Source organism: Arthrobacter sp. 10N410, from assembly GCF_056394945.1.
In genome coordinates this window covers 565134-621785 of sequence record NZ_JBFTIP010000003.1, presented here as the reverse complement: position 1 = coordinate 621785, position 56652 = coordinate 565134, and the positions used below count along the sequence as shown (strand labels likewise).

Annotated in this window: 54 protein-coding genes (2 of these 54 running past the window's edge); 27 read left to right on the top strand and 27 right to left on the bottom strand. The window is 68.3% G+C overall.

Translation table 11 applies throughout. The annotated features are described in order from the left end of the window. Window positions 1-110: the 3' end of a hypothetical protein gene (locus AC1DB8_RS10610; protein ID WP_476892983.1), read on the top strand. The gene continues 700 nt to the left of window position 1, outside the view; the window shows 110 of its 810 coding nt (coding positions 701-810); its start codon lies off the left edge, out of view; it ends in the stop codon at window positions 108-110. 32 nt (window positions 111-142) lie between these two features. After that, window positions 143-931, top strand: coding sequence for an SDR family NAD(P)-dependent oxidoreductase (locus tag AC1DB8_RS10605; protein WP_476892982.1), 789 nt, complete (start codon window positions 143-145; stop codon window positions 929-931). Between the two features lie 11 nt (window positions 932-942). Here the strand turns inward: AC1DB8_RS10605 and AC1DB8_RS10600 are convergent, their stop codons facing one another. Both AC1DB8_RS10600 and AC1DB8_RS10595 read right to left on the bottom strand, forming a co-directional pair. Continuing rightward, entirely contained in the window at window positions 943-2010 is a 1068-nt protein-coding gene (locus AC1DB8_RS10600; RefSeq protein WP_441418090.1) for an FUSC family protein, read from the bottom strand. A 144-nt stretch (window positions 2011-2154) separates the two neighbouring features. Further along, the gene (locus AC1DB8_RS10595; protein ID WP_476892981.1) at window positions 2155-3744 is read right to left on the bottom strand and encodes an MFS transporter; all 1590 of its coding nucleotides are present in this window, start codon (window positions 3742-3744) and stop codon (window positions 2155-2157) included. 363 nt (window positions 3745-4107) lie between these two features. Here AC1DB8_RS10595 and AC1DB8_RS10590 point away from each other — a divergent pair, with 363 nt between their 5' ends. Both AC1DB8_RS10590 and AC1DB8_RS10585 read left to right on the top strand, forming a co-directional pair. Continuing rightward, entirely contained in the window at window positions 4108-4353 is a 246-nt protein-coding gene (locus AC1DB8_RS10590) for a hypothetical protein (RefSeq protein ID WP_476892980.1), read from the top strand. A 72-nt stretch (window positions 4354-4425) separates the two neighbouring features. Next, window positions 4426-4683, top strand: coding sequence for a hypothetical protein (locus AC1DB8_RS10585; RefSeq protein ID WP_441418087.1), 258 nt, complete (start codon window positions 4426-4428; stop codon window positions 4681-4683). 28 nt (window positions 4684-4711) lie between these two features. On the opposite strand, the gene AC1DB8_RS10580 is transcribed toward AC1DB8_RS10585, so the two are convergent. Then, entirely contained in the window at window positions 4712-7237 is a 2526-nt protein-coding gene (locus AC1DB8_RS10580; protein WP_476892979.1) for an ATP-dependent DNA ligase, read from the bottom strand. Window positions 7238-7277: 40 nt separating this feature from the next. Between AC1DB8_RS10580 and ku the strand changes: the two genes are divergently transcribed. After that, window positions 7278-8363 carry a non-homologous end joining protein Ku gene (gene ku, locus AC1DB8_RS10575; protein ID WP_476892978.1) on the top strand — a complete coding sequence of 362 codons (1086 nt, stop codon included), beginning with the start codon at window positions 7278-7280 and terminating at the stop codon, window positions 8361-8363. Window positions 8364-8406: 43 nt separating this feature from the next. Here ku and AC1DB8_RS10570 read toward each other — a convergent pair whose 3' ends face one another. From AC1DB8_RS10570 to AC1DB8_RS10540, 7 genes are all read right to left on the bottom strand, one after another. Next, a complete protein-coding gene (locus AC1DB8_RS10570; RefSeq protein ID WP_476892977.1) occupies window positions 8407-8694 on the bottom strand; it encodes a DUF7218 family protein in 288 nt (95 codons plus the stop codon). Between the two features lie 2 nt (window positions 8695-8696). After that, complete coding sequence (locus tag AC1DB8_RS10565) at window positions 8697-9227, bottom strand: SRPBCC family protein (protein ID WP_476892976.1); 531 nt, start codon at window positions 9225-9227, stop codon at window positions 8697-8699. 204 nt (window positions 9228-9431) lie between these two features. Then, window positions 9432-9710, bottom strand: coding sequence for an HPr family phosphocarrier protein (locus AC1DB8_RS10560; protein WP_138767728.1), 279 nt, complete (start codon window positions 9708-9710; stop codon window positions 9432-9434). A gap of 59 nt (window positions 9711-9769) precedes the next feature. Next, entirely contained in the window at window positions 9770-11836 is a 2067-nt protein-coding gene (locus AC1DB8_RS10555; RefSeq protein ID WP_476892975.1) for a PTS fructose transporter subunit IIABC, read from the bottom strand. A 2-nt stretch (window positions 11837-11838) separates the two neighbouring features. After that, on the bottom strand, window positions 11839-12825 hold the full coding sequence (locus AC1DB8_RS10550) for a 1-phosphofructokinase family hexose kinase (protein WP_441418081.1): 987 nt from the start codon (window positions 12823-12825) through the stop codon (window positions 11839-11841). Continuing rightward, on the bottom strand, window positions 12822-13631 hold the full coding sequence (locus AC1DB8_RS10545) for a DeoR/GlpR family DNA-binding transcription regulator (RefSeq protein ID WP_476892974.1): 810 nt from the start codon (window positions 13629-13631) through the stop codon (window positions 12822-12824). Before AC1DB8_RS10545 ends, AC1DB8_RS10550 begins: the two co-directional genes overlap by 4 nt. Window positions 13632-14307: 676 nt before the next feature. Further along, window positions 14308-14571 carry a DUF6458 family protein gene (locus tag AC1DB8_RS10540; RefSeq protein WP_138767724.1) on the bottom strand — a complete coding sequence of 88 codons (264 nt, stop codon included), beginning with the start codon at window positions 14569-14571 and terminating at the stop codon, window positions 14308-14310. A 416-nt stretch (window positions 14572-14987) separates the two neighbouring features. Here AC1DB8_RS10540 and AC1DB8_RS10535 point away from each other — a divergent pair, with 416 nt between their 5' ends. The 5 genes from AC1DB8_RS10535 to AC1DB8_RS10515 all read left to right on the top strand — a co-directional run bounded on the left by AC1DB8_RS10535 (window position 14988) and on the right by AC1DB8_RS10515 (window position 20472). Continuing rightward, window positions 14988-15605, top strand: coding sequence for an alpha/beta hydrolase (locus tag AC1DB8_RS10535; RefSeq protein ID WP_441418079.1), 618 nt, complete (start codon window positions 14988-14990; stop codon window positions 15603-15605). Window positions 15606-15789: 184 nt separating this feature from the next. Beyond that, on the top strand, window positions 15790-16800 hold the full coding sequence (locus AC1DB8_RS10530) for a LacI family DNA-binding transcriptional regulator (RefSeq protein ID WP_441418078.1): 1011 nt from the start codon (window positions 15790-15792) through the stop codon (window positions 16798-16800). A gap of 100 nt (window positions 16801-16900) precedes the next feature. After that, window positions 16901-17647, top strand: a complete 747-nt coding sequence (locus AC1DB8_RS10525; RefSeq protein ID WP_441418077.1) for an HAD family hydrolase — start codon at window positions 16901-16903, stop codon at window positions 17645-17647. A gap of 54 nt (window positions 17648-17701) precedes the next feature. Further along, window positions 17702-20038, top strand: a complete 2337-nt coding sequence (locus tag AC1DB8_RS10520; protein ID WP_441418076.1) for a glycoside hydrolase family 65 protein — start codon at window positions 17702-17704, stop codon at window positions 20036-20038. Between the two features lie 128 nt (window positions 20039-20166). Further along, a complete protein-coding gene (locus AC1DB8_RS10515) occupies window positions 20167-20472 on the top strand; it encodes a putative quinol monooxygenase (RefSeq protein WP_441418075.1) in 306 nt (101 codons plus the stop codon). A 19-nt stretch (window positions 20473-20491) separates the two neighbouring features. Here AC1DB8_RS10515 and AC1DB8_RS10510 read toward each other — a convergent pair whose 3' ends face one another. Continuing rightward, entirely contained in the window at window positions 20492-21214 is a 723-nt protein-coding gene (locus AC1DB8_RS10510) for an HAD family hydrolase (protein ID WP_441418074.1), read from the bottom strand. Between the two features lie 73 nt (window positions 21215-21287). Between AC1DB8_RS10510 and AC1DB8_RS10505 the strand changes: the two genes are divergently transcribed. Further along, on the top strand, window positions 21288-21983 hold the full coding sequence (locus tag AC1DB8_RS10505; RefSeq protein WP_441418073.1) for a FadR/GntR family transcriptional regulator: 696 nt from the start codon (window positions 21288-21290) through the stop codon (window positions 21981-21983). Here AC1DB8_RS10505 and AC1DB8_RS10500 read toward each other — a convergent pair. From AC1DB8_RS10500 to AC1DB8_RS10485, 4 genes are read right to left on the bottom strand one after another with little or no spacing between them, the layout of a single operon-like run. After that, window positions 21980-22639, bottom strand: coding sequence for a transaldolase family protein (locus tag AC1DB8_RS10500; RefSeq protein WP_476892973.1), 660 nt, complete (start codon window positions 22637-22639; stop codon window positions 21980-21982). The two genes, AC1DB8_RS10505 and AC1DB8_RS10500, sit on opposite strands and share 4 nt — an antisense overlap. An 8-nt stretch (window positions 22640-22647) precedes the next feature. Beyond that, on the bottom strand, window positions 22648-23067 hold the full coding sequence (gene rbsD / locus AC1DB8_RS10495; protein WP_476892972.1) for a D-ribose pyranase: 420 nt from the start codon (window positions 23065-23067) through the stop codon (window positions 22648-22650). Between the two features lie 10 nt (window positions 23068-23077). Beyond that, the gene (locus tag AC1DB8_RS10490; RefSeq protein WP_441418070.1) at window positions 23078-24031 is read right to left on the bottom strand and encodes a ribokinase; all 954 of its coding nucleotides are present in this window, start codon (window positions 24029-24031) and stop codon (window positions 23078-23080) included. Window positions 24032-24056: 25 nt separating this feature from the next. Next, complete coding sequence (locus tag AC1DB8_RS10485; RefSeq protein ID WP_476892971.1) at window positions 24057-24854, bottom strand: sugar phosphate isomerase/epimerase family protein; 798 nt, start codon at window positions 24852-24854, stop codon at window positions 24057-24059. A 271-nt stretch (window positions 24855-25125) separates the two neighbouring features. Here AC1DB8_RS10485 and AC1DB8_RS10480 point away from each other — a divergent pair, with 271 nt between their 5' ends. The 3 genes from AC1DB8_RS10480 to AC1DB8_RS10470 all read left to right on the top strand — a co-directional run bounded on the left by AC1DB8_RS10480 (window position 25126) and on the right by AC1DB8_RS10470 (window position 28803). Further along, window positions 25126-26652: a sugar ABC transporter ATP-binding protein gene (locus AC1DB8_RS10480; RefSeq protein WP_476892970.1), complete on the top strand. Its 1527-nt coding sequence runs from the start codon at window positions 25126-25128 to the stop codon at window positions 26650-26652. Next, window positions 26649-27665: an ABC transporter permease gene (locus AC1DB8_RS10475; protein WP_441418067.1), complete on the top strand. Its 1017-nt coding sequence runs from the start codon at window positions 26649-26651 to the stop codon at window positions 27663-27665. Before AC1DB8_RS10480 ends, AC1DB8_RS10475 begins: the two co-directional genes overlap by 4 nt. A 154-nt stretch (window positions 27666-27819) precedes the next feature. Beyond that, the gene (locus AC1DB8_RS10470) at window positions 27820-28803 is read left to right on the top strand and encodes an ABC transporter substrate-binding protein (RefSeq protein ID WP_441418066.1); all 984 of its coding nucleotides are present in this window, start codon (window positions 27820-27822) and stop codon (window positions 28801-28803) included. Window positions 28804-28920: 117 nt separating this feature from the next. Here AC1DB8_RS10470 and AC1DB8_RS10465 read toward each other — a convergent pair whose 3' ends face one another. From AC1DB8_RS10465 to AC1DB8_RS10415, 11 genes are all read right to left on the bottom strand, one after another. After that, window positions 28921-29916, bottom strand: a complete 996-nt coding sequence (locus tag AC1DB8_RS10465; RefSeq protein ID WP_476892969.1) for a phosphotriesterase family protein — start codon at window positions 29914-29916, stop codon at window positions 28921-28923. Beyond that, on the bottom strand, window positions 29913-30827 hold the full coding sequence (locus AC1DB8_RS10460) for a shikimate dehydrogenase family protein (RefSeq protein ID WP_476892968.1): 915 nt from the start codon (window positions 30825-30827) through the stop codon (window positions 29913-29915). The genes AC1DB8_RS10465 and AC1DB8_RS10460 overlap by 4 nt, the downstream gene beginning before the upstream one ends. Then, window positions 30824-31459, bottom strand: a complete 636-nt coding sequence (locus AC1DB8_RS10455) for a bifunctional 4-hydroxy-2-oxoglutarate aldolase/2-dehydro-3-deoxy-phosphogluconate aldolase (RefSeq protein ID WP_441418063.1) — start codon at window positions 31457-31459, stop codon at window positions 30824-30826. Before AC1DB8_RS10455 ends, AC1DB8_RS10460 begins: the two co-directional genes overlap by 4 nt. Further along, window positions 31459-32427 carry an NAD(P)-dependent oxidoreductase gene (locus tag AC1DB8_RS10450; RefSeq protein WP_476892967.1) on the bottom strand — a complete coding sequence of 323 codons (969 nt, stop codon included), beginning with the start codon at window positions 32425-32427 and terminating at the stop codon, window positions 31459-31461. Before AC1DB8_RS10450 ends, AC1DB8_RS10455 begins: the two co-directional genes overlap by 1 nt. Beyond that, on the bottom strand, window positions 32427-33929 hold the full coding sequence (gene xylB / locus AC1DB8_RS10445) for a xylulokinase (protein ID WP_476892966.1): 1503 nt from the start codon (window positions 33927-33929) through the stop codon (window positions 32427-32429). The genes AC1DB8_RS10450 and xylB overlap by 1 nt, the downstream gene beginning before the upstream one ends. 18 nt (window positions 33930-33947) lie before the next feature. Next, a complete protein-coding gene (locus AC1DB8_RS10440) occupies window positions 33948-34532 on the bottom strand; it encodes a glucose-6-phosphate isomerase family protein (RefSeq protein WP_441418060.1) in 585 nt (194 codons plus the stop codon). Window positions 34533-34657: 125 nt separating this feature from the next. Next, window positions 34658-35494, bottom strand: a complete 837-nt coding sequence (locus AC1DB8_RS10435; RefSeq protein WP_441418059.1) for a GntR family transcriptional regulator — start codon at window positions 35492-35494, stop codon at window positions 34658-34660. Window positions 35495-35577: 83 nt separating this feature from the next. Beyond that, window positions 35578-36429: an amidohydrolase family protein gene (locus AC1DB8_RS10430; RefSeq protein ID WP_441418058.1), complete on the bottom strand. Its 852-nt coding sequence runs from the start codon at window positions 36427-36429 to the stop codon at window positions 35578-35580. Further along, window positions 36426-37382, bottom strand: a complete 957-nt coding sequence (locus tag AC1DB8_RS10425) for an aldo/keto reductase (protein WP_441418057.1) — start codon at window positions 37380-37382, stop codon at window positions 36426-36428. The genes AC1DB8_RS10430 and AC1DB8_RS10425 overlap by 4 nt, the downstream gene beginning before the upstream one ends. Beyond that, complete coding sequence (locus AC1DB8_RS10420; RefSeq protein WP_441418056.1) at window positions 37379-37708, bottom strand: L-rhamnose mutarotase; 330 nt, start codon at window positions 37706-37708, stop codon at window positions 37379-37381. Before AC1DB8_RS10420 ends, AC1DB8_RS10425 begins: the two co-directional genes overlap by 4 nt. A 4-nt stretch (window positions 37709-37712) precedes the next feature. Beyond that, window positions 37713-39032, bottom strand: coding sequence for an enolase C-terminal domain-like protein (locus tag AC1DB8_RS10415; RefSeq protein WP_476892965.1), 1320 nt, complete (start codon window positions 39030-39032; stop codon window positions 37713-37715). A 193-nt stretch (window positions 39033-39225) separates the two neighbouring features. On the opposite strand from AC1DB8_RS10415, the gene AC1DB8_RS10410 reads away from it, so the two are divergent. The 13 genes from AC1DB8_RS10410 (at window position 39226) to AC1DB8_RS10350 (ending at window position 56351) form a co-directional block, all read left to right on the top strand. After that, window positions 39226-40086, top strand: coding sequence for a fumarylacetoacetate hydrolase family protein (locus AC1DB8_RS10410; protein ID WP_476892964.1), 861 nt, complete (start codon window positions 39226-39228; stop codon window positions 40084-40086). A 111-nt stretch (window positions 40087-40197) separates the two neighbouring features. Then, a complete protein-coding gene (locus AC1DB8_RS10405) occupies window positions 40198-40953 on the top strand; it encodes an SDR family NAD(P)-dependent oxidoreductase (RefSeq protein WP_441418053.1) in 756 nt (251 codons plus the stop codon). Continuing rightward, window positions 40950-42482 (top strand): FGGY-family carbohydrate kinase, encoded by a 1533-nt coding sequence (locus AC1DB8_RS10400; protein WP_476892963.1) that lies wholly within the window; start codon window positions 40950-40952, stop codon window positions 42480-42482. Before AC1DB8_RS10405 ends, AC1DB8_RS10400 begins: the two co-directional genes overlap by 4 nt. Then, window positions 42479-44113 carry a fucose isomerase gene (locus AC1DB8_RS10395; RefSeq protein WP_441418051.1) on the top strand — a complete coding sequence of 545 codons (1635 nt, stop codon included), beginning with the start codon at window positions 42479-42481 and terminating at the stop codon, window positions 44111-44113. Before AC1DB8_RS10400 ends, AC1DB8_RS10395 begins: the two co-directional genes overlap by 4 nt. 231 nt (window positions 44114-44344) lie before the next feature. Next, window positions 44345-45718, top strand: a complete 1374-nt coding sequence (locus AC1DB8_RS10390) for an NAD-dependent succinate-semialdehyde dehydrogenase (protein WP_476892962.1) — start codon at window positions 44345-44347, stop codon at window positions 45716-45718. A gap of 129 nt (window positions 45719-45847) precedes the next feature. Further along, on the top strand, window positions 45848-46438 hold the full coding sequence (locus tag AC1DB8_RS10385) for a hypothetical protein (protein ID WP_476892961.1): 591 nt from the start codon (window positions 45848-45850) through the stop codon (window positions 46436-46438). 117 nt (window positions 46439-46555) lie between these two features. Further along, window positions 46556-47371 carry a hypothetical protein gene (locus AC1DB8_RS10380; RefSeq protein WP_441418179.1) on the top strand — a complete coding sequence of 272 codons (816 nt, stop codon included), beginning with the start codon at window positions 46556-46558 and terminating at the stop codon, window positions 47369-47371. After that, the gene (locus AC1DB8_RS10375) at window positions 47355-48104 is read left to right on the top strand and encodes a LamB/YcsF family protein (RefSeq protein WP_476892960.1); all 750 of its coding nucleotides are present in this window, start codon (window positions 47355-47357) and stop codon (window positions 48102-48104) included. The genes AC1DB8_RS10380 and AC1DB8_RS10375 overlap by 17 nt, the downstream gene beginning before the upstream one ends. A gap of 99 nt (window positions 48105-48203) precedes the next feature. Beyond that, window positions 48204-51914: a nitrate reductase subunit alpha gene (locus tag AC1DB8_RS10370; protein ID WP_476892959.1), complete on the top strand. Its 3711-nt coding sequence runs from the start codon at window positions 48204-48206 to the stop codon at window positions 51912-51914. Next, a complete protein-coding gene (narH, locus tag AC1DB8_RS10365; RefSeq protein WP_476892958.1) occupies window positions 51914-53608 on the top strand; it encodes a nitrate reductase subunit beta in 1695 nt (564 codons plus the stop codon). Before AC1DB8_RS10370 ends, narH begins: the two co-directional genes overlap by 1 nt. Continuing rightward, window positions 53605-54225 (top strand): nitrate reductase molybdenum cofactor assembly chaperone, encoded by a 621-nt coding sequence (narJ, locus tag AC1DB8_RS10360; RefSeq protein WP_441418045.1) that lies wholly within the window; start codon window positions 53605-53607, stop codon window positions 54223-54225. Before narH ends, narJ begins: the two co-directional genes overlap by 4 nt. Window positions 54226-54227: 2 nt before the next feature. Beyond that, window positions 54228-55061: a respiratory nitrate reductase subunit gamma gene (narI, locus tag AC1DB8_RS10355; RefSeq protein WP_476892957.1), complete on the top strand. Its 834-nt coding sequence runs from the start codon at window positions 54228-54230 to the stop codon at window positions 55059-55061. A gap of 66 nt (window positions 55062-55127) precedes the next feature. Then, on the top strand, window positions 55128-56351 hold the full coding sequence (locus AC1DB8_RS10350) for an MFS transporter (RefSeq protein WP_476892956.1): 1224 nt from the start codon (window positions 55128-55130) through the stop codon (window positions 56349-56351). A gap of 33 nt (window positions 56352-56384) precedes the next feature. On the opposite strand, the gene AC1DB8_RS10345 is transcribed toward AC1DB8_RS10350, so the two are convergent. Next, window positions 56385-56652, bottom strand: the 3' portion of a protein-coding gene (locus tag AC1DB8_RS10345; RefSeq protein WP_476892955.1) for a GNAT family N-acetyltransferase. Its footprint extends 272 nt past the window's final position; the window shows 268 of its 540 coding nt (coding positions 273-540); the start codon falls outside the window, past its right edge — the gene reads right to left on this strand; its stop codon occupies window positions 56385-56387.

Below are 56652 nucleotides of genomic sequence, written 5' to 3'. Positions count from 1 at the left end.
AGCTGGACGGGGTTGCGCTGGACGTTGCTGGGCCGGTCGGCGCCGCCTTGGATAGCGCTCCGGACGGCCCGGCCGAAGGCGAACTCGCCCCGGGGCCGGCCCTGGCCTGAGGCCCAGAACGCGGCGGCGCTAGGCTGTGGCTATGAACACAACCGCTCACGGCCCATCGGCCCCGGCCCTCACCGCCCTGATCACCGGTGCAACAGCCGGCCTCGGGGCCGAGTTCGCCCGCCAGCTGGCCCAGCAGGGACACAACGTGGTCCTGGTGGCACGCGATGAGGCGCGGCTCCTGGCCCGAGCGGCGGAGCTGGAAAACAATTACGGCGTCCGGGCGGAGGTGCTGGCGGCTGACCTGGCGGACGATGGCGGAGTGGCCGCCGTCGTCGAACGCCTGAGCGATCCGGCGCGCCCGGTCGAGATCCTGGTCAACAACGCGGGGATCGGCCTGCTTCACTCCTTCGCGGACAATGACATTGCGGACGAAAAACGGCACCTCAAGCTGCACGTCGAAACGGCGATGGAACTGACGCACGCCGCGCTGCAGGGCATGCTGCAACGGCGTTCGGGCCGGGTGATCAACGTGGCGAGCGTGGCGGCCTTCCTGCCGCGGGAAACCTATTCCGCCGCGAAGGCATGGCTGCTCAGCTTCAGCCGCTGGGCCAACCTCGCCTATGGCGGGCGCGGGGTAAAGGTGACAGCCGTCTGCCCAGGCTTCACGCACACTGAATTCCACGACCGGATGGGCATGGACAAAGCGGTGACCCCGGGCTGGATGTGGCTGCAGGCCGAACAGGTTGTCCGCGAAGGCCTCGCCGACAACGAAAAGGGCAAGGCCGTCTCGATCCCGAGCAAACGCTACAAGCTCCTCACGGCAGCGGCTCGTGTGCTGCCCGCGCGGCTCGTCGCGGGGCCGCCGCGGCGCGCGAAGTAGAGGCAGCCGGGCTAGGCGTTCGGCGTCGCGGCCAGCGGCCGCCGGCGCCGGATCAGAACCACGACGGCGATGCCGGTGCACGCGCCGATCAGGGTCTCCACCGCCCGTTCGGCCACGAGGAAGCGGGGATCGGCGGGGAACGCCAGCTGCGTCATCAGCAGGATGACGGGCGTGAATGACACCATCGCAAGCCCGTAGTGCCGTGCCATGAAGAGCTCGGTGGTGAATTGCAGGACGATCACCAGCACCGCCAGGACGGCGGTCTCGTGGCCGGGGAAGAGCCGCAGCGGCGAGCCCGCCCACGGAAACAGCACCACGGCCACCACGACCAGGCCCAGCAGGGTGCCGACGATCCGGTGCAGCCCGCGGTAGACGCTGCTGGGCAGGTCCGCGCCCGCCAGGGGTACCGCCGCGGCGGCCATCGCCCAGTGCGGGTGCGCGCTGCCGCTGAGCACCCCGACGCTGCCGGCGGCTGCTACCGCGGCCAGGTACCGGGCCGCGTGGATCCAGGCGGCCCGACGGCGGATCCCGCGCAGCGGCGGCACAACGCGGGCGGCGCCGCGCTCCCAGGCCCGGCCGCGGACCCAGCCGCCGAATCCGACCGCCATGGAGAAGGCGGCGGACGCCGCACCGATCAGCAGGGCGAGTTGCCACGGCACCGCGGTGGGAATGGAGGCGCAGGCACCCAACGCCAGGATGCCAAAGAACGGGCCGTTGGGCGTGAGCCCGACCTTGTCCGCGAAGAGTGATCCGGCGGCCGCGAGGGTCGCTTCCACGGCCACGAGAGTCCACGAATGGAGGTGGTTCACCGAGAGCGCCACGCCGACTCCCAGGCCGCCGACCAGGACGAAGGCCGCCTGAAGCTGGTGCTTGAGCCTGAGCTGGTGGGGTTCGGAGCGGCCGTACATCCCGGTGAGGGCGCCGAACACGGCGTAGATGATGAGGTCCGGGCGCCCGGCGGCGAGCAGCACCAGCGAAGGGACCGCCACACCGACGGCGACGCGCAGCGCGGAGACGCTGTCTCGGTTCGCCGGGCCAAGCCGGTGCAAAACACGGACATGCCGCAACAGGGACTGCACGCGGACCTCCTGGGGTTGCGGGTGAGTGGGGGCTGGGGACGCGCCAGAGGCCTGCCCCGCGCGCTTCCCCCAATGGAAAAGCGTGCGGGACAGGCCTCTACGGGCGGGGCGCTGGGCTACGCGGTCCGGACCGGCGGGCCTGGACTAGGCGCGGGCGGGAATCTTCCCGGCGTCCCCGTCGGCTGCTTCGGCCGAGGTGAGCGGCATATCCATGTGCTCAAGGTCGATCAGCGGGTTCTCATCCTGCGTCGCGACCAGTTCCCGGGCCTCGGCCTGGGTGTCCACGCTCGGCATGGAGCCCGGCAGCGGCATCTGGGCGGATTCCTTGAGGAAGTAGATCGCCACGGCGCCGATCGCCGAAGTGGCCATCAGGTAGTAAGCCGGCATCATGTCGTTGCCGGTGGCGTTGATCAGGGCGGCGACGATGAACGGGGTGGTTCCGCCGAAGATGGCCACCGAGAAGTTGTACGCGATGCCCATGGCGCCATAGCGGCTGGCCGTCGGGAACTGGGCCGGCAGGGCCGACGCCAGGTTGGCCACGTAGAACGTCACCGGGAAGGCGATCAGGGCGAGGCCGGCCAGCGTGGACCAGATCTCACCGACGCCGATCAGCAGGAATGCCGGGGTGGCCAGGACGACGGTGCTGATGGCACCGATCCACAGCACGGGGCGGCGGCCGATCCGGTCGGAGAGCTTGCCGGTCAGCGGGATGCACAGGCTCATGATGACCAGCACAGGGATGGTCAACAGGGTGCCGTGCACCTCGTCGTAGCCCTTGGACTCGGTCAGATAGGTCGGCATGTACGACGTCAGGGCGTAGCCGGCGGTGTTGGCTGCGGCTACCAGGATCATTGCGACGATGATGGAGCGCCAGTAGGCCTTCACAATGCCCACCGGTCCCTTGGACGCGGACGTGTCAGCGGCGGTGGCGTCCTTGGCGAGGTTCTCCTGGGCGTCCAGGGTGGCCTGGAACTGGGGGGATTCCTCGATCTTGCTCCGGAAGTAAACAGCGATCAGGCCCAGCGGACCGGCCAGCAGGAACGGAATACGCCAGCCCCACTGCTCCATGGTGTCCTGGCCGAGGGTCAGCTGCAGCACGGAAACGAGCGCGGCGCCGGCGGCGAAGCCGAGGTAGCTGCCCATGTCCAGGAAGCTGGCGAAGAAGCCGCGCCGTTTGTCCGGGGCGTATTCGCTCACGAAGGTCGTGGCACCGGCGTACTCGCCGCCGGTGGAGAAGCCCTGGATGACCTTGAACAGGACCAGCAGGACTGCGGCCCAGATGCCGATCTGGGCGTAGCCGGGCAGGAGGCCGACGGCGAAGGTGCTGGCCGCCATGATCATGAGGGTCGCGGCGAGGACCTTCTGCCGGCCGATCTTGTCGCCAAGCCAGCCGAACACGACGCCGCCGAGGGGGCGGGCGATGAAGGTGGCGGCGAAGGTGCCGAGCAGGAAGAGGGTCTGGACGGACTTGTCCGCCTCCGGCAGGAACACCGGTCCCATGGTGGTGATCAGGTAGCCGAACACGCCGACGTCGTACCATTCCATGGTGTTACCCACGATGGTGCCGCCTAGCGCCTTCTTAAGCATCGGCTGGTCGACGACGTTGACGTCGGACTCGCGGAGTCGACGGCGACGAAGCCGTGGTTTCTTGGCGCCCCGGGGTGCGCCTTGGTTGGTTCCGCCGGCGTGAATAACGCCTGCTGAAGAGTCGGTCGTGCTTCGGTCTGTGGGCATTTGGAAAGCTCCTAGGGAGATCATTTGCTTGCGACTTGTAGCTGCCCCGCTCCGGGCAGGCTTTCAATTTTACGGGATTTCCATGGCGTTTCCGATTCCGGTGGCGTATGATCAGCCGATTCCGGTGCCAATGCGGTGCCATCTGCCCCGATCCGGGGTGCGGTTTCGCCGCGCCGTTCCTAGGAAGAAGCCACATTCCGGAATTTTTGGGGAAGTTTTTTCCAAGTCGGCCCGTTTGGGCTCCTTTCCGCCCCCGTTTCGGCCGGCAGCGGGCCGTCCCCGGCTCTGTTCAAGACGCGCGGAAACTGCCTATGGTGGAGCCACCGCCAGTGCCAACACACGCCGAGCCGAGGAGCGCCTTCCATGACTGACAAATCCGGCAAGCACGAAGAGCCCGGAGCCCCGGGCGCGGAAGAACGCGGCCGCGAGGAACCCCAGGCCGCGCCAAAACCCGAGCAGGGCGTTAAGTCCCGCCTCACGGATGCCCAGAAGGAAATGCTTGCCAGCAAATCCCGCGGCGGCGCCGGCCTGCAGAGCGTCGGCCGCAGCCACAAGCCCACCCACGCCAGCGGCAAGCAGGGCCCCCCGCAGAAGAAAGTCCGCTGGTAGGACCTAGAGACATCTCACCGGCGCCGACCTACGATTGGGGGACGCTTCATTTCATCGCAGAAAGGAAGAGCCATGGCGGATCATCACTCGAACGAAGAGATCGAGCCTGAGGTTGCGAGTCACCTTGCGGAGTCCATGGACGAGGTTCCCGGGCCGGAGAGCAAGCGACCGGAACCGCCCTCGCCCGCCGACGGCCATGAGTGGCCGGACGGCAGCGGGAAGCACCGCCACCCCAAGGACCGGGACGTGGTCCGCGGGCAACAGGGACAGCAAGTGGCAGACGCGGCCATCCACCGGCAAAGCCGGCCGCAGATCCCCCATCACGACTGAGAGTATGAGGGCCCGCCACGGCGGGCCCTCACTTATGTTCGACGACGACGTCGGCCGGTGTCTTGTCCAGGCGCCAGCCGCGCCAGACCGGGTGGCGGAGCTTGCCCCCTCCGGTCCAGTCGCCGAAGGTGACCTCGCCGACCAGCCTGGCGGACACCCACCGGGCGTCGGAGGCATCTTCCGCCGGGACCTCGGCGAAGGGCGAGGTCTTGCGTGGGATGGCATCGAGCTGCTGACGCAGTTCCCGGAGTTCGCGGCTGCTGAACCCGCTGCCCACCCGGCCCACGTAGCGCAGTTTCGCCCCGTCCGGGATGCCCAGCAGCAGTGAACCGACCGAGTCGCGGCGCCCGCCGTTTCCGGGCCGCCAGCCGCCCACCACCACTTCCTGGGTCTTCTCGAACTTGAGCTTGAGCCAGGACCGGCTCCGCTGCCCGACGTAGCGTCCGCCGGTGCGCTTGGCCATCACGCCCTCCAGCCCCAGCTCCTCCGCGCTTTCCAGGATGTGCCCCACTTCGGCGTCGATCACCTCGGAGAGTTCCACCGGGCAGGCGCCGTCCCGGGCGCCGTCCCGGAAGAAGGTTTCGAGGCGGTTCCGCCGCTCCCGGAGGGGGCGCCGCCGGAGGTCCTCGCCGCCCTCGGTGAGCAGGTCGAAGAGCATCAGGCGCACCGGGGTGGAGGCCTGCGCCTTCGCCACGTCGGCGGCCTTGCTCAGTTTCATCCGCCCCTGCAGAAGCCCGAAATCGGGCTTGCCGGCCGGTCCGACGGCGATGATCTCGCCGTCGGCGGCGAACTCCTGCGGCGGCCAGCAGGAGCGGTCCGTCAGCTCCGGGTAGCTGGATGACATGTCGTTGCCGTTGCGGCTGATCAGCCGGATCCGTTGAGCGTCGCCCAGGACCAGGGCCCGGATGCCGTCCCATTTCAGCTCGAACTGCCAGTCCTTGTCGGCCAGGTCGGCAGGGGTTCCCGCGCTGGCCAGCATCGGCGAGAGCTCCGCCGGGTCCGGGGCGGGGGTCGAGTCAGCCGGGCGGTCTTCAGTCGCCGGCAGGGGCCGCTCCGCGGCGGGTTGGTTGCCGTGACCGGTATCGGGCGTGTCCATCAGGTGGATGAGCCATTGATCGTTGGCCTGGCCGGTGTGGATCAGCGCGAACCTCCGGGTGCCGCCCAGCCCCCCGCCCTCCTGGCCGGTGAGGGTGGCGATGACTTCCTTGCCCGCGATCCATTTTTCGCACTCGTAGTGCCCGCGGTCCCAGATGCTGACCGTGCCCGCCCCGTACTGGCCCTTGGGGATGGTCCCCTCAAAGTCCGCGTAGTCCATCGGGTGGTCCTCGGTCTGGACGGCGAGGTGGTTTTTGGCCTTGGTGGTTGGCACACCCTTGGGCAGCGCCCAGGACACCAGCACGCCGTCGCGCTCGAGGCGGAAGTCGAAATGCAGCCGGCTGGCGTGGTGTTCCTGGATCACGAAACTCTCCCGGAGCGTGCCGCCGTCGGTCCTGCTGCGGTGCTGTTCGGCCGTGAACGGCTCCGGCGTGGCGGCCGCGTCCCGTTTGGTGCGGTAGGTCTCCAGCCGGGGGTCGGTGTCGCCGCCGTCGCCGGCGGTTGGGCCGTCGGATCCGGGCGTGCCCCCGGCGCCGGCCGCCGGCGCGCCGTGTGGAGCACCGGCGTGCCCTGCCCCGGAGATGACCGCGAACGGGTCCTTGCCCGCCTTCACCCGCTTCATCACCTCCAGGTAGTCGAGCTGGTGCAGCGAAGGCGCGCCGAGCTCCCGCCAGGTTCGCGGCGCCGCAACAGTGGGACGGAGCCTGCCCCGGAGCGAGTAGGGCACGATGGTGGTCTTCGCGGCGCTGTTCTGGCTCCAGTCCACCAGCACCTTGCCGGTGCGCAGGGTCTTCTTCATATCGCTGACCGCCAAATCCGGGTGGTCGGCCTCCAGTGCCCGGGCCAGTTCGTGGGCAAACTCCGAGACCTGGTCCGAGCTCTGCGAGCCGTCCAGCGCGGCGTAGAGGTGGATGCCTTTGCTGCCGCTGGTCACGGGCACGGGCTCCAGGCCCACGTCCTGCAGGATGCTGCGCGCCAGTTTGGCGACTTCCACGCATTCGGCGAGTCCTGCACCGTCCCCGGGATCCAGGTCCAGCACCAGCCGATCCGGGGGCAGGGCGTTGCCGTGCGAATCCACCCGCCACTGCGGCACGTGGATCTCCAGCGCCGCAATCTGGGCCAGCCAGGTGAGCGTGGCCGGATCGTTGACCAGTGGGTACTGGATGGTCCGCTCCTTGTGCGTGATGGACGCGCGCGGCACCCAGCCCGGCGTGGAGTGGTCCAGGTTCTTCTGGAAGAACATCTCGCCGGGCGCCTCCGCGGTCCCGACGCCGTGGACCCAGCGCTTCCGGGTGGCCGGTCGGTTCGCCGCTGCCGGGATCAGCACGGACGCCACCGCGGCGTAGTAGGCGAGCACATCGGCCTTGGTGGTCCCGGTCTCCGGGTACATCACCTTGTCCAGATTGGTCAGCACCAGTTCCCGGCCGTCGACCCGGACGCGTTCCTTGCTGTCAGCCAAAACACTTCACCTCCGTGCGGCTCTGGTGTTCACTTGAGCCATGAGAGCCATCTGGAAAGGCGCAATAGCGTTCGGGCTGGTCAACGTGCCGGTCAAGGTCTACAGCGCGACCGAGGACCACGACATCAGCCTGCATCAGGTCCACAACGCCGACGGCGGCCGGATCCGTTACCAGCGCCGGTGCGAGATCTGCAGCAAGATCATCGACTACGAGGACATTGACAAGGCCTACGAGGACGAGGGCCGGACGGTGATCCTCAGCCGTGAGGAGCTCAAGTCGATCCCCGCGGAGAACAGCCACGAGATCGAGGTGGTGCAGTTCGTGCCCGCCGAGCAGCTGGACCCGATGATGTTCGAGAAGAGCTACTACCTGGAACCGGACGCGAAGTCGCCCAAGGCCTACGTGCTGCTGCGCCGGGCCCTGGAGGACACCGACCGGGTGGCGATCGTCCAGTTCGCACTGCGGGAAAAGACCCGGCTGGGGGCGCTGCGGATCCGCGGCGACGTGCTGGTGCTGCAGGGGCTGCTGTGGGCGGACGAGGTGCGCGAGGCGAGCTTCCCCGCGCTCGAGACGAGCGTCCGGATCTCGGCTCAGGAACGGGAAATGTCCGCGGCCCTGGTGGACTCGATGGCGGCCGACTTCGAGCCGGAGCAGTTCACGGACGACTATCAGCTCCAACTGCGGCAGCTGATCGACGCGAAGATCGAACAGGGCGAGTCGCTGGACACGGAGGAGACCTTCGGTGCTCCGGCGGCGGAAGCCGGAACCGGCGAGGTGATCGACCTGATGGACGCGCTGAAGCGCAGCATCGAGCGAAAGCGCGGAGCGGCCGCGGGCGGTGGCGACGACGACGGCGCAACCGCCGGAGCGGCGGCCGGCAGCAAGACGAAAGCTGCGCCGGCCGGGAAGCCCGGGTCCAAGACGGCTCCGAAGGCCGCGGCCAAGTCCACTGCAAAGGCCGCCTCCGGCGGTGCCGGCGGGACGGGGACCGCCTCCAGAACCGCCTCCAGGGCGGCCGCCGCCAAGACCACAGCGTCTAAAACCACAGCGTCTAAAACCACAGCGTCCAAGAGCACGGCGTCTAAAACCACCGCCGCGAAGGGGGCTGCGCGCAAGGGCGCCTGAGCCCGCGTCCGGGTTCGCCCCCCGCGCTTGTGGCGTCATCGGCTCAGGAATTCCGCAGAGCGGAGATCAGTTCGCTCTTCTTCTTCGCTGAATAGCCCTTCAGGCCGATCTCCTTGGCCTTTTCCCTCAACTGCGGGACGGTCCAGTCCTCATAGTCGCCGGACTTGCCGCCCTTGCGGCCCACCGATGACCTGCCCCGCTTGGCCGCCGCGTTGGAGACTCGGGCTGCCTTCTGCTTCGAGGCGCCGTCCTCCAACAGCGCTTCATAAAGTTCAGGGTCCTTGATGCTGGGGCTCTCGGAACCCTGCGGCGCACCTTTTTTCGCAGGCATGGCTACCGCGGCCCGCCGTCGGCAGTATCAGCCGGATCGGCCGCGACAACAGCATCGGCGGGGACGACATCGTCGACCTCGCCGCGGTCCACGGAGGAGCGCCATTCGCCGGTCTCGATGCCGCGGGACTCGATGAACTCCTTGAAACGGCCCAGGTCGGCGCTGACCTGGCGGCTGTCCGCACCCAGCGCGGAGCCGGTCTTCTCCACCACGCCCTCGGGCTCCCACTCAAGTTCGACGCTGACGCGGGCGCGCTCGGCGCCGAGGGATTCAAAGGTGACGGTGCCCGCATTGCGCGGTTTGTCCTGGCTGACCCAGGCGATCCTGCGGTCCGGGGTCTGCTCGGTGATCTGGGCGAGGTACTCGCGCCGCACCCCGGCGATGTCGGTCCGGAACTGGAGCGAGGTCTCGTCGATCTGCTCCACCGCCTCGACGCCCTTCATGAATTCCGGGAAGGTCTCGAACTGGGTCCACTGGTTGTATGCGGTCGACACGGGGACGTCGACGTCAATGCTCTCTTGCACGCTTGCCATGGTTCGTCTCCTTGAGGCCGGGAACTGGTCCTGGCGGCTGCCCGGGGCGGCAACCACGATTCCCAAGCTATCGACGCCCGCCGGGGAAAACAAGCATCTACTAAGGCCCCTTATGAAGCGTTTCCGGCGCGGGCGCGCCCGGAAACGACGGCGGCCCGGCACCACCCCGTGGGTGCTGCCGGGCCGCCGTCCGCGCTGCTGGCGCTATTCGGCGTCGTGGTCCGTCTCGAGGATCTGGACGAGGCGGTCCAGGGCGGCGTCGGCGCCGTCGCCCTCGGCACGCAACACCACAACCTCGCCGTGCGATGCGCCCAGGCTCATCAGGGACAGGATGCTGGCGGCGTCCATGGCCTCGTCCTCCGGTTCGCCGAGCCGGGCGATGGTGATTTCGAGATCGAACTCGCCTGCAGCCTCGGCAAAGATGGCGGCCGGGCGGGCATGCAGCCCTACGCGGCTGGCAATGGTGGCGTTACGTTCGGTCATTTCTGCTCCTTGGATTCAGCTTTGGATTATCAGCTTGGGAAGGTCTGTGGTGGACCGGCTCAGACGGTTACGGGAACCGGTTCAACCGTATCAACGGTCTTCTTGACTGCCCAGCGCTTGAGCGCGATCACGGACAGCGCGGTGACCACCGTGCCGACCGCGATCGAGACGACAAACATCAGGAAGTTGTCGATCGCGAAGAAAACGAAGATGCCGCCGTGCGGTGCCTTGGAGCCGACGCCGGCCGCCATCGAAATGGCGCCGGTCACCGCGCCGCCCACCATGCTGGCGGGGATGACGCGCAACGGGTCTGCTGCGGCGAAGGGGATGGCCCCTTCCGAGATGAACGACGCCCCGAGCAGCCAGGCCGCCTTTCCGTTTTCCTGTTCTGCGAGGCTGAAGAGCTTCTTGTTCAGGACGGTGGAAGCGAGGGCCATGGCCAGCGGCGGCACCATGCCGGAGGCCATTACGGCCGCCATGATCTGCCACGGCGCCTGGTTATCCAGCGATGCGGCGCCCAGCCCGGCGACGGCGAAGGAGTAGGCAACCTTGTTGACGGGGCCGCCGAGGTCGAAGCACATCATGAGTCCCAGGATCACGCCGAGGGCGATCGCGCCGGCGCCGGTCAGGCCCGAGAGCCAGGTGTTCAGGCCCTTGGTGATGGCGACGATCGGGCCGCCGAGGATCAGGAACATCAGTCCGGAGGCGACGATCGAGGCCAGCAGCGGGATGATAACCACCGGCATCAGGCCGCGCAGCCAGCGGGGCACCTGCAAGCGGCCGATCACGAGGGCGATGTAGCCGGCGAGCAGGCCGCCGACGATACCGCCGAGGAAGCCGGCCCCCATGAACCCGGCCACGGCACCGGAGACGAAGCCCGGTGCGATGCCCGGGCGGTCGGCGATGGCGTAGGCGATGTAGCCGGCCAGGGCCGGGACCAGGAAGCCCAGCGACAGCGCGCCGATCTTGAACAGCACGGCCCCGATGTAGGCGCCAAGCGGGCCCCAGGCGTTGTCCGGGAACTCGGTTGGCAGGTTGAACAGGCTGTTCTGCACCACGATCGTGTCCGCGTACTTCGTGATCAGGTAGCCACCCATCAGGAAGCCGAGGGCAATCAGCAGGCCGCCGCCGGCCACGAACGGGATCATGTAGCTGACGCCGGTGAGCAGGGCTTTCTTGAGCTTCTGGCCGATGTGCTCGCCCTTTTCCTCGGCCTCGTGCTGGGCCTGTTCCTCGGCGCCGAAGTGCGGCACGCGCCGGGCGTTGGGGTTGTCGGCCGCGGCGAGGGCTTCCTGGACCATCTTGTCCGGCTCGTCGATGCCACGCTTGACCGGGGCGTTGATGACCGGCTTGCCGGCGAAACGCTCCTTGCCGCGGACGTCGACGTCGACGGCGAAGATGACGGCGTCGGCCGCGGCGATCACGGCCGGGTCGAGGGCCTTCGCGCCCGAGGAACCCTGGGTCTCCACCTGCAGGTCGATGCCGACTTCCTTGGCCGCAGCCACGAGCGAGTCGGCGGCCATGTAGGTGTGGGCGATGCCGGTGGGGCACGCCGTGACGGCGACGAGGCGCTTGGTGCGGGGAGTCCCGGGGGCCGCCGGCGCTGCCGCGGTTGAGCCGGCCGCTGCCGGAGCGGCAGTGTCGGCCGGGACGTCGGCGGCGTGGCTGGCGGGCTTGTCCGCCAGCGCGCCCTCGACAAGCTCCACGACCTCGGCCTGCGTGGCGGCTGCCCGCAGCGCTGCGGTGAAGTCCTTCTTGATCAGGGACCGGGCCAGCTTGGACAGGAGCTTGAGGTGCTCCTGGTCCGCGCCTTCCGGGGCCGCGATGAAGAAGATCAGGTCGGCCGGACCGTCCTTGGCGCCGAAATCGACCGGCTGGGACAGCCGTGCCATGGCCAGCGTCGCTTCCGTGACCGCCGTCGAGCGGCAGTGCGGGATCGCGATGCCGCCCGGCACCCCCGTGGCGGTCTTGGATTCGCGGGCGAAGGCGTCCGTGAAAAGCCCTTCGACTTCGGTGGCGCGTCCGTTGGCGGCAACTCTGCCTGCCAGGTGCCGGATCACGTCCTCGGGCGTAGTGCCTAGATTCTGGTCGAGCTCGACCAGTTCGGTAGTAATGAGCTGGGTCACTGTCAATCCTTCTTCAGGGCCGTGATGGTTACGGCGGCGGGGGTTGTTTGATGCACTGCCGGGACGGTGGAGCCGGGCAGCGAGGCAGCGGCGGCACCATGGGCCACCGCCTGACGCAGGCAATCGGCCGGGGCGGCGCCCTGGCTGGAGGCGAGCAGGTAGCCGGCAAGCGAGGAATCGCCGGCGCCGACCGTGCTGACCGCCTTGACCGGCGGGTGCGTGGCCAGCCATGCGCCGTCGGCCGTCACAAGCACCGCACCCTTGGAACCGAGGGTGGCGAGTACGGCACCCACTCCGGAACGCACGACGGCGGCGGCGGCTGCCGCGGCAGCCTCCGGGTCACCCTCGAGTTCCTCGGCGGACTTATCCGTGGCGAACCCGGCCGCGGCAGCCAGTTCCGCCAGTTCCTCGGCGTTGGGTTTGAGCAGATCCGGTTTCCCCAGGGCGTCCCCGGAGATCGCGGCGGCGAGCGGTTCGCCGGAGGAGTCGACGGCGATGAGGGGTGCCTCGGTGCCGTCGTGCAGGGACCGCAGCCGCCGGGTAACGGTGGCGTAAAAGTCGACCGGGACTCCCGGGGGGAGCGAGCCGGCCAGGACGACCCAGCTGGCGCCGCGGGAGGAATCCAGCAGCAGCCCGATCAGGGCCTCCTGCTGTTCCCCGTTCAGCGCCGGACCGGGCTCGTTGATCTTGGTGGTGACGCCGCCGGGCTCGGTGAGCGCCACGTTGCTGCGCAGCGGCTCGCCGATGGGCAGGGCGGCGAACGGCACCTCGCTGTCGCGCAGGCCGGCGAGCACCGGGTCCGCAGCCGCTCCCGGCAGCACGGCAAGGGTTTGCAGCCCGGAGGCGACGAGTGCCCGGGAGACATTGACTCCCTTGCCGCCGGACTCCTGCCGGACGGAAATGGCGCGCTGCACTTCGCCGCGGAGCAGCGGGCCGGGCAGCGCCACGGTGCGGTCCAGGCTGGGGTTGGCCGTGAGGGTGACGATCATGCGACCACCACCTCCACTCCGGCGTCCGCGAGGGCTTCGGCGAGGGCCGGGCTGGGTTTCGTGTCTGTGATCACGGTGTCCAGATCTTTCAAGGAGGCGAACTGGACCAGCGTCTCTGCATCCAGCTTGGAGGTATCAGCCAGCACCACAATGCGGCGCGCTGAATGGACGAAGGCGGCCTTGACGGCAGCTTCTTCAGGATCGGGAGTGCTCAGCCCGAAGGCCGCGGAAATACCGTTGGTGCCGATGAACGCGATGTCGGGCCTTATCCGCCCGGCAGCTTCGACGGTGGACTGGCCGACGGCGGCCTGGGTCAGGCCGCGGACCTTGCCGCCGAGCAGGTGCAGGGCGATGCCGGGTTCGCCGGACAGCCTCGCCGCGATGGGCAGTGCATGGGTGATGACCACCAGTTCGGCGTCGGCCCCGGTTCCGGAGGCCGCTCCGGCGGCGGCCGTGCGGGCAGCGAGCAGCTCCGCGAGGGCCTCGGTGGTGGAGCCGGCGTCGATCAGGATGCTGCCGGACCGGCCCCGCGGGATGAGGGCCAGGGCCGCCTCCGCGATCCGGGTCTTCTCGGGCTGCCGCTGCACAGTGCGCTCGAGGATGCTCTCTTCCGTGGTGCTGATGCGCTCGGGGGAGACAGCGCCGCCGTGGACCCGGCGGACCGTGCCCGCGATTTCAAGGGCGGCCAGGTCGCGGCGGACGGTTTCCGTGGTGATGCTGAAGCGCTCGGCGAGGTCGGTGACACTGGCCCGGCCGCTGGCGGCGACGAGCTCCACGATCAGTTGTTGGCGTTCCTCGGCGAACACGTGCCCTCCATTGCGACATTTACTCGAGTGCTGCTATTTCCTGTGCCGCGGCTTCCGGCTGCTTCGGTGACCCCCATAGCATGAAGTGGAATTGATTGACTTTATCTTTGTTCATGTGGCTTTGTCAACGAAAAACCACATGAACGCAGACGAGGTGTCGGAGGGCCCGGGGACATGCCCAGCCCCTGTGCCCTGAAGGGGACATGCCCATTCTTCGCACCCGGGAGTTGGGGACATGCCCATTCCCCGGGCCGACGCATGGGCATTTCGGGATCATGTCCGTTGGCCGCGTCCGAGGCTGGGCATGTCCGGACTTCGTTCCCCGCAGCCGTTGGACATGTCCATTTCCTGCGGACCAAGAGCGGGGGACATGTCCATTCCCTGGGTCCGGGAATGGGCACTTCGGGTCTATGTCCATTGGCCAACCCCGGGGGTGGGCATGTCCGGACTTCGCTTGCCCGGCGGAGCATGTCCATTGCTCGGCCCGGGGTATGGACAGTTCAGGTCTATGTCCATTGGACAAGCCCGACGTTGGGCATGTCCGGACGCGGGGCCGTGCCAGGCGGGCGTGGGAAGCTCGCCGGGCCCGCAGCTTAAACGCCCGACGCCGGGCCCGACCTGCGAGGTCCGGCCCGGCGTCCGGGTCAGTTGGGTGGCGCGTCGCGGCGCCGGGGGATCAGATGCCGGCGTCGCGGCTTTCATTGCGGGTGATGGTCTCGCCGGTGTTGGGGTCGACGACGGAACGGGTCTCGCTGACACGGCGGGTGCGGCTGCGGCCGGGGGAGGCCAGGATCAGGGACGCGACCAGCCCGATGACGCCGACCACCATCAGGATGTAACCGATCATGGTCTGGTCCACGTTGGGGATCAGGCCGGGCGCGATGGCCCAGGCCAGGATGGCGCCGATGGCGATAAGGAAGATGGAGGAACCGATTCTCATGACTTGCTCCTTGTTGTCCGGGTGGGACCGATAGGTATTGCTAAGCATGCTGTCCAGCGTCACGCTACAGCCCGGTACGTGTCCTTTCAACGATTTTGGCCGCGCCCCGCCGGGGAAATCCGCAGGTGAGGGGCCATATCGGGCCATTTCCGCGGCGTTTTCGGACAAGGGCGTCAACTCCGGGCAAGCGCGGCGCGGATCCGGGGTGCAGCTGTCCGTATCCGTAGCGGAATTCCCGGGCCGTAGCGCAAACCGTGGCTGGGTCCGGCGCAAGGACCGGTAACCGGCGCGGTAACCGGCGCGGTAACCGGCGCGGGAACCGGCGCAGGAACCGGTGCAGGGGCCGGCGTTGGACACGGGGAGCGGACGCCGTGGCGCCAAGCGGCACCACCGGCCGGGCTGGCTAGGCTGGCCCCATGAATACTGTTGTCTGGTCCAGGCCGGAGCCGGAGCGCGCCGGCACGCCGCTGCTGGTGATGTTGCACGGCTACGGCACGGACGAGACCCGGATGGCGGACCTGTTTGCCAGCCTGCCGCCCGACTTCACCTGCGCCGCCCTGCGCGGGCCGAAGGTGATCGGGGATGACTACGGCTGGTTCCTGCTGGACTACTTCCTCACCCACGACTTCGCGGACGTCATCAGCGCCACGAACTCGGTCTTCAGCTGGATCGACGCCGTCAAGGGGCGGCACAGCAGCGTCAGCCTGCTCGGCTTCTCCCAGGGCATGGCCATGGCGAGCACCCTGCTGCGGCTGCGGCCGGAGGGGTTCCGTGCCGTCGTCGGGCTGTCCGGCTTCGTGCTGGACAACGAACTGCTGGCCATGAGCGAGTCTTTCGACGCGAGGCCGCCGTTCTTTTGGGGGCGCGACAAGGCGGATCCCGTGATCAACGACGCCGCCACGGCACACACCGAGGAATGGCTGCACCGCAACACCCAACTCACGGCGCGCAGCTATCCCGGGATGGGCCACGCGATCTCCCGGGCGGAACTCGTGGATGTCGGCGCGTTCCTGCGCCACTACGTGCTGCGCTGAGCCGGATTCCGTACCTTCAGGAGCCGGATTCCGTACCCTCTGGCAATTCCATTCGATGGAAAACCGCCGCCACTTGCGCGCCGAATTTATAAGCGTTTACACTCAACTTTGGCCAATTTGATCGGCCCACTACTGCAGGGGGAAGAAAGGTCCAGGCCCGTGTCGCATGGCTAAGGCTCCACGCGTGACCATCCAGGACGTCGCAGCCCTCTCCGGGCTCTCCATTTGCACCGTTTCCCGGGCTCTCCGGCACCTCCCCAACGTGTCCGAAAAGGCCCAGGCAAAAGTCGCCGACGCGGCCGCCAAGCTCGGCTACAAGGCATCGTCCGCGGCCTCGCGCCTGGCCGGCGGAACCACTGGCGCAGTGGCGATCATCGTCCCCACCGCGACGGCCTGGTTCTTCGCCCAGGCCGTCGAGGCTGCGGAGGAAGTCCTCGCCGACAGCGGCTACGACACCGTGCTGATCAGCCTCCGCAACCGGCCCAGCGTGCAGCGCAAGCTCTTCGGCGACCTGGCCGGACTGGCCCAGCGGGTGGACGGGGTCCTGCTGCTGAACGTTGCCCTCGACGGCGGCGAAATCGCCGCCGTCGAAGCCTCCGGCCTCGCCGTCGCGAGCGTGGGCATGCACGGCGTCCCGTGGGACAACGTGGGAATCGACAATGAAGGGGCCGCCCGGCAAGCCACGGGCCACCTGCTCGGGTTAGGCCACTGGGACCTGGCGATGCTGGCCGGTCGCGAGCCGGGGGAGCGCTCCGTGGTCACCGCGGACGCGCGGCGGCGCGGCTTCGAGATGGCCCTCGCCGAACACGAACTGACCGTTGATCCCGACCTGGTGCTGGACGCCGGATCCAGCATCGAGGGCGGACGACGGGCCATGACCGAACTGATCGAGAACCGCAGGATGCCGTCCGCCGTTTTCGCCGGCTGCGACGAGACCGCGTTCGGAGCGCTGATGGCCCTGCGGGACCTCGGTTTGTCAGCGCCCAAAAACGTCTCCATCATTGGGATAGACGATCATCAGATGAGCTGGTTCCTCGGGCTCACCACGATGGCCCAGCCGGTCGCCGACCAGGGCGCGTTCGCCGCCAACCTGCTGATCGAAAGACTCCACCGCTCCGGGCTTCCGAATCCCCCCGCCACGCACCTGCTGGAGACCAAGCTGGTCGAGCGCAGGAGCACCCGCCGCCGACGCTGATGCCGGCCAACGCCCGCAGGCACGCCCCGTACCGGCGGGCGGCCCGCCAACTTTCTTTTCCAAGACTTTCCCCGCCACCGTCTGAAAGGACATTCGCCCCATGACTGAGACCTCCAACGCCGCCGGCGCACCGGCAGACGTGCTCGCCGGCGCCTCCGCCATCCTGTTCGACCTCGACGGCGTCCTGACCCCCACCGCGGTGGTGCACGAGCGTGCCTGGCAGGAACTCTTCGACGGCTTCCTCAAGAGCGTGCCGGAGGCCCCGGGCTACCGCGAGAGCGACTACTTCGACCACATCGACGGCAAGCCCCGCTTCGACGGCGTCCGCGACTTCCTGGCTTCGCGGAACATCGTGCTGCCGGAAGGCCCCGCCGACGACGATCCGGCGCACGACACCGTGCACGGCCTCGGCAACCGCAAGAACAAGGTGTTCAACGACATCGTGGCCGCCGGCGGCGTGCAGCCCTTCGAGGGCTCCGTCCGCTTCATCGACGCCGCGCTCAAGCGCGGACTCAAGCTCGCCGTCGTCTCCTCCTCCCGCAATGCCGTCCCGGTGCTGAAGGCCGCCGGGCTCTCGGACTATTTCCCGGTGGTGGTGGACGGCGTCGTCGCGGTGTCGGAGGGACTGCCGGGCAAGCCAAGCCCGGCCACCTACCAGTACGCCGCACGGCTGCTGGGACTTCCCAGTGAAGAGTGCGTCGTCGTCGAAGACGCCGTCTCCGGTGTCCAGGCTGGAAGCGCGGGGAGCTTCCACTCGGTCATCGGCGTGGACCGCGGAGCGGGCCGGAAGACCCTGCTCGACGCCGGCGCCACGATCGTGGTCAACGATCTGGCCGAACTGCTCTAGCCGGCCGCCGCCACCACCCACCCGCACAACCGTCACCGCCAAAGGACCCCAACCATGGCTCTCATCACCTCGGACCGCGCCAGGTTCCCCAATGACCCCTGGCAGCTCGTGGAAACCGTCCACCTGCCGGGCAATGCCGGAACGCTGGAGACGCTCTTCAGTCTCGGCAACGGCCACCTCGGCATCCGGGGCGCCCACTGGGCGGCCGCCGACGCCGAGCTTCCGGGCAGCTTCATCAACGGCTTCCACGAGATCTGGGACATCAAGCACGCGGAAAATGCCTATGGCTTCGCCCGCACCGGCCAGCGCATCCTCTACGTTCCGGATGCCAACAACTTCGTCGTGGTCATCGACGGCGAGATGCTCACGCTTGAGGAATCCACGGTGCTGGACTACCGGCGCAGCGTGGACTTCGCCACCGGCATCTACGAATGCCGGATTACCTGGCAGTGCCGTTCCGGCGCCACCGTGACCACCACGGAACGCCGCGCGGTGGGGTACCAGGCGCGCGGCGCCCTCGGCATCTCGCTGGAAGTCGCGGCGGACCGGGACATCTCCGCGGACGTGACCTCCGCCGTGGTGAACCGGCAGGACCAGCCGGTAGAGGACCACTCGGCGCATGACCCGCGCCGCGCCGGCCGGCACGCCGGCCGCGTGCTGCTCCCGGTAAGGCTCGACGGCGGCGACGGCTCGCTCCGGCTCTCCTGGGAGGCCGCCGAGTCCAAGCAGCGGCTCGGTATGGCCGTGGACCACTGGACCTCCGCCGGAGTCCAGCCGTTCGACACCCAGGTGGACCAGGACGACAGCAGCGTCCGCTACGTCCTGGCCGTCAGCGCGGATACACCGTTCGTGCTGGAGAAGAGCGTCTCCTACGCCGTGGGACGCGCCGCAGCCGCGGATGAAGACCTCGCCGACACCGCCGAGCGGGCCCTGTTGCCCGTCGCCGAGATCTTTGCCCAGAGCGTGGCGCATTACCGCGACTACTGGACCACCAGCGACATCGTGGTGGGCGGCCAGGCCGAGCTGCAGCAGGCCATCCGCTGGAACCTTTTCCAGCTGGCCCAGGCCACGGCCTGTGCAGACGTGGCCGGCATTCCGGCCAAGGGCGTGTCCGGCTCCGGCTACGACGGGCACTACTTCTGGGACCAGGAGGTGTACCTGCTGCCCTACCTGACCTACACCAGCCCCGCCAACGCCCGCCAGGTCCTCGAGTTCCGCCACGACCTGCTCCCTGAGGCCAGGGTCCGCGCCAAGGAGCTCAGCGTGGACGGCGCCCTGTTCCCGTGGCGCACCATCAACGGCCTGGAAGCCAGCGCCTACTACGCCGCCGGCACCGCGCAGTTCCACATCGCCGCCGCGGTCGCCTTCGCCACGAACCGCTACATCTGGGCCAGCGGTGACGCCGGGTTCCAGGAGACCCTCGGCTCCGATCTGCTCATCGAGACCGCCCGGATGTGGGCCTCACTGGGCTTCTTCGGCAAGGACGGGCTGTTCCACATCCATGGCGTGACCGGCCCGGACGAGTACACCGCCGTCGTCAACGACAACCTCTACACCAACGTCATGGCCCGCTTTAACCTGCGCGCCGCCGCGGCGCTGGACCACCCGGGCATCGACGACGCCGAGCGTGAGGTCTGGGAGCAGGCGGCGAACCGGATGCAGCTGCCCTACGACGAGGACCTTCAGGTCTACTCGCAGGACAACGACTTTATGACCCTGGAGCCGTGGGACTGGGACACGCCGCGGTCCAAATACCCGCTGCTGCTGAATTTCCACCCGCTGGTGATCTACCGGCACCAGGTGCTCAAGCAGGCGGACACGGTGCTGGCGATGTTCCTGCAGTGGCAGGACTTCACCGCGGAGGAAAAGCGCCGCGCCTTCGACTTCTATGACCCCATCACCACCGGCGACTCCACCCTGTCCGCCTGTGTGCAGGGCATCATGGCCGCCGAGGTCGGTTACGGCAAGGCCGCGCTGGACCACTTCATCCACGCGCTGTACATCGACCTGGACGATACCCACGGCAACACGATCGACGGTGTGCACATCGCCTCCACCGGCGGGGTCTGGAGCTCGCTGGTCAGCGGCTTCGCCGGCCTCCGGGACCAGGGCCAGGTGCCGTACTTCGATCCCCGGCTGCCGGCCGAATGGGATTCCCTGTCCTTCCACCTGAAACTCCGCGGCGGCCTTCTGCATGTCGAGTTGGACCACGCGGCGCTCCGGCTGACCGTCCGGGAGGGCGCGCCGCTGGACGTCGACGTGCGCGGAGAACGGTTCACCGTGGGCAGTGAACCGGTGGCCGTGCCGCTACACGCCGTGGTGAGCCCGGAGCCAACCGTGTTCCCAGGGCCGGCGACGGCGTCGATCCCGGTTGTGCGCGCCGTCAACTAACGGGTAGCGGCCGCGGCGCCCGTCCGGCGCGCAGTCATTACGGGGGGAGTGCCTGCGCCACCGCGTCAACGCTTCGCTCCGACCGCCTGGACGGCTAGAGTCGGATCCACCGAGGGAGAGGAATGCCAGTGCCTGTTGCTTTGTATGCTGAATTTACGGTCAAGGCCGGGTCCGAGGACCGGGTCGCGGAGATGATGGCTGAGTTGACTGCCAGGGTTCGCGGGGAGAGCGGGAACATTGTCTTCGATCCGCACACGCGGCGTGAAAATCCGAATGCCTACTTTGTCTATGAGATCTACCGCGACGAAGAGGCATTCCGGGCGCACATCGCCGCGGACCACAGCAAGGCCTTCAACGCCGAACTTGGCGCCCTGATCGAGGAAGACGGCTCGGAGCTCAGCTGGCTCACCCCGGTGGCGGCAACCGAACCCTAGGCGCTCCCGGCCCCAGGCGCTACGACCCTTGGGGGCCTTCGGCGCGGCCGTGGTCCGCGGCGGCGATGACCGCATGCAGGTCGGGGACGCCGCGGCCTGCCAGGGTGGGCCAGATCGTCAGTCCGTCGGCGGCCGGCAACGGCGCGAGGTGCGGGACACCGACCGTCGGCAGTCCGGCTGCCCGGGCCGCGCGGGTTCCGGGCAGCGAGTCCTCGATGGCGACGACCCTCCGGCGGGAGAGCCGCGGCCGGGTGCGTTCGAGGTGGCGGAACGCGGTCTGGTAGGCCTCGGGATGCGGCTTGCCCTGGGTAACCATGTCCCCGGTCACCGCGAGTTCGAAGCTGTTGGCCGGAAAGTGGTTCAGGATGTCGCCAACGATGTGGCGATGGGACATGGTCACGAGCACGCATGGCACGCCGTGCGCCCGGAGGCCGGCCAGCAGCTCCGCGGCACCCGGACGCCAATGAACGCTTTCGCTGATGCGGTCCCGGACGCCTTCCATGACCCGCCGGGCGATCTCTTCGAAGGACAGGCGGACTCCCGCGCGTTGCAGGACCTTGATCGAGTCCGCCTGGGACCGGCCCATGATCGACAGCGCCTGGGACTCTGTCCAGGTTCCACCGAAGCTCTCGACCAGTTCCGTCTGTACCGCGGTCCAGTGGCGCTCGGTGTCCACCAGCGTGCCGTCGAGATCCCAGAAGACCGCCTCGAGTTCAATCCCCTGGCTGCGGATGGGTTCCACGCGGCTCCTTGTCTCTGTGACCGGTCCGGGTTGGCGGCATCGGGCCGTTCCGGTGGTGAACTATGCTGGGCGAATGGCCCTAACGGATGATGCGATCGCCAGAATCAAGGACATGATTCTCACCGGCGAGTTGTCGCCCGGAGACAAACTCCCTCCGGAAAATGACCTGAGTGAAAAGCTGGGGCTCTCCCGCAGTTCCCTGCGGGAAGCCGTGAAGGCCCTCGAAACCATCAGGGTACTGGATGTCAGACGCGGTGACGGGACCTATGTCACGAGCCTCGAGCCGGCCCTGCTGAAGGAATCCGTGGCGTTCATGGTGGATCTCAGCCGTGATTCCTCGGTCCTGGAACTACTCGAGGTACGGCGGATCCTGGAAGCCTCGGCGGCCTCGCTCGCGGCGCAGGCGATCTCGCCGGAGCAGCTCGCGCTGCTGCACAAGGAGATCGACGACGTCGACGTCGAGTCGGCGGAAAACCTCGTCGAACACGACCTGAACTTCCATGCGCTGATCGCCGAGGCCTCGGGCAACTCCTATCTGGCGAGCCTGCTGTCCGGGCTCAACAGCCGCACCGTGCGCGCCCGGGTGTGGCGGGCCCTCACGGAGCAGGACGCCGTCGCCCGGACTCTCGCAGAACACCGGGCGATCGCGGACGCGCTGGCGAACCACGATGCCGACCTGGCCCGGGCGCTGACGATCGTCCACGTCAGCGGCGTTGAACACTGGCTCAGGCGCTCCCTGCCGGCCAAACCGGAACGGCCCGGGTCCTAGCCGCCCACCTCCATCCGCGCGGATTCGGCTTCGAAAACCTCCACCGCGGCGGCCGTCAGCGGGTCCGCGAAGAACTTATGCCACGTGGCCGGTCCGAAGGTGAAATGGGAGACCCCCAGCCGTGCCAGCGCCGAGATCTGGGCCGTCTCCCGCAGGCTTGCCACCAGGAGTTTCAGCGGCGAGGCCCCGGCGGTGATGCACTGCTGGATGGCGGCGATCTCTCCGGCCCCGTCCCGGCCGGCGTCGTTCATCCGGCCCAGGTACGGGGCCAGGAACTCCGCGCCGGCAGCCATGGCGGGCAGCGCCTGCTCCCGCGCATAGACGGCCGTGACCAGCACCCGCACACCCCGGTCCGCCAGCGCCCTGGCCGCCGCGACGCCCTCTGCGGTGGCGGGAACCTTCACCACGAGGTTGTCGCCCAGCGAGTGGATCCAGTCGCCGCGGTCCTCCAGCTCGGCCCGGGTGGAACCCCAGGACTGGACGAATACCGTGCCGGCGCCGGCCGCCACGGCCCAGTCGACCAGCTCAGGAATCTGTCGGTTGAGCACGCCTGCGCCGGCGAGGATGCTGGGGTTCGTGGTCAGTCCCGCGAACAGGCCGCTGCGCAACAGCGGTTCGGCCTCGGCCCGCGTGGCCGTGTCCAAGTAGAAGTGCATGGCCCCGCCTACTCCCGGCCCGGGCCGTAGGCAACGCCGGCGTGCAGGATCACGTTTGCGTACGGGGTGAACTCGCCCGAGCGCACGGCCGCGCGGGCTCCGGACGTCTGCGCCTTGAACTCGGTGTGCGGCACGAACTCCGGCACGATGCCCGCCGTTTCGAGGCGTTCCAGGATCTGCGCCAGCATCGCCGGACTCGCCTCGCGGAGCTCTTCGGCCAGAGTCGCACCCTCGATCACCAACTCTGCCAGCACGGCATCGAGGACCTTGAGGAACGGCGGTTCGGAGGGGAAGTAGGCCAGATCCACGCGCTCGACCCCGGCCGGGATGGGCAGGCCCGCGTCGGTGACCACCAGGGTGTCCGTGTGGCCGGTCTCGGAAACAATGCGCGACAGCTGCCCGTTCAGGATTCCTTGGTTCTTTCTCATGCGGGTACTCCTAGTAGCTCGGGACGTTGTCGGAAAGGAACAGCTCGACGTCTGCCGCGGAGGGAAGGCTGGGTGACGCCCCCTTCTTGGTCACGGCCAGTGCCCCGGCAGCCATGGCGCGCCGGATCGCGTCGTCAATGGGCAGGCCGGCAGCAAGCGAGGCGCCAAGGTAGCCGGAGAACGCGTCCCCGGCGGCCGTGGTGTCCACCGCAGTGACAGGGAAGGACTCGAAGACGGCCTGCCGGTCGGCAGTGACCAGGACCGCGCCGGCGGAGGCGAGAGTGATGATGGCGCCGCCGGTTCCCTGGGCCAGAAACCACTCTCCGGCGCGGATGGCGCTGGCCTGGTCCGTGACCGGAATCCCGGTGATCAGGCTCGCCTCCGTCTCGTTGGGGGTCACATAGTCCACGCTTGCCCAGGTCTGCTGGTCCAGCGCGGCGGCCGGCGCCGGGTCCAGGATGACCGTCAGCCCGGCCGCCCGGGCTGCCCGGACCGCGTGCGCGGCCGCTTCCCGGGGGATCTCGAGCTGGGTCAGCAGTACCGATGCCCTGGCCGCCAGCCGCGTGATCGCGGCGGTGATCTGTTCCGGCCCCAGATGGTCATTGGCGAGCGGCACCATCACAATGTCGTTTTCGCCGGAGTCGTCCACCCTGATGTGGGCGATTCCGGTGGGAGCTTCGACCACACGCAGCTCGCTGGTGTCGACGCCGTGGTCCTCCAGCCCTCCCGTGACCAACGGCCGGAAGAGGTCGTTGCCCACGCACCCCACCATGAAGGAGGGTGCGCCGGCGAGGCCGCTCGCGACGGCCTGGTTGGCTCCCTTGCCTCCCAGCAGCAGGGTGAACTCCTCGCCGAGGATGGTTTCCCCTCTTTTTGGCAGTCTTTTGGAAAAAGTCGTGACGTCCGCAGTGATGCTGCCGACGATGATGACGCCTTGTCGGCCGTTTCCGCTCTGGTTTGTCATATGTCAGTCCTTATAGGTCAGATGTTTAGTGCTTTGCGATGGAGGCGACCGACTCCAGCTGGCTCCGGATAAAGTCGTTGGCGTGGGCGCCCAGGTCCGCCGAATCGTCCCACAGGTTGCGCCAGACGCCCAGGGTGTTGCTCAGGTGTTCGTCCACCACGGCGGAGGAGAAGGATTCGAAGACCACGGGGCCGTCGTAGCCGGCGAGGGCGAGGCCGCGGAAGAAGGCGCCGAAGTCCACGTTGCCGGAGCCGAGGTAGCCGCGGTGGCTCTCGCCGATGTGCACGTAGCCCAGCTTGTTGCCCGCCGCCAGCACGGGACTCAGCAGGTCCGGCTCCTCGATGTTCATGTGGTACGTGTCCAGATGCAGGTAGACGTTGGGGTGGCCGATCTCCTCGATGAACCCCAGGGCCTGCCTGCCGGTGTTGAGCAAGTTGCTTTCGTAGCGGTTCACCACTTCCAGGCCGAGGCGGATGCCGAGACCTGCTGCGCGCTCCGCGAGCCGCCGCAAGGCCTCGGCGCTGTTGCGCCGGCCTGCTTCAGTGGCGGGCCTGGAATACTTCTGCATGGCGCTGTAGATCACGCCGCACAGGTAGTCCGCCTCAAGATCGTGCACGATTTCCAGGCACTTGTTCAGGGTCTCTTCGCCCCTTGCGACCACGGCCGGATCCTCGCTGCTGAGGTCGGTCTGCGCGGTCAGACCTAGCGAAGCGGTGGCGGCCAGTCCTTGATCCTTGAGGGAGCGGGAGGCCTGCTTCGGGTCGAAGGACCATGGGTCCATAAGCGGGATTTCCAGTAAGTCGAAGCCGGCTTCGGACGTCATTCGTGCTGACTCCGCGAAAGAAATCGGGTCCAGCGAGCCGTTCCAGACTAGGCTGTGGCAGCCAATCATCATATGTTTCTCCTATAACGATTTCTAAACATCCGACCAAAGGGTGTGTTTTAGGTCATATTTGACCTTACTCTAGTTATGGACCAAGGATAGATACATCGAGATACAAGTTGAGGCCGGCAGTGTTGCCGGCCGTCGTCTGAAGTCCACCGAGTTCCGGCCGCAAGGCACCAGCGTTATCTCCGAAGAAGTAGGTGAGACAGTGGGTGAACCACTACTGAAGGTCGAAGGGATCAGCAAGAGCTTTCCCGGCGTCCAGGCTCTGAGTGATGTCCACTTCGATGTCCACAAGGGCGAGGTTATCGCCCTCGTCGGCGAGAACGGCGCAGGAAAGTCCAGCCTGATGAAGATCCTGTCCGGCATCTACCAAAAGGATGCCGGGACCATCTACCTCGAAGGCGTCCCGGTCCAGATCGACGGCCCGCGCCATGCCCAGGAACTCGGCATCATCATCGTCCATCAGGAAATGAACCTGATGTCCCACCTCACGGTGGCCCAGAACATTTACATCGGCCGCGAGCCGAGGCGTCTCGGCGGCCTCCTGTTGGACGAGAAGAAGCTGAACCGGCAGACCGCCGAACTGCTAAGCCGGCTTGGGATCAAGGAATTCGCCCCGACCGACCTGGTCGAGAACCTCACCGTCGCGAAGCAGCAGATGGTCGAGATCGCCAAGGCGCTGTCCTTCGACGCGAAGGTCGTCATTATGGACGAGCCGACGTCGGCCCTCACCACCTCGGAGACCGAGACCCTGTTCCGCCTGATCGGGGACCTCCGCGACCGTGGCGTAGGCGTGATCTACATTTCCCACCGGATGGAGGAGCTGAGGCGGATTACCGACCGCATCACCATCCTGCGCGACGGGAAATACATCGCGACCATGGATACCGCCACGGCCAGCCAGCACGAAGTGATCAAGCTGATGGTCGGCCGGGAGATCGACGAGAACGCCCGACCGGAGAACGTCCGCCGGGACAACGTGGACGACGTTGTCCTGCGGGTGGAAAACCTCGGCACCCGGAAACTGCTCAAGGACGTCAGCTTCGAGCTGCGGCGCGGCGAGATCCTGGGATTCTCCGGACTGATGGGTGCGGGCCGGACGGAACTGGCCCGGGCCATCATTGGCGCGGACCGGATGACCGAGGGGCGGATCTTCGTCAACGGCAAGGAAGTCAAGATCGGCCAGCCCGCCGACGCCGTCAAGCACGGGATCGGCTACCTGTCCGAGGACCGCAAGAGCCTGGGCCTGCTGCTGGACCGTGACGTGAACACCAACATCCTGCTGTCCTCGCTGGGCAACTACACGAATCCCGTTGGGTTCATGAAGTCGGGCTCGGGCAAGGGCACCTCGCAGAAGTACATCGACTCGCTCCGGATCAAGACGCCGTCGATGTTTGCGACCACGAAGAACCTCTCGGGTGGCAACCAGCAGAAGGTCGTCATCGCCAAATGGCTGGCCCGCGACTGCGACATCCTCATCTTCGATGAGCCGACGCGCGGCATTGACATCGGTGCGAAGGAAGAAATCTACCGCTTGCTCAACGACCTGGTGGCGCGGGGCAAGTCGATCATCATGATCTCCTCGGAACTGCCGGAGGTCCTCCGGCTGTCCCACCGGATCATGGTCATGGCCGGAGGCCGCATCACCGGGGAAATCGACAGCGACGGTGCTGATCAAGCAACAATCATGGACTACGCCACACGTGTGGAGCAGCAGGGAGCGGAAAAATGAGCGAAGTAAAGTCTGAACCGCGCACGGAGGCGCCCGCGGGCGCGGTCAAGCGCGAATCACCCAGGGGATCCTTCCTGCGCCAGCGGCTGCAGCAGTCGCTGGCCTTCGGAACCCTGATCGTCCTGCTTGCCTTCTTCTCCTTGGCCAGCGGCAACTTCTTCACCTGGACGAACATCTCCGGAATCCTGCTGTCCACCGCGGTGATCGGCATCCTGGCGTTCGGCACCACACTCGTGATCATCACCTCCGGAATCGACCTCTCGATCGGAACGGGCATGACGTTGTGCTCGGTGGTCACGGGCCTTTTGCTGGTGAACCTGCAGCTCCCGCTGTACATCGGCGTGCTGGGCGGCATCGCAACGGGCGCCTTGATGGGCCTGATCAACGGCCTGAACGTTTCCATCCTGAAGCTTCCGCCGTTCATCGCCACCCTGGCCATGATGCTGATCGCCCAGGGCCTTGCCCTGGTCCTCTCCGGCGTTCGGCCGATCTACTTCAGCAAGGTGCAGGGCTTCAAGGACATCGCCCTGGGCCAGCTGATCCCGGGCCTGCCCAACGCCGTCCTGATCCTGGTCCTGACCGGCATCGCGGCGTACCTGGTGCTCGGCAAGACCCTGCTGGGCCGCTACATCTTCGCGATCGGCAGCAACGAGGAAGCCACCAAAATTTCCGGTGTCAACACCGGCAAGTGGAAGATCCTCGTCTACACGGTCGCGGGCATCTTCACCGGCGTGGCCGGCGTCGTCATCGCCGCCCGCCTCGACTCCGCGCAGCCGCAGCTGGGATCCGGCTACGAACTGCAGGCCATCGCCGCCGTCATCATTGGCGGAACCTCCCTCCTCGGCGGCCGGGGCTCGGTGCTCGGCACCCTTATCGGCGCCCTCATCATGAGCGTGCTGATCAACGGCCTGCGCATCATGTCGGTGCAGACCGAGTGGCAGACCGTCGTGGTGGGCATCGTGATCCTCGTCGCCGTGTTCACCGACTCGCTGCGCCGCCGCCGGGAGGCCTAGGCGGGGCCCGCCGCAGCCCACCAGGCCGGCGACCGGGCCACGGAAAAATTAGTTCCAGAAATAACTTGTATCTACCTGTACTTAACGTTCGAAACCAACAACAATGGTCAAGGGCCCGCAATGTTGCCGGCCCGCTCACTGGATGGAGATTTACATGAAACTCGGTAAAAAGACCCTCGCGGCGGGCGTCCTCGCCGCAGCTCTTTCCTTGACCGCCTGCGGCGGCTCCGGCAGCGCGACCCCCAGCGGCGGGGGCGATGGCGGTACCCCGTACGTGGCCATGATTTCCAAGGGCTTCCAGCACCAGTTCTGGCAGGCTGTGAAGAAGGGTGCCGAGGATAAGGCCAAGGAACTCAACGTCAAGATCACCTTCGAGGGCCCGGCTGCCGAAACCGAAGTCGATTCGCAGCTGCAGATGCTCCAGGCGGCCATCGACAAGAAGCCGACGGCGATCGCCTACGCCGCCCTGGACCCGGAAGCCTGTGTCCCGGCGATTGAGCAGGCCAAGGCAGCCAACATCCCCGTGGTCCAGTTCGACGCCGGCTGCAAGAGCGACTACCCGGTGAACCTGGCCAAGACCAACAGCATGGATGCCGGCGCCATGGCGGCCGACCACATGGCTGAACTGATCGGCAAGAGCGGCGAGATCGCCGTCGTCGGCCACAGCCAGATCAACAGCACCGGTGTGGAACGCCGCGACGGCTTCCTGAACGAGATGAAGGCCAAGTATCCGGACATCAAGGTTGTCGACGTCCAGTACGGCGACGGTGACCACCTGAAGTCCGCGGACATCGCCAAGGCGATGATCCAGGCCCACCCGAACCTCAAGGGCCTCTACGGCACCAACGAGGGCTCGGCCGTCGGCATCGTCAACGCCGTCACCGAACTCGGCCTCAAGCCGGGCAAGCTCACCGTCATCGGCTTCGACTCCGGCAAAGCCCAGCTCGACGCGATCCGCAGCGGTCTGATGGCCGGCGCCATCACGCAGGATCCGATCGGCATGGGTGCCGCCACGGTGCAGGCCGCGATTGACGCCTCCAAGGGCAAGTCCATGGCGAAGGTCACTGACACCCCGTTCTACTGGTACGACAAGAACAACATGGACGACGCCAAGATCGCAGCTGTCCTCTACCAGTAAGCTGCTCCACCACTAAGCAGCGGCCGCTGCACCTGGCAGCACACACAGAGAGAGGCCCCGGATTTCTCCGGGGCCTCTCTCTGTGTGTGCTGCGGCCGGTCGGCGGACCGGCGTTGCCTAGTCGGGCTCGGGGCCGGTGCGCCACTGCAGCACCCGGGCGGCATTGCCCACCAGGATCCGGTCCACCGCGGCAGCGCCGACGCGGTCCGCGAGCCGCGGAACGAAGCGCTCGGAGAGGTAGGCCAGGCCGGGCATCCCGCCATAGGAGACGTACCGGGTGCGCCGGGCGACGTCGCCGCCGAGCAGCAGGCGGCCTCCACCGCCGCCGGCGATGACCTGCTCGGCGAGGGTGATGATCTCCGCGTCCGTGCGGCCCTTGGGCCGGGCCATGCCGTCGTAGCCCAGGTAGGCGCCGCGGGAGGCCAGCTCGAGGTGCAGCCCGGCGTCGGGGTTGCGGTCGGCGTGGGCCAGGACCACGCGGGACTCCGGGACGCCGGCGGCGGCCAGGAGGTCGAGCAGTTCGTGGGCTGCCGTGCAGAACTCCAGGTGGACCATGACCGGGGCGCCGGTGACGGCGTGGGCCACCGCCACGGCCGCCAGCACGCGGCGTTCGAAGGCCGTGATGGACCAGTAGCCGATCCCGGCCTTCAACAGCCCAGCGCGCACCGGCGCCGGGCCGGAGACGGCAGCGCCGGCCTCCGGGCCGGAGGCGGCCGCCGATGGCGCTGCGGATTCGTCGGGTGACCCGCAGCCTGCCGTGAGCTCAATGGTGAACCGCCGGGCAAGTTTCTCTTCCCGCTCCCCGCGCAACCAGTGCCCTTCGGGGTAGTGCGCCTCCCGGTGGGCACCCGTGGTGGCGACGATGTGCAGCCCCGCGGCGGCGGCGATGCGTGCCGCCGCCGCGGGATTGCGCCCCAGGCCGAGCGGGGTCGCCTCCACCATCGCCGTCATGCCGGCGCCGCGCAGCAGGGCTGCTTCCCGGCCGGACAGCGCCTCGTCGTCCAGCTCGTCCCCGGGCAACAGAGGAGAGGACTGGAACAGGTGCTCGTGGTAGTTCGTCGGTCCGAGCGACGCCGGTTCGATGTCGCCGAGGACGGTGCGGACGAAGGTCATCTTGCGCTGGCCGCGGCTTCGGCCAGCTGGTCCAGCAGCTGGTCGGTGAGTTCGACGTCGAACACCTCGGCGATGACCTGGCTCCAGCCGTGGATGAAATAGCGCCAGCCGTCTACGACGGTCAGCTGGCGCCGTTCCGCCTGTTCCCGGGCCTGGGCCAGGAACTCGAGGGAGCCGCGGTAGTTGAACTCCCACACGATCGCGTCGCGGGGAAAATCGACGCCGTCCGGGAGGGGCGATCCCGGCCGGTCCTTGCCGAGGCCGCTGGCATTGACCACGAGGCTGCCCGCCGGGGCTTCGGCCATCACCCGCGCGGTGTCCCCGGGGCCCTCGATCAGCCGGTACTCGAAGAGGGCGGCGGGGAGCTGGCCCCGGGCGTGGACGTCGGCCAGGTGCTGGAGCCGGACGGGGCTGGTGTCGGTGCAGACAATCTTCTCCGGCGCGTCCGTGTGGCCGGCCAGGTACCAGCTCAGGGCGGTTCCGGCGCCGCCGGCGCCCAGGCAGATGACGTGCGCGCCGGTTTCCTTGAAGTGGCCCGGCGGCAGGAATTCCTCGAGCGCCAGGCCCGCGGTGATGGGGTCCTTGGCGTGGCCGATGAGACGGCCGTCCCGCTTGGAGATGCTGGAGATTTCGCCGCAGAGCCGGCCGAACTCGTCAACCTCGTCGAAAAGGTCGTGGGCGGCCTGGTAAAGGTCCATCTTGTGGGTTGTGACCAGGGCGCCGCGGTGGTCCTTGTCGTCGCGGATCCGGGTGACGAGCTCCCGGTACTGTTCCCGGCTGGCCCCCAGGGGGAGGTCGTGGCCGGTGAGCCGGTCGGTGGGCAGCTGGAGGATCCGGGCCCACTGCGGAAAGATCTTCATGATCGAGGACCCCGAGGTGGTCACACCGACAAATCCCATGTAGCCGTTCATGCAAGCGTCCTTTCCAAGGCGGCGCTGAAGTTGAGGGCCTTCTCGCGGACCAGGTCGTAGCGTCCGGCAGCGAGGTCTGCGGTGGAGCAGAGGTCGCCGCCGGCCCCGACGGCGACGGCTCCGGCGTCGAACCAGTCACCGATGTTGCCGGGGGTGACCCCTCCGGTGGGCATCAGGGGAACGTCCGGCAGCGGGCCGCGGAGCGCCCGGAAGTAGGAGGGGCCGCCAAGGGAGGCGGGGAAGATCTTGACGACGTCGGCACCCAGGCCGACCGCGGTGAGAACCTCGGTGGGCGTCAGGGCACCGGCCATGACGAGGGATCCGGTGGCCTTCATTGCCGTCACGGTCCCGGCGACGGTGCCGGGGCTGACGAGGAACTCCGCGCCGGCGTCGACGGCGTCCTCGGCCTGGGCCCGGGTGAGCACGGTGCCGGCGCCCAGGTAGATCTTGTCGCCGTATTCGGCGCGCAGGGCGCGGATGACGGCGGGGGCATCCGGGGTGGAATAGGTGATTTCCAGTCCGGTCACACCCCCTTCCAGCAGGGCGGCGGCGCCGCGGATGGCGCTCTCGGTGCTGGGAGCCCGCACGACGGCGAGGATCCCGGTCTGCCTGAGTTTGAGGAGGTCGGCCATTAGTTCACTTTCGTAGGAGTCGGGCTGACGGGGTTGGGCGGCGTCCGCCCTTCCAGGACGGCCAGCAGGTTGTCCACGGCGATGGACCCCATGCCGTCGACGGCCTGGACGGTCTGCGCCCCGAAGTGCGGAGTGATGACCACCCGGGCCGCGAGCTGCGGATCGAGCACGGGGGAGTCCTGCCCGCTCGTGTCTCCGCGCAGGGTGTCCGCGGCGAAGGCGGCGAGCACTCCGGTGCGCAGGGCCTCGGCGACCGCCTCCTCATCCACGAGTTCCGGTCGGGCGGTGTTGACCACGACGAGCGGTTTCGCAGCGGCGGCCAGCCAGGCCGCGTCGATGAGCTGCTGGCCACCCGGGGCGTGCAGGGAGATCACGTCGCAGGTGGCCGCCATTTCCGCCAGGTCCAGGGGCTCGGCGCCGAGGCTCCGGATCAGCTCGGGTCCCATGAACGGGTCCGAGGCGTACACGGTGGAACCGAATCCGGAGAGCAAGCGGGCCACGATTTGCCCGATCCGGCCGAAGCCCACCAGGCCCACGGTCAGCGAGCCCAGCTCGCGGCCCCGGATGACCGACCAGTCCCGGTTCCGCACCCGGCGGTCGCCCTCCGGAACGGTGCGCAGGACGGACAGCATGAGAGCCAGGGCATGCTCGGCGACAGCATTGGAATTGGCGCCGGGGGTGTTCGTGACCACCACGCCCCGCTCGGCTGCGGCCCGGACGTCCACGGCTTCGAACCCCACCCCGTAGCGGGCCAGGACTTTCAGCCGCGGCGCCGCGTCCAGGTGGGCCGCGGTGACCTCGCCGGTTCCGGCGATCCACCCGTCCGCCACCGCCAGATCGGCGCCGATGGCGTCCAGGGAGTGGTCCGAGGGGCCACGCCGAACGGTGTGGCCGCGGCTTTCCAGGCGGGAGACCAGGTCTTGTTCGCCGGAGGAGAAGGAGCGGGAGGTGACGAGGATGACCGGCATCAGTGTTTCCCCCGGCGGGTGGGGAACCACGGTTCCAGCTGGCCGTAGGCGTCGAGGAATATCTGGTGGGCGGCCGTGTAGCGCTCGTGCGCTTCGCGGTCGGGCTGGAACTCGGCCGTCACCCGGGACAGGTCCCGGGCGACGCTGAAGTCGTCCACGAGTCCGAGTCCCACGCTGGCGGTCACGGCGGCGCCGAGGCTGTTGGCCTCTTCGACGATGCTCCGGCGCCGGACGGTCACGCCCCAGACGTCGGCCATGATCTGCAGCCAGGTGTCGCTGGCCGCACCGCCGCCAATGGCGTCGATCCGGCTGATGGCCGCCCCGGCGTCGTTGAAGGCGTTGACGCACGTTCCCAGGTTGAAGGCCACACCCTCGAGGACGGAGCGGATCATGTTCGCACGGCCGTGGTGCATCTCGAGGCCGACGAACGCGCCGGCGGCCTGGGGGTTCCAATAGGGAGAGCGCTCGCCGAGCAGGTGCGGCAGGAAGTACAGTCCCGACTCGCTCGCAGTTGCCCCGGCCGCTTCGGCAATGAGCCGATCAAAGCGGTCCTTCTCGCCGCGGTCGGAAAACAGTCCGACGGCCCACTGGAGGGACGCGCCGCCGGCCTGCATGGTCGCGGTCGGGACGTACTTCCCGTCAATGACATGGTCGAACGTCATGGTCCGGCGGAGCGGGTCGATCAGCGGCGCGGCCGTGACGATCTGCACCCACGAGGAGGAGCCAAGGTAGACGTACGCCTGGTCGTCCTCGGAGACGACGCCGGCGCCTACGGCCGCGACCGGGCCGTCACCGCCGCCCATCACCACAGACGTCGAGGTTCCCAGGCCGGTGGCCGCCGCAGCGGCGGAGGTGAGGGGACCGACGACGTCGGTGGACTTGAGGATTTCGGGAAACAGTGCCGGATCGATCCGGGCGGCGGTCAGCATCCGCTCGGACCAGGTTCCGGTGGTCTGGTCGTAGGCGTTCGTGGCGGAGGCGTCGGAGTAATCCGTCGCGAGCCGCCCGGTGAGACGGTGCACCACGTAGTCCTTGGCAAGGCAGAGGTGGCGGACCCGGCTGAAGACCTCGGGCTCGTTGTCCCGGACCCACATGACCTTGCTCAGCGAATAGGTGGGGTTGATCCGGTGGCCGAGCATGGCGTAGGCCTCCTGCTCGTCGAAGGCCCCGGCCAGTTCGTCGGACTGGGCGACGCTCCGGTGGTCGGCCCAGATCAGGGCGGGCCGGACCGGCGCGTAGTTGCCGTCGAGGAGCACGGCCCCCATCATCTGCCCGCCGACCACCAGGCCCTGCACCGATGACGGATCGATGCCGGTCTCGGCCAGCAGTTTTTGCGTGGCCTGGACCACCGCGTTCCACCAGACGTCGGGGTCCTGCTCGGCGCGGCCGCCGGCAGCGAAGTGCGGCTCGTAGCCAATGGTGACGGCCCGCAGGAGGGTTCCGTCAGCCTCGTGCAGGGATGCCTTGTTGCCCGTCGTGCCGAGATCGTGAGCGATGATCATGGGACCGGTCCTTCCGTCTTAGGCCTGTGCTGCGAAGAAGGGTGCGAACTCGTGGCCGGAGTCCGCGGAGTAGACGCGCTGGCCCATGCCGTGTTCAAGGACCCAGCCGTAGTCGTGGCCCGCGCAGCCCGGGTAGACCGCGAGGAACTTGTAGGGCTCGGAGCCCACGTTGATACTGCGGTGCGCCCAGCCCGGCGGAATGTAGCCGATCACGCCGGGGGCCATGTCAACCCAGGAAGTGTTCTCGCCGTCGAACATCAGCAGCCCGCCCTGCCCGGAGATGCCCAGGTAGATTTCGCCCTGGTGGTTCGGGTGCTGGTGTCCCTTGGTCATCCAGAACTCCCCGGCGGTGGTGCCGGGCTGGATCGTGGTGATGGACTGCGGGAGTTCCCGGTCCGCTTCCGGCACCGGCGTGGAAACCACCGAGTAGACCACGGGGTTGCCGTTGGCGACGGCCTCGTTCCAGGCGTCCTTGTCGGCGAACAGGCCTTCAAGGTCCGACATGCGGCGTTCCAGCGTCGGGCCTTGCGGCGACAGAGTGCCGGCCTGCGCGTCGAAGCGGATGGTCATGGGCGGAACGGGGGGAGTGATGAATTCGCTCACGGGCAGCAGTCTCCTGAGGATCAGCAAATGGTCCGTTGCCGAAGCGGCAACCTGTAATTACAGGTTACATGCCCAGTGGGTCCTTGGGAATCGTCAGGAGGCGCGGGCCTGCCCGGCCCGGGCGTTCAGCCGGTGGTGACCCGGTGGAAGCCAGCCGTGCCGGAGCCCGCCGAGGCGGCGTCAATGACCACCTCAAAACGGCTCTGGTCTCCGCGGTGGTGGGCCACGAAGAATTCCAGCGGCCGGTCCGCCGCGTCGTAGACGATGCTCCGCAGCTGCATCAGCGGGGCGCCCTTCACGATGCCCAGCGCCTCGGCCTGCGTCTTGTTTGCCACCGTGGCCTCGACCGAGCGAATGCCGTGGTGCGCCCGGATGCCCTTGCTGGCCAGCAAGGCGTACAGCGACTGGTTGCGGAGGTCGGCCCCAAGCACGATCTCGGCCATGTCGCCGGGAAGGTAGGTCGTGGTGAGGGACCAGGGGGAATCCTCAACGTAGCGGAGCCGCTCAAGGGCGACGACGGGTTCGCCCGCTGGGATCCGGAGCGCCTCGGCCACCGTGTCGTCGGCCGGGACTAGCTCCTGGCGGCGGACATCGCTGTAGACGCTGCCGCCTCGGGATTCCACGTCCGCGTAAAGGCCGCGCAGGGTATGGACCAGGCTTTCGGAGACCTTGCGGGGGGCCACGAAGGTGCCCTTGCCCTTGACCCGTTCGATCACGCCGTCGTGTTCGAGCTGCCCGAGCGCCTGCCGGACCACGGTGCGGGAAACCCCGTACAGTTCGCACATCCCGTGCTCGCCAGGGAGACGGTATCCCGGTGCCAGCTTGCGGGTTGAGATTTCCAGGATCAGCTGGTCGCACAGCTGTTTGTACATCGGCAGCGATGCGTCCTTGACCATCTTGGCCGGGGAGGCGTCGCTCGGCACCGCGGTGTGCGCGGGGGCTGCGGCTGGGGGGTTTGTCATGGGAAGCGCCATTCTGTGCATCCGGCGTCGGCACGCCTGAAGAACATCTTAGACCGGGCGCCACAGGCCCCGGGCGGGAAAGATCAGGCTACCGTGCCGCGGCGATATACCCGCCGCGCCGTGGCGGCGAGGACGTTGTCCTGTTCGGCGGGGCTGAGCGTTTCGATCAGTTCCTTCAGCACCTGCCAGGTCTGCTGATAGCCGCCGGAGAGGACCGACACGGGCCAGTCGCCGCCGTACATGAGCCGTTCCGCACCGAACAGCTCGAGGGACTCGTGGAACACCGGCGCCAAGGCGGAAGCGTTATATTCTGCACCGGGAATATGAAGTCCGGAGAGCTTCGCCACCGTGTTGGGGCGGCCCGCACACGCGGTCAGTTCGCGGCGCCATCGCGCCATCGCGTCCGGGTCGGTGAGCGGCGGTTTGCCCAGGTGGTCCACGACGACGGTGAGCTCCGGCAGTGCCCCGGCCAGGTCGGCCGCGGCCCCCAGATGGCGCGGGAATGCGTCGGGGACGTCGAAGGGCAGGCCGGCCGCGGCGAGCAGGGAGAGCGATTCGCGGACCGGGGCGAGGGCGAGGAAGCCGTCCCGCGGGTCGTCGTGGACCAGGTGCCGGACCCCGCAGAACTTGTCCGATTCCAGCCACTGGTCCAGCTGGGCCCCTGCGCGGGCGGGCGAGTCCAGCTGGATCCAGCCGACCACCCCGCGGATCCACGGCTCGGCATCCGCCGTTTCCAGCAGGAACCCGGTGTCCTCCAGCGTGTCGTCCGCCTGGACGAGGATCGCCTCCGCCACGCCGGCCGCATCGAGCTCAGTCCGGGCCTGCGCGGCGGTGAAGGTCCGCTTCAGCTCCGGCACCGAATCCAGCCAGCCATACCGGCTGCGGCCCAGGCACCACAGGTGCAGGTGCGAGTCCACCGTGGGCAGCCCGCTCACCGGGGAATCAGCCCCTCCGCTTCGAGCGCGTCCCAAAGGTCCCGGGGGAGCGCCCGGTCCATGCCGGCGATGTTGGCACTGATCTGCTCCGCGCCCCGCGCCCCGATGACCACATTGCACACGGCCGGGTGCCGCAGTGGGTACTGGATGGCGGCGTCGGGCAGGTCCACCCCGAACGAGGCGCAGACGGCGGCAAGCCGCCGTGCCCGGGCCAGCAGCTCTTGCGGCGCCGGTCCGTAGTTGTAATGGGCATCCGCCGGGACTTCAGCCGTGGCCAGGATGCCCGAGTTGAACACTCCGGCGGCGACGACGCCGACGCCGCGTTCGACGCATCGGGGCAGCAGCCCGGTCAGGGCGGGCTGCTCGAGCAAGGTGAAGCGGCCGGCGAGCATGACCAGGTCCAGTTCCGCGCGATCGACGAGCGTGTGCAGGGCCTCCGCGGAGTTGGATCCCACCCCGATGGCCCGGACGAGGCCCTCGGCCTTCAACCGCTGCAGGGCCGGCAGGGCCTCACTGAGAGCGGCGTCCATGTCGTAGGCATCGGGGTCGTGCAGGTAGAGGATGTCCACCCGGGAGATGCCCATGCGGTCCAGGGAGTCCTCCAGGCTTTGCCGGATGCCGCGCTCGGTGAAGTCCCACCGCCGGGTGCTCCGGGCCGGGACGGCGAAGCCCTCGGTGTCCGGTTCGCCGGGCCGGAAGGCCGGATTGGGCTCCAGCAGGCGGCCGGCTTTGGTGGAGATGACGTAGTCCTCCCGGGGGCAGGTGCGGAGGAAGTCGCCGAGCCGCCGTTCCGAGAGCCCGAGTCCATAGTGCGGCGCCGTATCGAAATAGCGGATCCCGCCAAGCCAGGCGGCCTCCAGGGTGCGGCGGGCGTCGTCGTCATCCATGCTCGAATACAGGTTCCCGAGAGCGGCGGCGCCGTAGCCCAGCCGGCCGAGGGGCAGTTGCGTCATTGCCGTGCAAGCTCCCACACCATCGGGATGCCGCGGTCCTCGCCCGAATAGTCGTCCTCGACCTCGAGGAGCTCGGCCATTTCCGCCTGCCAGGGGACGTTCGCAGGGTGCTCGGCCAGGAACTTGCGCATGGTGGCGTAGTCCTCGACCTCCACGACGTGGAAAAGTTCGCGTCCGCTGCGCCAGATCCGCCAGCTGTGGACGCCGATCCCGCGCATGGCGTCCGCGAGCTCGGCGGGAATCCGCGCATGGATCCGGTCGTAGTCGGCCTCGCGGCCGGGCTTGAGCCGGGTGTGCAGGGCGATGCGTTCCGGGGTTGTGCTCATCGGATTAGCCTGCCACAGCTTCAGCCGGAGAGGACCACGCCGGACCGGCCGGGAAGGAGAACTCAGCGAGCGAGTGCGCTTTCATTTCGCTGCCGCCGCCCGGGGCGGCCGGGGGCCAGTAGCGCCCGCCATGGACGTCGACCGGGACGACGAAGTGCTCATGGAGGTGGTCGACGAATTCGATCATCCTGCCCTCGAGCTGCCCGGAAACTGCCACGTAGTCGAACATCGAGAGGTGCTGGACGGCTTCGCAGAGGCCTACGCCGCCGGCGTGCGGGCAGACCCGGACCCCGAACTTGGCCGCGAGGAGCAGGATGGCGATGTTTTCGTTCACGCCGGCAACTCGCGCCGCGTCGAGCTGCAGCACCTCGAGGGATCCGGCCTGCAGCATCTGCTTGAACACCACCCGGTTCTGGACATGCTCCCCGGTCGCCACCGGAATCGGGGCGATGGCGCGGGCGATCGCGGCATGGGCCAGGATGTCGTCCGGGCTCGTCGGTTCCTCCACCCAGGCGAGGTCGGGGTCGCCGAGGCCGCGGATCCATTCGATGGCCTCCGTGGTGTCCCAGCGCTGGTTCGCGTCCACGGCGATCTTGATGCCCGGTCCGCAGGCGTCCCGGGCGACGCGCAGACGCCGGACGTCATCCGCCAGGTTGGCGCCAACCTTGAGCTTGACCAGCGGGAAGCCGTCCGCGACGGCCTCGCGGCACAGCCGGGAGAGCTTGGCATCGTCGTAGCCGAGCCAGCCCGGGGTGGTGGTGTACGCCGGATAGCCGGCGCGAAGCAGCTCGGACTCTCGACCCGGACGGCCGGCTTCTGCGCCCCGCAGGATAGCGAGGGCCTCTTCCGGGGTGAGGGCGTCGCTGAGGTAGCGGAAGTCCACCAGGTCAACCAGCTCTTCGGGCGACAGCCGGGACAGCAGCTGCCACAGCGGCAACCCGGCGCGTTTTGCCTTCAAGTCCCACAGGGCGTTGATGGCCGCCCCGATGGCCATGTGCATGATCCCCTTCTCCGGCCCCAGCCAGCGCAGCTGCGAGTCGTGCACCATGGAGCGCCAGGTACCGCCCATGTCATCGAGCAGCTCCTCGGCGTTCCGGTCCTGGAGATAGGGGACGAGGGCTGTCAGGGCGCTGGCCACCACTTCGGTGCCGCGCCCGATAGTGAAGACGAAGCCGTGGCCTTCAAGGTCGTCGCCGGCGTCGGTGCCGATCACCAGATAGGCCGCCGAGTAGTCCGGGTCGGGATTCATGGCATCCGAGCCGTCCAAGGACGACGACGTCGGAAAGCGGACGTCACTGACCGTGACGGCGGTGATGGTACTCACGTGGGAACTCCTCATGCTCCGGGCAGCCCCGGAATCTCGCGTCGCCCGGTCGGGCGGTGAATTCGACAGTAAACATCCGATGTATGGCTTGTCAACGACGGTGTGGTCTGTATTGTGGTGTGCGACACCTTTCCGCGCGGCCGGTCCGGCCGCCGGGTTAGCGGCGGGCAGAGTTGCCCGATTTGGAGGAAGTGTGAAGTTGGTTCGCTTGGGCCCCGCTGGTGCGGAACGCCCCGCCGTGATTGCTGCAAATGGCGCAGGTACGGAAAAGACATATGATCTATCTCCCCTGACTTCGGACATCACCGGCGAGTTCCTTGCCGGCGGGGGAATTGCCGCCACGCGGAACGCCCTGGAGCGCGGAGAGCTTGAGCCGCTGGATCCCGCCGGCCTCCGGGTCGGCGCTCCGATCACCCGTCCGTCCGCGGTCATCTGCGTGGGTATGAACTACGCCGCGCATGCCGCCGAATCCGGGGCGCTGCCGCCCGAGGTTCCCATTATCTTCCTCAAGACGCCCAACACAGTCGCTGGCCCGGATGATGCGGCGTTCATCCCGCGCAATTCCACCAAGACCGACTGGGAGGTCGAACTCGGGGTGGTGATCGGCCGGCGCGCCAGCTACCTCGGCTCGCCGGCCGACTCTGCCGCGCACATCGCGGGCTATCTGGTTGCCAACGATCTGTCCGAGCGTGCCTTCCAGATCGAGGAGTCCGGCGGCCAGTGGTCCAAGGGCAAGTGTTCGCCCGGGTTCTCCCCGCTCGGGCCGTGGCTCGTGCCCGCCGACGAGGTCGATCCGGGCAGGCTCCGGCTCCGCAGCTGGGTCAACGGCGAGCCCCGCCAGGATTCCAGCACGGCTGACATGGTCTTCCCGGTCGACTTCCTGATCCACCACCTGAGCCAGTACCTCACCCTCGAGCCCGGCGACGTGGTCCTCACCGGCACCCCGCAGGGCGTGGCGCTCTCCGGCAAGTTCCCGTACCTCAAAGCCGGTGACGTCGTCGAGGTCGAGATCGAGGGCCTGGGCCGGCAGCGGCAGGTCTTCGCGCAGTCCTGAACAGCCGCCGCGCCAGCCTGCCTCGGCCGCGCCAGACTGACTGCCTCACCGGGCCTGCCCGGCCCGGTGAGGCGGCGAGCAAGCAATTAAATGTCTTTGGAAAGGACAAGCATGACAACGGAGATGGATGGGCTGGTCGCGATTGTGACCGGAGGTGCTTCCGGCATCGGCGCCGCGGCAGCCGCCCGGCTCGCCGCCGCCGGAGCCTCGGTGGCGGTCCTGGACCTGAACCCGGAGGACGCCGCCAAGGGGCACTTCGCGGTGCGCTGCGACGTGGCCGACGACGCCTCCGTGGTCGCGGCAGTCCAGGGGGTCGCCGAACACTTTGGCCGGATCGACGTCGTCGTCAACAACGCCGGGATCGGCGCCCAAGGCACGATCGCGGACAACGACGACGATGAATGGCACCGCGTCCTCGACATCAACGTGCTCGGCATGGTGCGGGTCAGCCGGGCCGCACTGCCGCATCTGCGGCGCTCGCCGGCCGCCGCGATCGTCAACACGTGTTCCATCGCGGCCACGGCGGGGCTGCCGCAGCGGGCGCTGTACGGTGCCAGCAAAGGCGCGGTCCTGTCCCTGACGCTGGCCATGGCCGCGGACCATATCCGCGAAGGCATCCGGGTCAACTGCGTGAACCCGGGCACCGCTGACACCCCATGGATCGGCCGCCTGATGGCCCAAAGCGACGATCCGCAGGCCGAACGCGCCGCCCTCAACGCCCGCCAGCCCCACGGCCGGCTGGTCACCGCGGACGAGGTGGCGGCCGCCATCACCTACCTCGCATCACCGGCCGCCGGCTCCACGACTGGAACCTCCTTGGCGGTTGACGGCGGCATGCAGGGCCTGCGCCTGAGGCCGGCACAGTGACGGATCAGCCGGTCCGGGCGGTGCTCGGAGTCGACATCGGCACCAGCAGCAGCAAGGGCGTCGTCGTGGACCTGGAGGGCAAGGTGCTCCGTTCCGCCGCGCGCAGCCACGAGGTAAGCCGGCCCCGGCCGGGCTGGGCTGAGATGGACGGGGACCTGTGGTGGGAGGAATTCGCCGCGATCAGCCGCGAACTGCTGGCTGGCCGGGGCGCGGACGAACAAATCGTCGCCGTCGGCGTCAGCGGTATGGGCCCCTGCGTCCTCGTCACCGACCAGGACGGCACCCCACTGCGCCCGGCGATCCTTTACGGCATCGACTCCCGGGCCGCCGAGCAGATCGAGTCCCTCACCGCTGAGTTGGGCGGCGACGAGCTCATTATGGAGCGCTGCGGTTCCGTGCTGTCCACCCAGGCCGTCGGGCCCAAGCTGGCGTGGCTGGCCCGGCACGAGCCGGACACTTTCGCCAGGAGCCGCCGGCTTTTTATGCCCTCCTCCTGGCTGGCCTACCAGCTCACCGGCGCGTACGTGCTGGACCACCACTCCGCCAGCCAGTGCACGCCGTTGTACGACACCCGGACGCTGGAATGGTATCCGCCCTTCGCGAGCAAGATCGCTCCCGGGCTGGAACTTCCGCCGCTGCTCTGGCCCGGCGACACCGCCGGGTACGTCAGCGCGGAGGCCGCCGTCGCCACCGGGCTGCCGGCCGGAGTCCCGGTGATTGCCGGAACCATCGACGCCTGGAGCGAAGCCGTCAGCGTGGACAGCCAGAACAATGGCGACCTGATGCTGATGTACGGCACCACCATGTTCCTGGTCAACACCGTCCCGGACCGGGTCACCTCACCCCAGCTGTGGGGGACGGTCGGCGCGTTCGAGGGAACCCGCAACCTGGCCGGCGGGATGGCCACCTCCGGGGCGGTCACGTCCTGGCTCAAGGAACTGTTCGGCTCCCTCGACTTCCCGGAACTGCTGGAGCTGGCCGCCGCCTCGGGCCCCGGCGCCCGTGGACTCCTGATGCTGCCCTACTTCGCCGGCGAACGGACCCCGGTGGCGGATCCGCAAGCCCGCGGCATCATTGCCGGACTGACCCTCTCGCACACCCGCGGCGACCTGTACCGCGCCGCCCTGGAGGCCACGGCACTGGGCGTCCGGCACAACATCGAGTCCATGGAGCTGGCCGGCGGAAACATCCGGCGCATCGTGGCCGTCGGCGGCGGAACCCAGGGTGAGCTGTGGACCCAGATCGTTTCCGACGTGACCGGGCAGCCGCAGCTCATTCCGAGCCAGACCATCGGCGCCAGCTACGGCGCCGCGTATCTGGCCGCGGGCACGGTTGCCGAGGTCCGGATCAGCGAGTGGAATCCGCCCGCCCGGACCGTCCACCCCAACCCTGCCGTGAGCGCGGACTATGAGGAGCTGTACGACCTCTACTTACGCCTTTACCCGGCCACCCAGGACATTGCCCACGCCCTCGCCGGACGCGAGGAACGTCTGAGCCCCCAAAACCTTGAAAGGGAAACCACACCATGAGCAGTTACACCTTCCCGTCCATCACGGAAACCCCCGACGCCGAGGCCAACACGGTCTACACCATCAGCAGCGGCGACCTGCGGCTCGCTGCCAACACCAAGTGCTGGCCCACCCAGCAGCAGCTCGAAGGGCACTTCGCGGCCGCCGTGGAGTCCCTCGGCTACCAGGTGGTCCGCGCGCACGGCGTCAACCCCGACACCGGGCATGGCTTCATCGACAGCCAGCGCATGGGTATGGAAGTTTTCAAGAACATTCCGCCGACGGCGCCGGTGGTGGTTGTCGAGGCCGTCTGGCAGTACAGCCACCACGTCCTGGCCGGCCTGCGCACGCACCGCGGCCCGATCCTGGTCGTGGCGAACTGGGCGGGCGACTTCCCGGGGCTGGTGGGCCTGCTTAACCTCACCGGAAGCCTGACCAAGGCCAAGGTCGACTACTCCGCGCTGTGGAGCGAGGACTTCACCGACGAATGGGCGGTGGGCAAGCTCAAATCCTGGCTCACCTCCGGCAGCATCACCCACGACACGAGCCACGTCCGCGAACTGCCGCCGCTGGCGGATACGGAGGAGGTCCGGCTGGGACGCGCCCTGGCGCAGCAGCTGATGGCCGACAAGGCCATCATCGGCGTCTTCGACGAGGGTTGCATGGGCATGTACAACGCCATCATCGACGACGAAATGCTCAACCCGCTGGGCATCTACAAGGAGCGGCTCTCGCAGAGCGCCCTCGTGGCCGAGATGCTGAAGGTCCCGGACGCAGAGGCCGACGCGGTGAAGAGCTGGCTCGACGACGCCGGCCTGACCTTCCACTTCGGCACCGACCCTGCGACGGAGCTGACCCCCGACCAGGTCCACAGCCAGCTCAAGATGTACATTGCCGCGCTGCGCATCTCGGACGATTACGGCGTCGACGCCGTCGGCATCCAGTACCAGCAGGGCCTCAAGGACACCGTCCCGGCGTCCGACCTGGCCGAAGGCCTGCTCAACAACGTCCAGCGCCCGCCCGTCTACTCCCGCGACGGCGGCCGGGAACTGTTCGCCGGAAAGGCGCTGCCGCACTTCAACGAGGTGGACGAGGGGGTCGCCGTCGACGCCCTCATCACCAACCGGATTTGGACCGCGATGGGGCTCGATCCTGCCACCACGCTGCACGACGTGCGCTGGGGTGCCGACTACGACGGCGAGTTCGTCTGGGTCTTCGAGATCTCCGGCTCCGTGCCGGCCTCCCACAATGGCGGCTACGACAAGTCGTACTCCATGCGCCAGCCCGAGATGTTCTTTCCGCTGGGAGGCGGCACCCTCAGCGGTGTCTCCAAGCCGGGGGAGATCGTCTGGTCCCGGGTCTTCATCATGGACGACCGGCTGCACGTGGACCTGGGCCGCGGCCACGTCGTCGAGCTTCCGGCGGAGGAGACCCAACGCCGGCTGGACGCGACCGACCCGCAGTGGCCGATCATGCACGCCGTCCTCGACGGCGTCAGCCGAGATCAGCTGATGGCCCGCCACAAGGCCAACCACGCCCAGGTGGTCTACGCCCCGGACGCCGCCACGGCGGACAAGGCGCTGGAAGCCAAGGCCGCATTCTTTGCCGAGCTAGGGGTGCAGGTCCACCTCTGCGGCGACGTGGCACTCTAGGGGACAGGTGGCGGCGGCTGGCCGTCCCTGAGGTCTGGGGACGGCAACGGCCGCGGCTGGATGGAATACTCCCGGGGACACCTCGGTTGGCGCCTAAGGGACTTGGCCCGCCTTTGCAGGCAGGCCGGCCCCGCGCAATGGGCGGGAACCGCCTTCGACGCCGTATCCGGCGCCAACGGCGGTCCGCGTCCGAACCGGCTCTAACCAGCCAGAAACGGAGATGGTGGACCAATGACTGCCTACAAGACAGTGAACCCCGCGACCGGAGAAACTCTGAAGGAATTCCCGCTCGCTACCGCAGGCGAGGTGGAAGAGGCGCTCGCAGCCGCGCAGCAGGCGTTCCAGGCCTGGCGCGCCGCCCCTGTCGAGGCCCGCGCCAAGGTGATCGCCCGCGTCGCAGAACTGTACCGGGAACGCCAGGACGAGCTCGCCCGGCTGATCAGCACCGAGATGGGCAAGCCCCTGGCACAGGCCCGCGGCGAAGTGCAGCTCGTGGCCGATATTTACGACTACTACGCCGCGGAAGGCCCGGGCTTCCTCAAGGACGAGCCGCTGGAGGTCAAGGGCGGCGGCTCCGCCGTCGTCCGTTCGGCTCCAGTCGGACCCCTGCTCGGCATCATGCCGTGGAACTACCCGTACTACCAGGTGGCGCGCTTCGCGGCGCCGAACCTGGTCCTGGGCAACACGATCCTGCTCAAGCATGCCGGCAGCTGCCCGCAGTCTGCCCTCGCGATCGAGGAAATCTTCAAGGATGCCGGACTCCCACAGGGCGCCTACACCAACCTCTTCCTCAGCAACGAACAGGTCGCCGAGGTCATCGCCGACAGCCGGATCCAGGGCGTCTCCCTGACCGGCAGCGAGCGGGCCGGTTCGGCCGTGGCCGAAGTGGCCGGCCGGAACCTGAAGAAGTACGTGCTGGAACTCGGCGGCAGCGACCCCTTCATCGTGCTGGATTCCGATGACCTCGACGCCACCGTCAAGGCCGCCGTGGGCGGCCGGATGGGCAACGCCGGGCAGGCCTGCACCGCCTCGAAGCGGTTCATCGTGCTCGAGGACCTCTACGAGCCCTTCGTGGAAAAGTTCACCGCCCGGATGGCCGGGATCAAGCCCGGGGACCCGCTGCTGGAGGACACCAAGTTCGGTCCGCTCTCCTCGCAGAGCGCCGCGGACGGCCTGATCGAACAGATCCAGGACGCCGTGGACAAGGGCGCCACGCTCCGCACCGGCGGCCACCTCGTGGACGGCCCGGGTGCCTTCGTGGAGCCCACCGTGCTCACGGACGTCACGCCGGAGATGCGCGCCTTCTCCGAGGAGCTGTTCGGCCCGGCCGCGGTCATCTACAAGGTGGCCAGCGCCGAGGAAGCAATCGAACTCGCCAACGGGTCCCCGTACGGGCTCGGCGGCTCGGTCTTCAGCGCCGACCCGCGCAAGGCCCAGGACCTCGCGGACCGGCTGGACACCGGCATGGTCTTCATCAACTCGGTGGCCGTAACGCAGGCGGACCTGCCGTTCGGCGGCGTCAAGCGCTCCGGCGTCGGGCGTGAGCTGGGTCGGTTCGGCATGGACGAATTCGTGAACAAGAAACTGATCCGCACCCCGCGCTAAGCGGGAGCGCCCCGGGCGGGAACGCTTCAGTGGGGACCGCTTCAGACGGGAAACCCAGCCAGGACACGGCTGCGGCCGGAGGTGAAGACCTTCCGGCCGCAGCCGTTGCCGTCCCGTTAGGCTCCTCACATGGAGAAAACGGCCACCGCAGCGGCGCGGCGCAGCCTGGCATTCGTGGGAATCAACGCGGGCCTGGCGCTGCACCCGGCGGACTCCCGGGGCGCCCAGGTCCCGGGCGAGCCGGCCAGCTGCTTCGCCACGTTCTGGCAGGCCGACTGGTCACGCTGGGGTGCCGGGAGTGCCCTGCTGGTTGCGACCCTGCAGGGCTGGCGCAGCTACGGCACCAATGAGGCCCTCGCGAAAACCCTGGCCACCGAACTTACCCGCTATTTCCCGGAAGCGTCCCGCTTCCCGCTGACCGGGATCGGGCACACCCACGACGAGTTCACGGTGGAAGTGCACCCGGCGACCGGGTTCCGCGCAACCGGCCACAAGGCGGAGCTGGCAATCAGCGGCATCCTGGACCGAAGGCAGTTCACCGCCCCCAACTTCCAGCTCGGCGAGGGCAGCGCCGCGCTGAGCAACGTTTATCTGCCCTGCAGCACCGGTCGGCTCGCGGAATTCGGGGTTGAGTGGCCGGGCACGCCGGCGGTCTATCCCGGTCCGCTGGGACCGTCCTCCTCGGCGTTCATCGCCTTGGCCGAATCCTGGGTGCTCTAGCGTCCCTGCCCGGCGGCGGCACCGGCCCGGGGCTGCGCAAGAGCGGCCAGGCGGCACGTGGCCTAGTGTTAAGGCTGGACGATGTTCAGCACACTTACGGTTCACGGAGAGGCGATGATGGCCAAGCGCAGCAACCCGGCAATGAGAATTGCCCAAAAGACCGCCCACAGCGCAATGTTCGACGCCGACGGCAAGCCCAAGCCCGGCGTCCACAACATGCTCCTGCGCGCGGTGGAAATCCAGCGGCCGCTGGTTCTGGCGAACCTGCGCCGGCTGCAGCGGAAGCACCCGAACGCCACCGCGGCGCAGCTCGCCGCCATCCTGGAACGCAACTACCTGACCGCCGTTACCGGCGGCGGCGCCCTCGTCGGCGGCTCGGCCGTTATCCCCGGCGTCGGCACCGTGGCCGCGCTGGGTCTCTCCGCCGCCGCGACCGTCGGATTCCTGGAGGCTACCGCGCTGTTCGCCACCTCGCTGGCGGAACTGCACGGGGTACGAATGGTCGACCCGGAGAGGGCCAGCACGTTGGTCATGGCCATCATGCTCGGCGAAGAAGGCACCGCCCTGCTGAGCTCGCTGAGCGGCCACGCCGCCGGGCAGGGCAAGGGGCCAACCCAGGCCTGGGGCACGCTCTTCGCACGCAGGGCGCCGATGATCGGCTTCGGGTCGGTGCGAGAGCGGATCCAGCGGGCCTTCCTGCGGAACCTGCTCAAGCGCCAGGGCACCGCTCTGCTGGGCCGCGCGCTGCCCTTCGGCATCGGCGCCGTGGTGGGCGGCGTCGGCAACCGGATGATGGGACGCGCCGTCGTCGAAAACGCCAAGGAGGCCTTCGGCCCGATGCCGGTGACCATCCCCGGCGAGCTGAAGCCCGGCGCCGGTACCGCGGAAGCCGGCCCGGACCTGGAAGGCGGAACCCGTGGATCTGAACGCTGACCTCGGGGAGTCCTTCGGCTCCTGGACGATGGGCGATGACGCGGCGATGTTCCCGCTCGTCACCAGCGCCAGCGTGGCCTGCGGTCTGCACGCCGGGGACCCCGTCACCATGCTGGACACCTGCCGCGCGGCCTACGAACTCGACGTCAGGGTCGGCGCCCACCTGGGCTATCCCGACCTGGCCGGCTTCGGGCTCCGCGCCATGGACATGAGCTTCGACGACTTGTTCGGCGCGGTTCTCTACCAGCTCGGCGCGCTCGACGGCGTGGCCCATGCGGTGGGCGCCTCGGTGGACTACGTCAAGGTGCACGGCGGCCTCTACGACCGCACGATGCACGACGACGAACAGGCCTCCGCCGTGGTCGCCGCCATCCAGGCCTACGATCCGGGGCTTCCGATCCTGGGCCTGGAGGGTTCGGCCTTGCTCAGGATTGCCCGTGAGGCCGGCAATCCCGTGTTCCACGAGGCTTTCGCCGACCGCGCCTACCTCCCGGATGGCTCACTGGTGCCGCGGCTGGAGGACGAATCGGTGATCGAGGACCCGGACGAGATCGTCGAGCGCGCGCTCCGGCTGGCCCTCAAGGGCGAAGTCCTGGCGGTCGACGGAACCGTCGTCACGCTCACACCGCATTCGCTGTGCCTGCACGGTGACACCCCCGGCTCGGTGCAGGTGGCCGCCGCCGTCCGCGCCGCGCTGGAGAAGGCCGGCGTCGAACTCGAGTCGTTCGCGTGAGTCCCGTTTCGCAGTCCGCGCTGAGACTAAAGTGGCGGTTGTGACACTAGTGCCGTAGGGCCCTATCGGGGGAGCAGGGTGCCCCATAGCTTTGGGGGCATGACTGCCGGAGGCCCCGCGGGGTTGGATGGACCCGCCTCGGACGCAATGTTGAAGCTTGGCCGCTTTTTCACGAAATGGGACCAGACCGAGGACGGCAGGGCGGTGTTCCGGGAAGGCGGCCGCAAGGGCGACATCTTCTACCGGGACCGCTGGAGCCACGACAAGGTGGTCCGCTCCACCCACGGGGTGAACTGCACCGGCTCCTGCTCCTGGAAGGTGTACGTCAAGGACGGCATCATCACCTGGGAATCCCAGCAGACCGACTACCCTTCGGTGGGCCCTGACAGTCCCGAATACGAGCCGCGCGGCTGCCCGCGCGGAGCCGCCTTCTCCTGGTACACCTACTCGCCCACCCGGGTCCGCTTTCCCTACGCCCGGGGTGTGCTGGTGGAGATGTACCGCGAGGCCAAGGCCCGGCTGGGCGACCCGGTGCTCGCCTTCGCCGACGTCGTGGGGGACCCGGAGCGGCGCCGCCGCTACCAGCAGGCCCGCGGCAAGGGCGGCCTGGTCCGTGTCTCCTGGCAGGAAGCGATCGAGATCGCGGCCGCCGCGCACGTCAACACGATCAAGAACTACGGGCCGGACCGCTGCGCCGGTTTCTCCCCGATCCCCGCCATGTCGATGGTCTCGCATGCCGTCGGCACCCGTTTCATCCAGCTCATCGGCGGGGTGATGACGTCCTTTTACGACTGGTACGCCGACCTGCCGGTGGCCAGCCCGCAGGTTTTCGGCGACCAGACCGACGTCCCGGAATCCGGTGACTGGTGGGACGCGCGCTACCTGATGATGTGGGGCTCCAACGTCCCCGTGACCCGGACCCCGGATGCGCACTGGATGGCCGAGGTGCGGTACCGCGGAACCAAGGTGGTCACGGTCAGCCCGGACTACGCGGACAACACGAAGTTTGCCGACGAATGGCTGCCCGCCCAGGCCGGCACCGACGCCGCCCTGGCGATGGCGATGGGGCACGTCATGCTCAGGGAGTTCTTCGTTGAGCGCGACGTGCCGTTCTTCTCCGATTATGTCCGGCAGTACACCGACCTGCCGTTCCTCGTCCGGCTGGAACGGCGCGACGACGGCACCCTCACCCCGTCCAAGTTCCTCACCGCCAGGGACCTCAAAGCCGAGTCGTTGGCTGAGGACGCGGCGTTCCGGACCGTGCTGTTCGACAAGAAGACCGGCCTGCCCGTTGTCCCTAACGGCTCGATGGGGTTCCGCTATTCCGGCAGCGGCGAGGGCAAATGGAACCTGGACCTCGAGGGCATCGAGCCGGCGCTGTCGCTGCGGGAGGTCTCCGCTGAAAACGCCGAGATCCTGCTGCCATGCTTCGAGGACGCCGGCGGCGAGGGCAGCGTGCTCCGACGCGGCGTGCCCGTCCTCGAGGTGGAGGGCCAGTTGGTCACCACCGTGTTCGACCTGATGCTGGCCCAGTACGGCGTGGGCCGCGAGGGTCTGCCGGGGGACTGGGCGGCCGGCTACGACGACGCCGCGACGCCCTACACCCCGGCCTGGCAGGAGGAGATCACCTCCGTCCCGGCGCAGGCCTGCATCCGGGTGGCCCGGGAGTTCGCCCGCAACGCGGAGCAGTCCAAGGGCCGGTCCATGATCATCATGGGCGCCGGCATCTGCCAGTGGTTCCACGGCGACACCACCTACCGGGCCGTGCTGGCCCTGGTCATGCTGACCGGCTGCATGGGCCGCAACGGAGGCGGCTGGGCGCACTACGTGGGCCAGGAGAAGACCCGCCCCGCCACCGGCTGGGTGTCGCTGGCGAACGCGCTGGACTGGTCCCGGCCGCCGCGGACCATGATCGGCACCGGCTACTGGTACATGCACACGGACCAGTGGCGGCAGGACGGCTACTCCGCCGACGCGCTGAAGTCTCCGCTGTCCACCGGAGCCCTGGATGGCATGCACACCGCGGACGCGATGGCCCAGTCCGCGCGACTCGGCTGGATGCCGTTCTACCCGCAGTTCGACCGTAACCCGCTGGACATCGCGGACGAGGCGGAAGCCGCCGTCGCCGCCGGCACCGCGAAAGACACCCCGGGCTACATCGCCGACGCACTGAAAAACCGCACCCTGAACCCGGCGATCGAGGACGTGGACGCCCCGGAAAACTGGCCGCGGACCCTCGTGCTGTGGCGCTCCAACCTGTTCGGCTCCTCGGCCAAGGGCAACGAATACTTCCTGCGCAACCTGCTGGGCACCCACAACAACGTGCTCGGCAAGGACCACGCGGAAGGCCTCAAGCCGCGGGACGTGAAATGGCACGAGCAGGCGCCGGAAGGAAAACTGGACCTGCTGGTCTCCGCGGACTTCCGGATGACCTCCACCACGCTGCTCTCCGACGTCGTGTTCCCGGCCGCCACCTGGTACGAGAAACACGACCTGTCCTCCACCGACATGCACCCCTTCGTGCATGCCTTCACCCCCGCGATCGACCCGCCGTGGGAGACCAAGACGGACTTCGACACCTTCCACCTGCTGGCCCAGGAGTTTTCCCGGCAGGCCAGGACGCACTTGGGGGTCCGCCGGGACCTGGTCAGTGTGCCGCTGCAGCACGACACCCCCGGCCAGCTCGCCCAGCCCGGCGGGATAGTCCGCGACTGGCGGCACGCGTCCATCCCCGCCGTGCCGGGACAGAACATGCCCATCTTCTCCGTGGTGGAACGCGACTACACCGCCATCGCGGACAAGCTGGCCGCCGTCGGTCCGCTGGCCGACAAACTGGGCTTCACGGTCAAAAACGTCACCTACAAACTGGCAGGGCCGTTGGAGCGGCTGAGCCGGTCCAACGGGGTGATGCTCGGCGGCGCCGCGGACGGCCGCCCCGCGATCGACACCGACGCGAAGATGGCCGAGGCGATCCTGGCTTTCTCCGGCACCACCAACGGCGCCCTGTCCGTGCAGGGCTTCAAGGACCTGGAAGTCCGCACTGGCCGGAAACTGGCGGACCTGTCCGAGGGGTCCGAGGAAAAGTTCATCACCTTCGCGCAGACCCAGGCCGGCCCGGTCCCGGTGATCACCTCGCCGGAATGGTCCGGCTCCGAGACCGGCGGCCGGCGCTACGCACCGTTCACCATCAACGTGGAGCGGCTCAAGCCGTGGCACACCCTGACCGGCCGGATGCACTTCTTCCTGGACCACGACTGGATGCTGGACATCGGTGAAGCGCTGCCGATCTACCGGCCGCCGCTGGACATGCACCGGCTCTTCGGCGAACCCAAACTCGGCCGGGACGGGTCCATGGAGGTGGTGGTCCGCTACCTGACGCCGCACTCGAAATGGTCCATCCACTCCGAATACCAGGACAACCTGCTGATGCTCTCGCTCTCCCGCGGCGGACCCACGGTCTGGATGAGCCCGGCCGACGCGGACGCCATCGAGGTCAAGGACAACGACTGGGTGGAGTGCGTGAACATCAACGGCGTCCTGGTGGCCCGCGCGATCGTCAGCCATCGGATGCCGGCCGGCGTCGTCTACGTCCACCACGCCCAGGAACGCACCATCGACGTGCCGAAGTCCGAGGCCACCGGGCGGCGCGGCGGTATCCACAACTCCGTGACCCGGCTGCTGGTCAAACCCTCGCACCTGATCGGCGGCTACGCCCAGCTGGCCTACGCGTTCAACTACCTTGGCCCCACCGGAAACCAGCGCGACATGGTGGCCACCGTCCGCCGTCGCTCCCAGGAGGTGCAGTACTGATGCGTGTCATGGCCCAAATGGGCATGGTCATGAACCTGGACAAATGCATCGGCTGCCACACCTGCTCCGTGACCTGCAAACAGGCGTGGACGAACCGTGCGGGCACCGAATACGTTTGGTTCAACAATGTCGAAACCCGCCCCGGGCAGGGGTATCCGCGCCGCTACGAGGACCAGGAGAGGTGGCACGGCGGCTGGGTGCTGAACAAACGCGGCAAGCTCGTGCTCAAGGCCGGTGGCCGGGTCAAGAAGCTCCTGGGGATCTTCGCCAGCCCGGTCCAGCCCGAGCTCAAGGACTACTACGAGCCGTGGACCTATGACTACAAGACCCTCGTGGACGCACCGCTGGGCGACGACTTCCCGGTGGCGCGGCCAAAGTCCCTGATCACCGGCGAGGACACCAAGATAACCTGGTCCGCGAACTGGGACGATGACTTGGGCGGCTCCACGGAGAACGGGCACCTGGATCCGATCGTGGAAAAGGTCCGGCGCGAATCCGAGGACAAGATCAAGTTCGCCTACGAGCAGACCTTCATGTTCTACCTGCCGCGGATCTGTGAGCACTGCCTGAACCCGTCCTGCATGGCCTCCTGCCCCTCCGGCGCGATCTACAAGCGGGTGGAGGACGGGATTGTGCTGGTGGACCAGGACAAGTGCCGCGGCTGGCGACAATGCGTCACCGGCTGCCCGTACAAGAAAATCTACTTCAACCACAAGACCGGCAAGGCCGAGAAGTGCACCTTCTGCTACCCGCGGGTGGAGGTAGGACTCCCGACTGTCTGCTCGGAGACCTGCGTGGGCCGGCTGCGGTACCTGGGGCTCTTTTTGTACGACGCCGACGCCGTCACCGCGGCGGCCGCCGTGACGGACCCGCAGGAGCTCTACGACGCGCAGATGGACGTGCTGCTGGACCCCAGCGACCCCGCAGTGCAGGCCGAGGCGCGGGCCCAGGGCATCCCGGAAGACTGGATCGACGCGGCCCGGCGCTCGCCGGTCTACGCCCTGGCCAAGGTCTACAAGGTCGCCCTGCCGCTGCACCCCGAATACCGGACCATGCCGATGGTCTGGTACGTCCCGCCGCTCTCACCCGTGGTGGACCTGCTGCGGGACCAGGGCCACGACGGCGAGGACGCCGGCAACCTGTTCGGCGCCATCGACGCGTTGCGCATCCCGGTGGAATACCTTGCCGAACTCTTCACCGCCGGCGACGCGGACCGGGTCACCGCGGTGCTAAAGAAGCTCGCCGCGATGCGCTCCTTCATGCGGGGCATCAGCCTCGGCAACGACCCGGACGACTCCATCCCGGAGGACGTGGGGATGGACAGCCAGACGATGTACGAGATGTACCGGCTGATGGCGATCGCGAAGTACGAGGAGCGCTACGTGATCCCCAAGGCACACGTGGAGCAGGCGCACGACCTCGAGGAAATGGGCTGCTCGCTGGATTTTGAGGGCGGCCCGGGCATGCAGGACTCCTCGCCGTTTGGCGAGGCCAGCGGCCGGCCCGTCCCGGTGGCGGTGGAGACCTTCAACGCCCTCCGGGACCGGCAAACCTCCGGCGCCGCACCCGGCGAAACGACGCTGCGCGGACGGGTGAACCTGCTGAATTGGGACGGCACGGGAGCGCCGGCCGGGCTGTTCCCGGACAAGCGGCCCGAACCGGGCACTCTGGCGGCGGCGGAGGACCAGCCGTGAGCCGCCGCGAACAGGTCGTCTACCTCGCCGCGGCCTGGTGCCTGTCCTACCCGGACGAGGAACTGATCGGGCGGGTGCCGCTGATGCGGGCCGCGCTGGCCGAGTTTCCCGGCGCCGGGGCGGACTTCGCCGAGGTGCTGGACCGGCTGGACGCCACCCCGCCGCTGGAGCTGCAGGCCCACTATGTGCGCGAGTTCGACCTCGGCAAGCGCCACGCCCTGCACCTGTCCTACTGGACCGACGGAGACACCCGGCGCCGCGGCGAAGTGCTGGGGAACTTCAAGAAGACCTACCGGCAAAGCGACATCCTGGTGGACACCCACGGTGAACTGCCCGACTACCTCCCGATGGTGCTGGAATACGCCGCACTGGTGGACCTGGCGGCCGGCCGCGAGCTGCTGAGCCGGTTCCGGGCCAGCCTGGAGATGCTGCGCTTCGGCCTGCTCCGGGACGACCTCCCACACGCCCGGATCCTGCGGGCCGTCTGCGCCACCCTGCCCGGGAAATCACCCGCGGATGAGCAGGCCGTGATGCGGATGGCCGGCTACGGGCCGCCCACCGAGGCGGTGGGTTTGGACCCGTATGATCCGCGACTGTTGCCCGTGAAGGGGGCCTGACCATGCTGGCATTCGAGGCCGAGCCCGGATCCGCCGTCGAAATCTCCGCCTTGGACATCGTGCTCTGGGGCGTACTGCCCTACGTCATGGTCGTTGTGCTGGTGGGCGGCCTCATCTGGCGCTACAAGTACGACCAGTTCGGCTGGACCACGCGGTCCTCCCAGCTCTACGAATCCCGGCTGCTGCGGATCGCCTCGCCGTTGTTCCACTTCGGCCTGCTCGCCGTGATCGCGGGGCACTTCTTCGGCCTGGTCATTCCGATGGCGTGGACCCAGGCCGTGGGCATGAGCCAGGAGTTCTACCATTTCAACGCCCTCCTGGTTGGCGGCATCGCCGGGGTGGGGACCCTGGGCGGCATCATCCTGCTGATCTACCGGCGCCGCACCACCGGTCCGGTCTTCATGGCCACCACCAGGAACGACAAAACCATGTACGTCGTGCTCACCGGCGCGATCGTGTTCGGGCTCTGGACCACCCTGGCGAGCGTCTTCGAGGGCGAACACGGGCACAACTACCGCGAGACCGTGGCGCCGTGGTTCCGTTCGCTGTTCATCTTCCAACCCGACATCGCGGCGATGGCGGCGGCGCCCTTCTCCTTCCACCTGCACACCCTGGTGGGCATGGCGCTGTTCGTCATCTGGCCCTTCACCCGCCTGGTCCATGCGTTCACGGCGCCGTTCCACTATCTTTTCCGGCCGTACATCGTTTACCGCTCCCGCGACCGGGACCGGGACGGCAGCCGGGCCGGCGCGGCTGCCACGCGGTCCTCCGGCACCGCCGCCCGCCGCGGCTGGTCCGCCGTCGGGACCCGCGACCGGGACACCCGCAACCGCTGAGGTGCCGGCTATGCCGCAGCTTCCCGAAGCCTTCCCGAACCCTTCCCGAACCGAAAGGAGACCTCCGTGGCCGGAGCAGCGACCCCGTCCGCAACCGCGCCGGCAGGCCAGACGCTCAACCTGGTGCTCGCCACCGCGGCCTCGGTGGCCGGTTTTTGGGCCTGGAATTCCGTGGCCACGCTCGGGGCCTTCTACACCCAGAACCTCCAGCTCAACCCCGCCACCACGGGCATCCTCGTCGCCATGCCGGTGTTCGTCGGCTCGCTGGGCAGGATCGTCGTCGGCGCCCTGACAGACAAGTACGGCGGCCGCGCCCTCTTCAGCTTCGTGCTGCTGGCGGCCATTGTCCCGATTCTGCTGGTGGCCGTCGGGGGCACCATCCGCTCCTTCGCGCTGGTGCTCGGCGCCGGGCTGCTGCTCGGGGTGGCCGGCACCGTGTTCGCCGTCGGCATCCCCTTCGTCAGCGCTTGGTACGAACCGTCACGGCGCGGCTTCGCCACCGGGGTGTTTGGTGCCGGGATGGGCGGCACCGCCCTGGCCGCGTTCCTGAACCCGCGGCTGGTCGCCTGGATCGGTTACTTTCCGACGCACCTGCTGATCGCCGGAGTCCTGGCCGTCATGGCCGCGCTGGTCTGGTTCCTGATGAAAGAGTCCCCGGCGTGGAGCCGCCAGGACGCGCCGGTCATGCCCAAGCTGCTCGACGCCGCAAAAACCCCGGTCACCTGGAAGATGTGTTTCCTCTACGCCGTCGTATTCGGCGGATTTGTGTCCTTCGCGACCTACCTGCCGACGTACCTGCGGGACATCTACAGCTTCGACCCGAGCGCCGCCGGCGCGCGTACCGCCGGCTTCGCCTTGGCCGCCGTGCTGGCCCGGCCCATCGGGGGAGTGCTCGCGGACCGGTTCGGCCCCAAGCCCGTGGTGGTGGTCTCGCTCGCCGGCGTCGCCGTGCTCGCCTGGGTGGTGAACCTGCAGCCCGACGGCGATGTGCCCGCCGGCCTGACGTTCGTCGCCATGGCGGCCGCCCTGGGGCTGGGCACCGGCGGCGTCTTCGCCTGGGTCGGGGTGCTCGCCCCGGCCGGCAAGGTCGGCAGCATCAGCGGGGTGGTCAGCGCCGCCGGCGGCCTGGGCGGCTACTTCCCGCCGCTGGTGATGGGAGCCACCTACGACGCCGCGACCCGCAGCTACTCGATCGGGCTGATGCTGCTCGTGGTCACGGCGCTCGCGGCGCTGGCGTTCACGGTCTTCGCCATGCATGGCCGCGTCAAGGCCACAGTCGCGCACGCCTGACGGCCAAGCGGGCCGCCGAGCTGACCGGTGGGCTCAGAGCGTCTTCCGGGTGAAGAGGGAGTCGCCGTGTACCTCGTCCAGGTCCACCCGGCCGGTTTCGACGAAGCCAAGTTTGGCCAGGACGCGGCGTGACGGGGTGTTCCAATCGCGGACGGTGGCCCAAAGGCAGGGGTAACCGACTGCCTGCGCCTGCTGCAGGACGGCCCGGGAGGCCTCGCTCGCCAACCCCTGCCCCCAGACCCTTCGTAGGAACTCGAACGCGAGTTCCGGCTCCCCGTCCTGCCCATGCCGATTGGGAATC

What these genes read in the sequence shown, in the direction of transcription:
- AC1DB8_RS10435 (WP_441418059.1), bottom strand. Translation starts at nt 35,494, where the DNA reads ATGACAAACCCCCCAGCCGCAGCCCCCGCGCACACCGCGGTGCCGAGC.
- AC1DB8_RS10385 (WP_476892961.1), top strand. Translation starts at nt 45,848, where the DNA reads ATGGAGAAAACGGCCACCGCAGCGGCGCGGCGCAGCCTGGCATTCGTG.
- AC1DB8_RS10520 (WP_441418076.1), top strand. Translation starts at nt 17,702, where the DNA reads ATGGCTCTCATCACCTCGGACCGCGCCAGGTTCCCCAATGACCCCTGG.
- AC1DB8_RS10565 (WP_476892976.1), bottom strand. Translation starts at nt 9,227, where the DNA reads ATGGCAAGCGTGCAAGAGAGCATTGACGTCGACGTCCCCGTGTCGACC.
- AC1DB8_RS10390 (WP_476892962.1), top strand. Translation starts at nt 44,345, where the DNA reads ATGACTGCCTACAAGACAGTGAACCCCGCGACCGGAGAAACTCTGAAG.
- AC1DB8_RS10500 (WP_476892973.1), bottom strand. Translation starts at nt 22,639, where the DNA reads ATGCACTTCTACTTGGACACGGCCACGCGGGCCGAGGCCGAACCGCTG.
- AC1DB8_RS10370 (WP_476892959.1), top strand. Translation starts at nt 48,204, where the DNA reads ATGACTGCCGGAGGCCCCGCGGGGTTGGATGGACCCGCCTCGGACGCA.
- AC1DB8_RS10470 (WP_441418066.1), top strand. Translation starts at nt 27,820, where the DNA reads ATGAAACTCGGTAAAAAGACCCTCGCGGCGGGCGTCCTCGCCGCAGCT.
- AC1DB8_RS10570 (WP_476892977.1), bottom strand. Translation starts at nt 8,694, where the DNA reads ATGCCTGCGAAAAAAGGTGCGCCGCAGGGTTCCGAGAGCCCCAGCATC.
- AC1DB8_RS10425 (WP_441418057.1), bottom strand. Translation starts at nt 37,382, where the DNA reads ATGACGCAACTGCCCCTCGGCCGGCTGGGCTACGGCGCCGCCGCTCTC.
- AC1DB8_RS10380 (WP_441418179.1), top strand. Translation starts at nt 46,556, where the DNA reads ATGGCCAAGCGCAGCAACCCGGCAATGAGAATTGCCCAAAAGACCGCC.
- AC1DB8_RS10460 (WP_476892968.1), bottom strand. Translation starts at nt 30,827, where the DNA reads ATGAACGGCTACATGGGATTTGTCGGTGTGACCACCTCGGGGTCCTCG.
- AC1DB8_RS10605 (WP_476892982.1), top strand. Translation starts at nt 143, where the DNA reads ATGAACACAACCGCTCACGGCCCATCGGCCCCGGCCCTCACCGCCCTG.
- narI (WP_476892957.1), top strand. Translation starts at nt 54,228, where the DNA reads ATGCTGGCATTCGAGGCCGAGCCCGGATCCGCCGTCGAAATCTCCGCC.
- AC1DB8_RS10560 (WP_138767728.1), bottom strand. Translation starts at nt 9,710, where the DNA reads ATGACCGAACGTAACGCCACCATTGCCAGCCGCGTAGGGCTGCATGCC.
- narH (WP_476892958.1), top strand. Translation starts at nt 51,914, where the DNA reads ATGCGTGTCATGGCCCAAATGGGCATGGTCATGAACCTGGACAAATGC.
- AC1DB8_RS10420 (WP_441418056.1), bottom strand. Translation starts at nt 37,708, where the DNA reads ATGAGCACAACCCCGGAACGCATCGCCCTGCACACCCGGCTCAAGCCC.
- AC1DB8_RS10465 (WP_476892969.1), bottom strand. Translation starts at nt 29,916, where the DNA reads ATGACCTTCGTCCGCACCGTCCTCGGCGACATCGAACCGGCGTCGCTC.
- AC1DB8_RS10590 (WP_476892980.1), top strand. Translation starts at nt 4,108, where the DNA reads ATGACTGACAAATCCGGCAAGCACGAAGAGCCCGGAGCCCCGGGCGCG.
- AC1DB8_RS10490 (WP_441418070.1), bottom strand. Translation starts at nt 24,031, where the DNA reads ATGACAAACCAGAGCGGAAACGGCCGACAAGGCGTCATCATCGTCGGC.
- AC1DB8_RS10395 (WP_441418051.1), top strand. Translation starts at nt 42,479, where the DNA reads ATGAGCAGTTACACCTTCCCGTCCATCACGGAAACCCCCGACGCCGAG.
- AC1DB8_RS10550 (WP_441418081.1), bottom strand. Translation starts at nt 12,825, where the DNA reads ATGATCGTCACCCTCACGGCCAACCCCAGCCTGGACCGCACCGTGGCG.
- AC1DB8_RS10525 (WP_441418077.1), top strand. Translation starts at nt 16,901, where the DNA reads ATGACTGAGACCTCCAACGCCGCCGGCGCACCGGCAGACGTGCTCGCC.
- AC1DB8_RS10505 (WP_441418073.1), top strand. Translation starts at nt 21,288, where the DNA reads ATGGCCCTAACGGATGATGCGATCGCCAGAATCAAGGACATGATTCTC.
- AC1DB8_RS10405 (WP_441418053.1), top strand. Translation starts at nt 40,198, where the DNA reads ATGACAACGGAGATGGATGGGCTGGTCGCGATTGTGACCGGAGGTGCT.
- AC1DB8_RS10535 (WP_441418079.1), top strand. Translation starts at nt 14,988, where the DNA reads ATGAATACTGTTGTCTGGTCCAGGCCGGAGCCGGAGCGCGCCGGCACG.
- AC1DB8_RS10540 (WP_138767724.1), bottom strand. Translation starts at nt 14,571, where the DNA reads ATGAGAATCGGTTCCTCCATCTTCCTTATCGCCATCGGCGCCATCCTG.
- AC1DB8_RS10585 (WP_441418087.1), top strand. Translation starts at nt 4,426, where the DNA reads ATGGCGGATCATCACTCGAACGAAGAGATCGAGCCTGAGGTTGCGAGT.
- AC1DB8_RS10455 (WP_441418063.1), bottom strand. Translation starts at nt 31,459, where the DNA reads ATGGCCGACCTCCTCAAACTCAGGCAGACCGGGATCCTCGCCGTCGTG.
- rbsD (WP_476892972.1), bottom strand. Translation starts at nt 23,067, where the DNA reads ATGAGAAAGAACCAAGGAATCCTGAACGGGCAGCTGTCGCGCATTGTT.
- xylB (WP_476892966.1), bottom strand. Translation starts at nt 33,929, where the DNA reads ATGATCATCGCTCACGATCTCGGCACGACGGGCAACAAGGCATCCCTG.
- AC1DB8_RS10595 (WP_476892981.1), bottom strand. Translation starts at nt 3,744, where the DNA reads ATGCCCACAGACCGAAGCACGACCGACTCTTCAGCAGGCGTTATTCAC.
- AC1DB8_RS10475 (WP_441418067.1), top strand. Translation starts at nt 26,649, where the DNA reads ATGAGCGAAGTAAAGTCTGAACCGCGCACGGAGGCGCCCGCGGGCGCG.
- AC1DB8_RS10485 (WP_476892971.1), bottom strand. Translation starts at nt 24,854, where the DNA reads ATGACGTCCGAAGCCGGCTTCGACTTACTGGAAATCCCGCTTATGGAC.
- AC1DB8_RS10450 (WP_476892967.1), bottom strand. Translation starts at nt 32,427, where the DNA reads ATGCCGGTCATCCTCGTCACCTCCCGCTCCTTCTCCTCCGGCGAACAA.
- ku (WP_476892978.1), top strand. Translation starts at nt 7,278, where the DNA reads ATGAGAGCCATCTGGAAAGGCGCAATAGCGTTCGGGCTGGTCAACGTG.